The 56,746-nt window shown below is 53.5% G+C and carries 57 protein-coding genes (1 of these 57 cut by a window edge); 25 read left to right on the forward strand and 32 right to left on the reverse strand.

The annotated features are described in order from the left end of the window. Positions 1-136 precede the first annotated feature (136 nt). Positions 137-1,006, reverse strand: coding sequence for a UbiA family prenyltransferase (locus ABSB80_RS10935; protein ID WP_428370653.1), 870 nt, complete (start codon positions 1,004-1,006; stop codon positions 137-139). A gap of 805 nt (positions 1,007-1,811) precedes the next feature. Continuing rightward, positions 1,812-2,063 carry an AN1-type zinc finger domain-containing protein gene (locus ABSB80_RS10940; RefSeq protein WP_428370654.1) on the reverse strand — a complete coding sequence of 84 codons (252 nt, stop codon included), beginning with the start codon at positions 2,061-2,063 and terminating at the stop codon, positions 1,812-1,814. Positions 2,064-2,311: 248 nt separating this feature from the next. On the opposite strand from ABSB80_RS10940, the gene ABSB80_RS10945 reads away from it, so the two are divergent. The 4 genes from ABSB80_RS10945 to ABSB80_RS10960 all read left to right on the forward strand — a co-directional run bounded on the left by ABSB80_RS10945 (position 2,312) and on the right by ABSB80_RS10960 (position 5,822). Continuing rightward, positions 2,312-3,313 (forward strand): hypothetical protein, encoded by a 1,002-nt coding sequence (locus ABSB80_RS10945; RefSeq protein ID WP_428370655.1) that lies wholly within the window; start codon positions 2,312-2,314, stop codon positions 3,311-3,313. Positions 3,314-3,347: 34 nt separating this feature from the next. Continuing rightward, a complete protein-coding gene (locus ABSB80_RS10950; protein ID WP_428370656.1) occupies positions 3,348-3,806 on the forward strand; it encodes a tetratricopeptide repeat protein in 459 nt (152 codons plus the stop codon). A 133-nt stretch (positions 3,807-3,939) separates the two neighbouring features. Next, positions 3,940-4,428 (forward strand): ferritin, encoded by a 489-nt coding sequence (locus ABSB80_RS10955; RefSeq protein ID WP_428370657.1) that lies wholly within the window; start codon positions 3,940-3,942, stop codon positions 4,426-4,428. Between the two features lie 287 nt (positions 4,429-4,715). Beyond that, positions 4,716-5,822: a DUF362 domain-containing protein gene (locus tag ABSB80_RS10960; protein ID WP_428370658.1), complete on the forward strand. Its 1,107-nt coding sequence runs from the start codon at positions 4,716-4,718 to the stop codon at positions 5,820-5,822. Positions 5,823-5,846: 24 nt separating this feature from the next. On the opposite strand, the gene ABSB80_RS10965 is transcribed toward ABSB80_RS10960, so the two are convergent. The 7 genes from ABSB80_RS10965 to thiC all read right to left on the reverse strand — a co-directional run bounded on the left by ABSB80_RS10965 (position 5,847) and on the right by thiC (position 12,939). Further along, positions 5,847-7,697 (reverse strand): DHH family phosphoesterase, encoded by a 1,851-nt coding sequence (locus ABSB80_RS10965; protein ID WP_428370659.1) that lies wholly within the window; start codon positions 7,695-7,697, stop codon positions 5,847-5,849. 167 nt (positions 7,698-7,864) lie between these two features. Beyond that, positions 7,865-8,803: a ribonuclease Z gene (rnz, locus tag ABSB80_RS10970; RefSeq protein ID WP_428370660.1), complete on the reverse strand. Its 939-nt coding sequence runs from the start codon at positions 8,801-8,803 to the stop codon at positions 7,865-7,867. A gap of 103 nt (positions 8,804-8,906) precedes the next feature. Continuing rightward, the gene (locus ABSB80_RS10975; RefSeq protein ID WP_428370661.1) at positions 8,907-9,680 is read right to left on the reverse strand and encodes a sugar phosphate isomerase/epimerase family protein; all 774 of its coding nucleotides are present in this window, start codon (positions 9,678-9,680) and stop codon (positions 8,907-8,909) included. Then, on the reverse strand, positions 9,677-10,225 hold the full coding sequence (locus tag ABSB80_RS10980; protein WP_428370662.1) for a dephospho-CoA kinase: 549 nt from the start codon (positions 10,223-10,225) through the stop codon (positions 9,677-9,679). The genes ABSB80_RS10975 and ABSB80_RS10980 overlap by 4 nt, the downstream gene beginning before the upstream one ends. Beyond that, positions 10,185-11,018, reverse strand: a complete 834-nt coding sequence (locus ABSB80_RS10985) for an anaerobic ribonucleoside-triphosphate reductase activating protein (protein ID WP_428370758.1) — start codon at positions 11,016-11,018, stop codon at positions 10,185-10,187. Before ABSB80_RS10985 ends, ABSB80_RS10980 begins: the two co-directional genes overlap by 41 nt. Beyond that, entirely contained in the window at positions 10,942-11,559 is a 618-nt protein-coding gene (locus ABSB80_RS10990) for a 5-formyltetrahydrofolate cyclo-ligase (RefSeq protein ID WP_428370663.1), read from the reverse strand. The genes ABSB80_RS10985 and ABSB80_RS10990 overlap by 77 nt, the downstream gene beginning before the upstream one ends. Positions 11,560-11,661: 102 nt before the next feature. Beyond that, entirely contained in the window at positions 11,662-12,939 is a 1,278-nt protein-coding gene (thiC, locus tag ABSB80_RS10995; protein ID WP_428370664.1) for a phosphomethylpyrimidine synthase ThiC, read from the reverse strand. Between the two features lie 251 nt (positions 12,940-13,190). Between thiC and ABSB80_RS11000 the strand changes: the two genes are divergently transcribed. From ABSB80_RS11000 to ABSB80_RS11035, 8 genes are all read left to right on the forward strand, one after another. Next, on the forward strand, positions 13,191-15,578 hold the full coding sequence (locus ABSB80_RS11000) for a CDC48 family AAA ATPase (protein ID WP_428370665.1): 2,388 nt from the start codon (positions 13,191-13,193) through the stop codon (positions 15,576-15,578). Between the two features lie 22 nt (positions 15,579-15,600). Further along, a complete protein-coding gene (locus tag ABSB80_RS11005) occupies positions 15,601-16,035 on the forward strand; it encodes an Hsp20/alpha crystallin family protein (protein ID WP_428370666.1) in 435 nt (144 codons plus the stop codon). Between the two features lie 214 nt (positions 16,036-16,249). After that, complete coding sequence (locus ABSB80_RS11010) at positions 16,250-17,155, forward strand: class 1 fructose-bisphosphatase (RefSeq protein WP_428370667.1); 906 nt, start codon at positions 16,250-16,252, stop codon at positions 17,153-17,155. Positions 17,156-17,176: 21 nt separating this feature from the next. Continuing rightward, complete coding sequence (locus tag ABSB80_RS11015; protein WP_428370668.1) at positions 17,177-18,313, forward strand: class II fructose-bisphosphate aldolase; 1,137 nt, start codon at positions 17,177-17,179, stop codon at positions 18,311-18,313. Between the two features lie 54 nt (positions 18,314-18,367). Beyond that, positions 18,368-19,465 (forward strand): fructose-1,6-bisphosphate aldolase/phosphatase, encoded by a 1,098-nt coding sequence (gene fbp / locus ABSB80_RS11020; protein WP_428370669.1) that lies wholly within the window; start codon positions 18,368-18,370, stop codon positions 19,463-19,465. Between the two features lie 313 nt (positions 19,466-19,778). Further along, positions 19,779-20,015: an LSM domain-containing protein gene (locus tag ABSB80_RS11025; RefSeq protein WP_428370670.1), complete on the forward strand. Its 237-nt coding sequence runs from the start codon at positions 19,779-19,781 to the stop codon at positions 20,013-20,015. 20 nt (positions 20,016-20,035) lie between these two features. Continuing rightward, positions 20,036-20,380: a helix-turn-helix transcriptional regulator gene (locus ABSB80_RS11030; RefSeq protein ID WP_428370671.1), complete on the forward strand. Its 345-nt coding sequence runs from the start codon at positions 20,036-20,038 to the stop codon at positions 20,378-20,380. 223 nt (positions 20,381-20,603) lie between these two features. Then, the gene (locus ABSB80_RS11035; protein WP_428370672.1) at positions 20,604-22,283 is read left to right on the forward strand and encodes a PAS domain S-box protein; all 1,680 of its coding nucleotides are present in this window, start codon (positions 20,604-20,606) and stop codon (positions 22,281-22,283) included. Positions 22,284-22,556: 273 nt separating this feature from the next. Here ABSB80_RS11035 and ABSB80_RS11040 read toward each other — a convergent pair whose 3' ends face one another. Genes ABSB80_RS11040 through ABSB80_RS11060 form a run of 5 tightly spaced genes read right to left on the reverse strand, consistent with a single transcriptional unit; the run spans position 22,557 to position 27,892 of the window. Further along, complete coding sequence (locus tag ABSB80_RS11040; RefSeq protein ID WP_428370673.1) at positions 22,557-24,629, reverse strand: acetate--CoA ligase family protein; 2,073 nt, start codon at positions 24,627-24,629, stop codon at positions 22,557-22,559. 37 nt (positions 24,630-24,666) lie between these two features. Beyond that, positions 24,667-25,815 (reverse strand): glutamate-cysteine ligase family protein, encoded by a 1,149-nt coding sequence (locus tag ABSB80_RS11045; protein ID WP_428370674.1) that lies wholly within the window; start codon positions 25,813-25,815, stop codon positions 24,667-24,669. Beyond that, complete coding sequence (locus ABSB80_RS11050) at positions 25,812-26,303, reverse strand: YkgJ family cysteine cluster protein (protein ID WP_428370675.1); 492 nt, start codon at positions 26,301-26,303, stop codon at positions 25,812-25,814. The genes ABSB80_RS11045 and ABSB80_RS11050 overlap by 4 nt, the downstream gene beginning before the upstream one ends. A gap of 9 nt (positions 26,304-26,312) precedes the next feature. Further along, a complete protein-coding gene (locus tag ABSB80_RS11055; protein ID WP_428370676.1) occupies positions 26,313-27,185 on the reverse strand; it encodes an ATP-grasp domain-containing protein in 873 nt (290 codons plus the stop codon). Beyond that, complete coding sequence (locus ABSB80_RS11060) at positions 27,182-27,892, reverse strand: RimK-like ATPgrasp N-terminal domain-containing protein (protein ID WP_428370677.1); 711 nt, start codon at positions 27,890-27,892, stop codon at positions 27,182-27,184. The genes ABSB80_RS11055 and ABSB80_RS11060 overlap by 4 nt, the downstream gene beginning before the upstream one ends. Positions 27,893-28,417: 525 nt before the next feature. Between ABSB80_RS11060 and ABSB80_RS11065 the strand changes: the two genes are divergently transcribed. Further along, positions 28,418-28,972 carry a CBS domain-containing protein gene (locus ABSB80_RS11065; RefSeq protein WP_428370678.1) on the forward strand — a complete coding sequence of 185 codons (555 nt, stop codon included), beginning with the start codon at positions 28,418-28,420 and terminating at the stop codon, positions 28,970-28,972. 408 nt (positions 28,973-29,380) lie between these two features. Here ABSB80_RS11065 and tpiA read toward each other — a convergent pair whose 3' ends face one another. From tpiA to ABSB80_RS11080, 3 genes are all read right to left on the reverse strand, one after another. Continuing rightward, the gene (tpiA, locus tag ABSB80_RS11070) at positions 29,381-30,049 is read right to left on the reverse strand and encodes a triose-phosphate isomerase (RefSeq protein ID WP_428370679.1); all 669 of its coding nucleotides are present in this window, start codon (positions 30,047-30,049) and stop codon (positions 29,381-29,383) included. Between the two features lie 91 nt (positions 30,050-30,140). Then, complete coding sequence (locus tag ABSB80_RS11075; RefSeq protein WP_428370680.1) at positions 30,141-32,813, reverse strand: U32 family peptidase; 2,673 nt, start codon at positions 32,811-32,813, stop codon at positions 30,141-30,143. Next, positions 32,810-33,346, reverse strand: a complete 537-nt coding sequence (locus ABSB80_RS11080) for a hypothetical protein (RefSeq protein WP_428370681.1) — start codon at positions 33,344-33,346, stop codon at positions 32,810-32,812. Before ABSB80_RS11080 ends, ABSB80_RS11075 begins: the two co-directional genes overlap by 4 nt. 139 nt (positions 33,347-33,485) lie before the next feature. Here ABSB80_RS11080 and ABSB80_RS11085 point away from each other — a divergent pair, with 139 nt between their 5' ends. Together ABSB80_RS11085 and ABSB80_RS11090 are read left to right on the forward strand one after the other, a co-directional pair. Further along, complete coding sequence (locus tag ABSB80_RS11085) at positions 33,486-34,124, forward strand: type I 3-dehydroquinate dehydratase (RefSeq protein ID WP_428370682.1); 639 nt, start codon at positions 33,486-33,488, stop codon at positions 34,122-34,124. A 153-nt stretch (positions 34,125-34,277) separates the two neighbouring features. Continuing rightward, positions 34,278-35,168, forward strand: a complete 891-nt coding sequence (locus ABSB80_RS11090; RefSeq protein WP_428370683.1) for a sulfurtransferase — start codon at positions 34,278-34,280, stop codon at positions 35,166-35,168. Between the two features lie 239 nt (positions 35,169-35,407). Here the strand turns inward: ABSB80_RS11090 and ABSB80_RS11095 are convergent, their stop codons facing one another. The 9 genes from ABSB80_RS11095 to ABSB80_RS11135 all read right to left on the reverse strand — a co-directional run bounded on the left by ABSB80_RS11095 (position 35,408) and on the right by ABSB80_RS11135 (position 44,071). Beyond that, on the reverse strand, positions 35,408-35,647 hold the full coding sequence (locus ABSB80_RS11095; protein ID WP_428370684.1) for a hypothetical protein: 240 nt from the start codon (positions 35,645-35,647) through the stop codon (positions 35,408-35,410). 595 nt (positions 35,648-36,242) lie between these two features. Continuing rightward, positions 36,243-37,244: a chorismate synthase gene (locus tag ABSB80_RS11100; protein WP_428370685.1), complete on the reverse strand. Its 1,002-nt coding sequence runs from the start codon at positions 37,242-37,244 to the stop codon at positions 36,243-36,245. Next, complete coding sequence (gene aroE, locus ABSB80_RS11105; RefSeq protein ID WP_428370686.1) at positions 37,241-38,632, reverse strand: shikimate dehydrogenase; 1,392 nt, start codon at positions 38,630-38,632, stop codon at positions 37,241-37,243. Before aroE ends, ABSB80_RS11100 begins: the two co-directional genes overlap by 4 nt. Then, on the reverse strand, positions 38,629-39,894 hold the full coding sequence (gene aroA, locus ABSB80_RS11110; protein ID WP_428370687.1) for a 3-phosphoshikimate 1-carboxyvinyltransferase: 1,266 nt from the start codon (positions 39,892-39,894) through the stop codon (positions 38,629-38,631). Before aroA ends, aroE begins: the two co-directional genes overlap by 4 nt. Beyond that, complete coding sequence (locus ABSB80_RS11115; RefSeq protein ID WP_428370688.1) at positions 39,891-40,685, reverse strand: prephenate dehydratase; 795 nt, start codon at positions 40,683-40,685, stop codon at positions 39,891-39,893. Before ABSB80_RS11115 ends, aroA begins: the two co-directional genes overlap by 4 nt. Beyond that, positions 40,682-41,506 carry a prephenate dehydrogenase/arogenate dehydrogenase family protein gene (locus tag ABSB80_RS11120; RefSeq protein ID WP_428370689.1) on the reverse strand — a complete coding sequence of 275 codons (825 nt, stop codon included), beginning with the start codon at positions 41,504-41,506 and terminating at the stop codon, positions 40,682-40,684. Before ABSB80_RS11120 ends, ABSB80_RS11115 begins: the two co-directional genes overlap by 4 nt. 2 nt (positions 41,507-41,508) lie before the next feature. Next, positions 41,509-42,495, reverse strand: coding sequence for a 3-dehydroquinate synthase II (locus ABSB80_RS11125; RefSeq protein ID WP_428370690.1), 987 nt, complete (start codon positions 42,493-42,495; stop codon positions 41,509-41,511). Next, a complete protein-coding gene (locus ABSB80_RS11130) occupies positions 42,492-43,277 on the reverse strand; it encodes a 2-amino-3,7-dideoxy-D-threo-hept-6-ulosonate synthase (RefSeq protein WP_428370691.1) in 786 nt (261 codons plus the stop codon). The genes ABSB80_RS11125 and ABSB80_RS11130 overlap by 4 nt, the downstream gene beginning before the upstream one ends. Beyond that, a complete protein-coding gene (locus ABSB80_RS11135; protein WP_428370692.1) occupies positions 43,274-44,071 on the reverse strand; it encodes a 2-amino-3,7-dideoxy-D-threo-hept-6-ulosonate synthase in 798 nt (265 codons plus the stop codon). The genes ABSB80_RS11130 and ABSB80_RS11135 overlap by 4 nt, the downstream gene beginning before the upstream one ends. A gap of 414 nt (positions 44,072-44,485) precedes the next feature. Here ABSB80_RS11135 and ABSB80_RS11140 point away from each other — a divergent pair, with 414 nt between their 5' ends. Then, positions 44,486-44,806: a hypothetical protein gene (locus ABSB80_RS11140; RefSeq protein WP_428370693.1), complete on the forward strand. Its 321-nt coding sequence runs from the start codon at positions 44,486-44,488 to the stop codon at positions 44,804-44,806. A 5-nt stretch (positions 44,807-44,811) separates the two neighbouring features. Here the strand turns inward: ABSB80_RS11140 and ABSB80_RS11145 are convergent, their stop codons facing one another. From ABSB80_RS11145 to ABSB80_RS11155, 3 genes are all read right to left on the reverse strand, one after another. Continuing rightward, positions 44,812-45,003 carry a hypothetical protein gene (locus ABSB80_RS11145; protein ID WP_428370694.1) on the reverse strand — a complete coding sequence of 64 codons (192 nt, stop codon included), beginning with the start codon at positions 45,001-45,003 and terminating at the stop codon, positions 44,812-44,814. A 393-nt stretch (positions 45,004-45,396) separates the two neighbouring features. Beyond that, the gene (locus ABSB80_RS11150) at positions 45,397-46,107 is read right to left on the reverse strand and encodes a hypothetical protein (protein WP_428370695.1); all 711 of its coding nucleotides are present in this window, start codon (positions 46,105-46,107) and stop codon (positions 45,397-45,399) included. A 62-nt stretch (positions 46,108-46,169) separates the two neighbouring features. Next, entirely contained in the window at positions 46,170-46,952 is a 783-nt protein-coding gene (locus ABSB80_RS11155) for an HFX_2341 family transcriptional regulator domain-containing protein (protein ID WP_428370696.1), read from the reverse strand. A gap of 217 nt (positions 46,953-47,169) precedes the next feature. On the opposite strand from ABSB80_RS11155, the gene ABSB80_RS11160 reads away from it, so the two are divergent. The 8 genes from ABSB80_RS11160 (at position 47,170) to ABSB80_RS11195 (ending at position 54,035) form a co-directional block, all read left to right on the forward strand. Continuing rightward, on the forward strand, positions 47,170-47,703 hold the full coding sequence (locus ABSB80_RS11160) for a hypothetical protein (protein WP_428370697.1): 534 nt from the start codon (positions 47,170-47,172) through the stop codon (positions 47,701-47,703). A 93-nt stretch (positions 47,704-47,796) separates the two neighbouring features. Then, positions 47,797-48,078 carry a hypothetical protein gene (locus ABSB80_RS11165; protein WP_428370698.1) on the forward strand — a complete coding sequence of 94 codons (282 nt, stop codon included), beginning with the start codon at positions 47,797-47,799 and terminating at the stop codon, positions 48,076-48,078. Further along, a complete protein-coding gene (locus ABSB80_RS11170) occupies positions 48,079-48,579 on the forward strand; it encodes a TIR domain-containing protein (RefSeq protein WP_428370699.1) in 501 nt (166 codons plus the stop codon). It begins immediately after the preceding gene. Then, on the forward strand, positions 48,580-49,017 hold the full coding sequence (locus ABSB80_RS11175) for a RipA family octameric membrane protein (protein WP_428370700.1): 438 nt from the start codon (positions 48,580-48,582) through the stop codon (positions 49,015-49,017). Between the two features lies 1 nt (position 49,018). Next, complete coding sequence (locus ABSB80_RS11180) at positions 49,019-49,216, forward strand: hypothetical protein (RefSeq protein ID WP_428370701.1); 198 nt, start codon at positions 49,019-49,021, stop codon at positions 49,214-49,216. A 48-nt stretch (positions 49,217-49,264) separates the two neighbouring features. Next, positions 49,265-49,891, forward strand: a complete 627-nt coding sequence (locus ABSB80_RS11185) for a CRISPR-associated protein Cas4 (RefSeq protein ID WP_428370702.1) — start codon at positions 49,265-49,267, stop codon at positions 49,889-49,891. Between the two features lie 336 nt (positions 49,892-50,227). Then, positions 50,228-52,849 (forward strand): protein kinase domain-containing protein, encoded by a 2,622-nt coding sequence (locus ABSB80_RS11190; protein ID WP_428370703.1) that lies wholly within the window; start codon positions 50,228-50,230, stop codon positions 52,847-52,849. Positions 52,850-53,777: 928 nt separating this feature from the next. Further along, positions 53,778-54,035, forward strand: a complete 258-nt coding sequence (locus ABSB80_RS11195; protein ID WP_428370704.1) for a MarR family transcriptional regulator — start codon at positions 53,778-53,780, stop codon at positions 54,033-54,035. Positions 54,036-54,053: 18 nt separating this feature from the next. Here the strand turns inward: ABSB80_RS11195 and ABSB80_RS11200 are convergent, their stop codons facing one another. The 3 genes from ABSB80_RS11200 to ABSB80_RS11210 all read right to left on the reverse strand — a co-directional run bounded on the left by ABSB80_RS11200 (position 54,054) and on the right by ABSB80_RS11210 (position 56,342). Next, the gene (locus tag ABSB80_RS11200) at positions 54,054-54,536 is read right to left on the reverse strand and encodes a hypothetical protein (RefSeq protein ID WP_428370705.1); all 483 of its coding nucleotides are present in this window, start codon (positions 54,534-54,536) and stop codon (positions 54,054-54,056) included. Between the two features lie 515 nt (positions 54,537-55,051). After that, entirely contained in the window at positions 55,052-56,128 is a 1,077-nt protein-coding gene (locus ABSB80_RS11205) for a PDDEXK nuclease domain-containing protein (protein ID WP_428370706.1), read from the reverse strand. Positions 56,129-56,198: 70 nt separating this feature from the next. Then, a complete protein-coding gene (locus ABSB80_RS11210; protein WP_428370707.1) occupies positions 56,199-56,342 on the reverse strand; it encodes a hypothetical protein in 144 nt (47 codons plus the stop codon). 360 nt (positions 56,343-56,702) lie between these two features. On the opposite strand from ABSB80_RS11210, the gene ABSB80_RS11215 reads away from it, so the two are divergent. Further along, positions 56,703-56,746: the start of a hypothetical protein gene (locus ABSB80_RS11215; RefSeq protein ID WP_428370708.1), read on the forward strand. The gene runs 82 nt beyond the window's last position; 44 of the gene's 126 nt are visible here — the first part of the coding sequence; the start codon lies at positions 56,703-56,705; its stop codon lies beyond the right edge, outside the window.

The raw sequence follows: 56,746 nt of genomic DNA on the forward strand, positions 1-56,746 counted from the left end.
GATTTCTTAATTGTCTCCTTATCGTTACTGAACATAACAAAATAAGGAGACACCGTACCTTGGATCTTGTGGTCGAGCACGGTTCTTTTCTCTCGATGAAAACATTTCTACAGAGCAAAAAAATTGAATCGCTGGATTAAATTGCCACACATCCCCGAATGGCCAGTGCGATGAGCGATTCCCAGCTGATCGCAAACTCCCGCATCTTCCGGTACATAAGCTGGGGGCTGGTTTCAAACGACGGCGAATAGATGAAAAGGAATACGACCGCGATGACCAGACCTGTCAGCAGGACGAGCCATTCATCTCTGATAATGTTTGAGAGCAGTGCGTAGAGCATGATGCCGTGCATGACCAAGAGTATCAAGATAAGGACTTTTTTTGTCAGATCTTCACCGAGGCAGACGGGAAGTGTCCGGATCCCGGCGGCCATATCACCCTTTACGTCCTTGAAATCGTTCACGCACGAAGTTACGAAGACTTTCAGCCCGAAGAACAGGAAAATGACGCCAACGGTTACAATACTGCCGCACCAGTGGCCCACGATCAGGGCGATCGTCCCGCCCCATGTGAGTCCGATGATGGCATTCTTTACTCCTGTACCCGCTTTAAGTTTAACTGTATACGACCCGACACGGAATCCATGGGTATAGGCATAGCCGACAATGAAAGGAAAAAACGGTGCGAGCAGAATGCCGTCATGGAGTAAAATGACGGCGCCCATGAGAAATGCTGCGAGACAAGCAAGTATTCCGGTTTTTTTGTCTGCACCTGTGATTTCAGACCGGTTGATTGCATCTTCCTTGCAATCGAGGGCACGGTCCAGGGTATACGTGGCATACACGATGAGGCTGAACGCACAATATTCTGGTATTCTCATGGCGATACCTGCCAGGAGAAAAGCAATATGAAGCCTGAATATCCCGGAAATTGCGACAACTGTCGAGGAGTTCAGGAGCCGCATAGTGGGCGTGTCTAAAAGTGTCACACCATAAAAAATTTCCATGCCTCGCTTTATTACAATCTCATGAAAATTTTTAATAGCATTAAAATATCGGCAGTTTATTTTATACAATGGTAATTATATTTAAAGATTGAGGACTTATAAATCTGAAGGATTCGGCACTCGATACTATAATTCCAATGCACCATGCACACGGCTGCTTGACGATATCAATATTTTTGCTCTAAACACTATAATCATATTTTAAAAACAAAAAGTTGGATTAATGTGATTCTGCGGAAAATAAACCTCAACATTTTATGATTTTCCGGATCGTAAAAAAGAGAAAGGAAATTGTAAATTATTATTTCCGGGTTTTTATCTTATCCGGGCCCGGCCTCTCTGGCCCTGAAGGGTGATCGCCTTCTTGGAAATATCACTATTATATTCTCCAGATCCTCTGATGCTCTGAACAATTTCGCGAACCGATGTGGTTATGATGATATCCTGTTTGAGGATCATGTTCTAGATGTCCCAGCCGACATTCTCAAGAGCACTGATTGTTTTAATATTCCGGTTTGTTTCCCTCATATCAGTATCGAAAACGGGGCGAGACTCCGGTGAAAGATCTTAAAAAGAGATTGTATGTGACTGATGGCAACCATGACTATGGAAGACCCGAAGAACATCTTCCGCTGCACGCATTCTATCATAGACGCCTAATTTCTTGAACAGTGAGCCGATCGCTCCTGCGAGATTTCTGAAATGTCTATTATATGGACACCGGCGAATGAATCGTGATCCGTTAAAAATGGGAGAGAAAGTTCATGGCAAACGTTACGGTCAGGTCTCCGGGATTGCCGAGAGGTTATTTTCGTAAAAAGAATTTTTTTGCCGTTGACCTCGGTGGCCGGGCGGATTGTTTCTTCCACGTATCAATATTTTTGCAATCATGATCGAACGGCAGCCGGTGCCGGTCACAGAAATACCGCCCGCAGTATTCACAGTGAAAGGGAAGGTAATCCCGCACCCCGCAGAACGAACACGTCTCATAGAGAGGGTATTGCCTCTTTCCGGACAGTTTTGAAAAGAGATCTGCAAGTTTTTTCTTCAACTGCATATCGTTTAATGGTGCCGGACAGGAATAAAAATAGTGCTGGACAGGGAAATACCGGTTGCTCCCGATGATCGAATCCTGACAGAAATTTTTCAACAATGATTATGCACGAGGGTGACCGGAAGTATTTATGCAGCCATCCCCCCCGACATTCCTTTTTAGAATAGATTAATTCGCACCAGAACAGAAGTACTAGAAAGCATAAATCCCTGTAAAACGATTTTTTGGTGAGCCACACAATGAAAACCGAGATGCCTTTATCCAAACCCATCCGCCGGTTTCTTACCCATACCGAAGAAACACTCGATACAGAAATCTCGCTTCTTCGCGAGCCGGATGCTGAACCGGGGGGGACTCTCGTTGATATTTACACGTACGATATTGAAAAGAATGTCATCATTTTCCCGGCACAGTACATCGGCCTCCTCAAGGACTTCATCATCGCAAAACAATGCACCAACCTGCTTATCAAGGGCGCTGCAGCAAAAAAATCAAGGTACCTTGTCTGTTCCTACACCGAGGAATCCGTATACAGGGGCATGCACCAGATCTACCTGGACGCGCTGAAGGACGAAGCAAAAAAGGAGAACAAACTTCCGGTCCAGAAACTTATTCAGATGCTCTTCATCCTGTTTACCCACTTCAATGACGACATCAACGAGCTCCCGTGGAACGCAATCGTGAACGCGAGTGTCTACCATCGTATGCCCAAGATCCGGAAAACCCAGCTCTATCATGTCATGAAAGAGAGCAAAAACGACATGGACGAGATGATGGAGCAGGAAACTATTGTCCCCCGCCGGTATTTTGTACTGAACAAGGCGATGTTCTACGCTCGTGATATGTTCCTTGCCAAAACACTTCCTGCTGATGAGCTGATGCCGGTCCTGAACATCCCCCAGATGAAGAAGTTCAACCATCTTGAGGTGAAGGAAATGCTGACCACACGCTGGACTCAGACTGCCTGGTACCAGTCAAAAGTCTTTGGAGACAATATGCTGGCAATCATGGAGCGCCCGCTCAGCCTTGTGAAATGGGACGCGGAACCGACCCTCGACCACTATTTTGACCTTTATAAGATCGGGGTCAATCTGACTGATAACTTCATTTCGTACATGACCATGAAAGACTGGTTTGTCTGGGAGGAGCCAAAACACCTGCTCGATGCTCACAAGAACAAAGAGGAGTTTGAGAGGAGAGCGCTGAAAAAGATATTCGGTGACCTGATAACGGACACATGGGGGGATGGATGATGCTTCGCGAGCCAAGATTTGCAGGAGGACTTTCATGCCGGTGAAAGAAGTTGTAGAGTTGCTCAAACGAGGAAAATCGCTGGCAAAGCGTACCAAGTATAAGGAAGCGATAATCCACTTCGAGAAAGCATTGTCTCTCGATCCAAATTATCCGGAGAGCTGGCTTTTGAGGGCCACTGCATTTATCGAGACCGGGAGGTACAAGGAGGCGCTTGCTGACTGCGATCGGGCACTTGCCCTTGACCAGAATTATGCGGACGCATGGGCGAAGAAAGGGCTGGTTCTCTATAATCTCGAGCGGTTTGACGAGGGGGTACTTGCCAGCACGCGAGCCACGACCCTGAACGGTAACGATGCTGCAGCCTGGTACATCAAGGGGATCTGCCTCGATGAACTCGGCAGGAACGATGAGGCACAGGAAGCGTACGGCAGGTCACTCGAACTTGAAATTATTCTGGATATGGACGCCGAAAGAAAGAAAGTCTGCAGGTAGATTTTCTTATTTATAATCAAATATTCTTTGTTTCGGGAAAAACCGATTCCGGGTATTATACTCAGAACTGATGCCGCGTTACGAAAGCATTATTAATAAAAAAACCAATGAACGATGCAACAGAGGTTATAAAATGATTTCAAAAACCATGGAAGAAGCCCTGAACCGGCAGGTTAACCGGGAATTCTTCTCAGAATACCTGTACCTTTCGATGGCAGCGTATTTAGAGACAATCAGTCTGAGGGGATTCGCAAAATGGATGCGGGTGCAGGCGCGGGAAGAACGCTCACACGCCCTGAAGATCTTTGAGTATATCGTTGCCCGCGGGGGTAAAGTTACCCTTGGTGCTATCGAGGCCCCGAAGGCAAAATGGACATCTGCGGGAAAGGTATTCGAAGAGGTGTATGCCCATGAGCAGAAAGTATCCGGGATGATCAACGCTATCGTTGATCTTGCCATCAAAGAAAAAGATCACGCAACGTTCGAGATGCTCCAGTGGTTTGTCAAAGAACAGGTAGAGGAGGAGGAACAGGCCCTGGAGGTTCTCAACCAGGTAAGAATCGTTGGCGATATTATCGGCCATCTCTTCTATATTGACCACTATCTCGGCAAGAGGGAATAATTCCTCACGTATTTTCCTTTTGAAATTTTCTTCTTTATGTATCATCCAAGGATTTCTTTCACCTCTTACGTCGCGGGCCACCTTGAAAAGACTCGCTACGATCTTCTCCCAAGGATTGTCCCAGCACATAAAGATCCAGACTGTCTGATAATTAAATGACCCGTCGCTTCCGGCGCACGGGTCCGGGGTTTTGTCAGGAAAAACCGTCCGCGTCCACAACAGGACATTTCACGGAAACGATGGGTTCTAGTACTTCGGAAAACAATTCCCTCTGCAGAGGCGTAAGCATGAAAAGTCCGGTCTATTTCGCAAACCTCCGGGCACATTCTGATCAAGAATGTACGACAGCAAAGGTGCAGCAGCTCTTTGACCGTGCGGGGTTTTCAGAGCTGATCAAACCACGGGATAAAACTGCACTCAAGCTCCATTTTGGAGAAGTGGGAAATGACGGCTTTATCAGCCCGGTCTATGTGCGACAGGTTGTGGAAAAGGTGAAAGAGTGCCGGGGTCTGCCATTCCTGACCGATACCAATACCCTTTATAGGGGCAGCCGTTCAAACGCGGTGGAGCACATCACCACTGCCATCCTGCACGGTTTTGATTTTGCAGTAGTAGGGGCACCGGTTATTATTGCGGATGGAATTTTTGGTAAACATGTGGTGAAAGTTCCGATCGGTAAAAAACATTTCAGCGAGGTGTCGATAGCCGGTGACATTGTTTCTGCCGACAGCATGCTGGTCCTGAGTCACTTTAAGGGACACATCGTTTCAGGTTTCGGCGGTGCGATAAAAAATCTTGCCATGGGGTGTGCTCCTCCCGAGGGAAAACGGGCACAGCACAATGCCCGGCCGTTTACCTTGAGCGAGAAATGCACCGGATGTGCAGCCTGCATGAAGGTCTGCCCGAGTTCGGCGATAAGCATTGTGGCAAAAAAATCGGTAATTAACCGTGAGAACTGCATCGGTTGTTTCGAATGCATGCATGCATGCCCGGAGCATGCGATCGATATAGACTGGGAGACCGAGATTCCCTTGTTCATGGAAAGGATGGTGGAGTACGCATACGGGGCAGTCGCTGGAAAGGAGGGCAGGGTGGGTTACATGAATTTCCTGATACGGATCACGCCGGACTGTGATTGTTTCCCGTTCAGTGACGCACCGATCGTCCCGGATATCGGAATTCTTGCATCGCGCGACCCGGTTGCCATTGATGCGGCCAGCTTCGATCTCGTCAATCTGCAACAGGGATACAGGGAATCGCTCCTCGCCACTCACCACCGTGCAGGCGAGGATAAATTTACCGGTGTACACGCTAATACAGTTGGGTTCCGGCAGATAAGATATGCTGAAGAAATCGGTATGGGAAGCAGTGCGTACGAACTGATCCGTCTCTGATAAAATTTTAAAAAAAATGGCTATTCACAGGCTCTGAACCTGTGCATCGGCGATCTTTTTTATCAATGCCTCAAGAACGACCTCGCGCATACCTTCCACGAATTTTATACTCCCGACAACCAGGTGGCCGCCGCCGCTGATGCCGCCCCCGGGAATCTCGACCCGGAGTTCACGGACCATGCGGGGGATGTTCATGAGTACGCCCCGGGATCGCAGTACGGCAAAATCAGGGCCAAAGCCAATGGTGACAACGGGTTTACCGATGTTCTGTTTGCAGAGCCGGTCATGCACTTCACCGGAGGTTTTACCTGGAGGGGGGAACGTGAATTTGTGGGCATTGATCTCGACATCGATCAGGAACAGATGGGCGTCATTCGAAAGGATACGGGGGACCACATGGGGCATGCATGCACTCATCTGGTCCTCGATCATTGTGTTTGCCCCGTCAACGAGAAGGGAGACCAGCTTCCTGTGGCGTTCCGCGTGGCCCGTGAGATCAAGGATGTCCTTGACGATCTCTCTGCCATCATTGAACCGGAGCCAGAACTGCTCATAATCAAGGGCGAGCGCTATATCCTTGCATGTTTCCTCCGGATACTGTTCGCGGACGAGCGCAAGGAAGAGTGCCCGTTCCGGGGCTTCGCTGCGGTCACCGACGCCGGCTACGGCCGGAAGGTGACGGATAAGGGGTTCGATCTTGGGGTTGATCAGCCGTGCAACTTCGGTCCCGAGCATACCGGCCGTTATACCAAAGTCCCCGCCGACATGGTACGGGTTCAGGTGGGCCAGAAGGTATTTGTCAATAGTTGCATCCGGATGGTGGTGGTCGATGACTACAAACTGGATGTCGTAGACGCTGGCAATCTTGTACGCAGGTTCGTCCTCTTCTGTTGACCCATTATCCGTGAGAAGAACCAGTGGCATCTTCTGTCCATACCGGATATGATCTTTCAGGGAAAAATCGAGGTCACGGGTGATGTCTTCGATCTCATAGAACGGAGCCTTTGACGGGGCTCGTTTGAACATGAAATATTCCGCGTCAAAATCACCCCCTGACTCACGGATCAACGATACGACGGCCTGTTCGATAGCGACCGCCGAGCAGATCCCATCGGCATCGGCATGGTGGCGCAGGATAATCGGCTGGGAGGTGAATACCGCCTTCCGGATAATCTTTGCGATCTTCCTCATATCGGGGCGGAGATTTTCCATTACCTCACTTTTTATAAGGAGCGGAATATTCTCCGGTTCTGCCCGCGCATCCAGGGCTTTCTCAATTCTGACCCTCACCAACACGGACTCTTCTTCCAAAAGAATGGTTAATGCATCCACTTCGATCTGGAGCTGGCTGTTGCGCATCATCACCTCTCCGACGACCCTGACAATGTTACCGAGTTCGGCTTCGGGAAATGCCCGCACGCCGGCTTCGACAAATGCGGCTGCGTTCTGGGTCCCGGTCTCATCGACGATCGTGAAGATGGTAGGCCCGCTTGTCTGCTTGATCTGGGCGATCTCCCCCTCGATTGCTACGGTCTTTCCCACCCTGTTGTTGAGATCTGCAATTTTTACCGTTGTGGACTTTCGTTCCACGTTCTGAACCTGATACACCTGGATCTGGACCTCTTCGAGATCGATATTCCCGTTCGGGCGGATCTGGCGGACCCTGACGAGGATAGAATCCCGTTCCTTATGATCGGCCTTGATGTTACTCTTGTGCACGAGTCCTTTGATTCGGTCGTTTAACTGAACAAACACCCCAAAATTTGCAAAACCCTGCACCTTTCCCTGATAAATATTCCCTTCCTCAACTTCGGCAAGGTCACACCCGGCGCCGAGCCGGTAGACCAGCACATCATTTACGTCATTATTCTGCATAATCTCCTCTCACTGCACACGGCGAAAATGGGCATATTGTTGCGATATGGTAGTTAGTATCGTCAACGCTACGCGGTACTATTCTCCTGTATGATCATCAATGAGTGACTGAATGTTTAATTTACTTGTTATCTGCAAAATGCGATCACAGGATAAGGGAAACCCGGTCAGTCGCGGAATGCTACTTCAATCTTGTCCAGGTCATTGGGGACAAGAACCGGCCCGTCAAATTTTTTCTGTGCGTCAGTTATGTGGGCCCCGGGATCAGTATATCGTGAACTGGTATGAATGAGGACAAGTGTCCGGGCCTTCAGGGCCGCAGCAGCTTCCCCGGCCTGCGATGCAGTTGCGTGGTAAAACTCTGCAGCCCGTGCCGACTCGGAATCATCATATGTAGCGTCATGGATCAGCAGATCGGCATTCTGGGCGATATCCATGATGGAAGTATGGATCGAACGGGTGTCCCCGGTATATACGATCTTTCGCCCGGGTCGTGGTGCTCCCATGACCTGGTCCGGCCTGACGGTTACCTGGCAGTCGCCGACGGCAATATTGACGGTTTCTCCCCTCTGGATCCTTCCGAAAAGAGGCCCGGGCGGGACTCCCAGAGCAACAGCGTGCTCGCGGTTGAACCGTCCCGGGCGTGGGTCTTCTTCAAGAATATATCCCAGTGACGGGAGGCCGTGACGTGCTGCAAATGCGGTGACCGTGTAGCCTTCAAAACGTACCCATGAGCCGTCATGCAGCTCGACTGACTCAATGGTAAATTTGAGATTGAAGCGTGCCACATGGCGAAGGGTTTTCACGAATTCATGCACCCACTCGGGACCATAAATGGTAAGCGGTTCCGTACGGCCGTTGAAAGACATTGTCTGGACGAGGCCGAATATACCAAGAAAGTGGTCGGCATGCCAGTGAGTGACAAAGATGGCGTTGACGGTGAAGCCACACCGTGAGCGCATCATCTGCTGCTGCGCCCCCTCGCCGCAATCGAATAAAAGGGTGTCGGAGCCATGGCGTATCAGGATGCACGGAGGGTTGCGCACCGGGGTAGGAAGTGCCCCCGCAGTTCCGAGAAAATAGACCTGGAGTGTTTCCCCGCTCATATACAACCCCTCCGGAACTCCGTTCCGGCAGTTCGCATCTGCTCACTGCTCACGCCCAATCCTTCCCGGGATTCTGCTCCAGCAGTTCGCATCTGCTCACTGCTCACGCAAACCATCTCCTGAAAACGGCAAGGCTCTTCCTCGCTTCTTCAACCGACCGCCCTTCGATAACAATCCTTCCTGTATACTGATCGGCAGTTGTCCTGCCGACACGTTCCCAGTTGATGGTGCCGTCACCGAGAGGAAGGTGTTCATCCGACATACCGTGATTGTCATGGATATGAATATGGTCTGCCCTTCCTACAAAAGGAAGGAACTCCTCCACTTTTCCGATCGTATTTGCATGCCCGAAATCAAAGGTCATCCCGACCCCTTCAATTCCTTCGGTCATCCCGATGAGCTCTTCCGGGAACCTGCAAAGAAACTCCTTAGCGCTGATCATGTTTTCAAGGCAGGCCAGGACACCCCGGTCAGCAGCATATTTTCCAATCTGCCTGAGCGCTTCTTTCTGAAGCTCCCAGACCTTTTCTGGCATCATCTTGCCTATGGGCGAAATGTAACCGGAATGGATGGTGACACGATCTGTGAGGGGCGCGGCATGTTCGATGCAGGTGCAGATCTGGCGGATCGATTCACGCCAGATCGGATCATTCAACGTTGCGAGATTGAGGTCGCCATAGGGAGCATGAACGGTCACACCGAGTTTTGTTGTGGTGATCACTTCCTGTATCTTTCTGAAGCAGTCCGGGTTGTCGAGCCGGTAATTACCGTCTCCTACAATCTCCCAGCCTGCGTAACCGGACTCTTCGATCTTGTAGACCCAGGAAATGTCGTCCCAGACTTTTGCTGAAGAGGAAAAGTAGGGCTGCAGGGTCATCTCTCACGTCCAAGTGTGGCAAGGAGGTCGCGGACAGCCGTTGAGAACGCGTCAAGGGTACCTTCATTCCTGAGGGTAAGGTCGGCATTCCGGAGGGCATTGCCCAGCCCCCAGCTCAGTTCGCGTTCGTCACGGTTGTGCAGGGCATCAGCGGAACAAAAATCATCTGAACGTGCCCGGGCTGCTATCCGCGAAAGCCGTTTTTCGAAGGAAGACTCGATCCCGATAAGGGTAAATCCCTCAAAAGTCCGGCGGAATAATTCAACTTCCGCATTGCCACGGATACCGTCAACGAGCACAAGAGGTGCGGACAGGCTCCGGATCCTGGGGATGCAGAGCTGGGCGACTGCATCCATGCCGCGTTCAGTTCGGAGGTTGTTTGCCATCGTCCCGAAATTTTCGTCCGTGGGTTCCAGTCCTGAAGCTTTGACCGCAGTCCGGATCATATCTCCCATAACGACGACCGGGATACCCGTACCGGCAGCAATCTTCGAGAATTCACCTTTACCGCTTGCGGGAAGCCCGACGACTCCGATCACCTTCATAGACAATTTCACCTCCTTCACGGGTACGGATCTTGACGCTTCGAGACAGGGTATCTGCAATTTTTTTCATCTCTCCTTCAGAGAGCGGGCGTACATCCCCGGTCACGCCCTGCTGGAGCACAATGTCAACAGTGCCCGCCTCGCCGGCGATTGCGGAGACTTCGTCATCATACCCGCGGAACAGGGTAATCACGACTTCAAACTCCGGGAGGTGGCCGTGTTCACGCGCATCTCTGCAGAGGGCAAGCGATTTTTGTACATCCTTAACATAATTTCCCCTGAGAAGGTTATTATATCGCGCCCAGCGGGCCTTGATGTCTAGGGCAACATAGTCCACAATCCCGCCACTGATGAGGGCATCCAGCGTACCCGGGAAGACCCCGTTGGTGTGGACCCCGACACGAAGTCCCATCTTTTTTGAGGCTTTTGCCAGTTCGACCAGCGCGTCTTTCTGCATGGTTGGTTCGCCACCGGAAAAAACGACACCGCTGATGGCGAGGAGCGATCCCCGGATCATTTCAATGACCCCTTCAAGCTCCCGTTCATCTTTTCCGGAAAGGATTGATGAGTTCTGGCAGTACGTGCAGCGTACCGGGCACCCGCGGAAAAAAACCGCACAGACAGACCTGCCTCTCCAGTCGACCGTTGAGAGTGGGACAAAACCTCCGAAATTCAGCTTGATAGAACCACCGTGCCGGAGTATTTTATTCCCGTGCTTATTTGAGTGTATTGAGTTGTGGTCTGTAATTGATATCTTCGTACCTGCAGTCGCAGCGGATGATCCCGTTCTCAGTTATGATAATATCCATTCCTATATCATTCCCGTCCGCTGGGATTTCATCAAATTCCTGGCATGCGAAAGCGAGTCCGATCTTCGCCATATGGGGGTGTGCGGACAGGAATCGGTCATAGTAGCCGGCACCGTACCCGAGCCGGGTCCCGTTTCGATCGAAAGCAAGTACAGGCACAATAACTCCTTTTATGTCCCGTGAATCTGCAGGAAGCTCGTGTCCGATAGGTTCAGGTACCTGAAACGTGCTTTCGACAAGGTCTGAGATCCGGTCCAGATAGGAAAGGCGCAGGGTCCGGGTCTCCTTCTCAATTACCGGGACAACAATTTTTTTCCGTGATACGATGAGCTGTCCGATAAGCCTGCGGGTATCGACCTCCCGGGGTTTTGAAACATAGACCATGATGGGATCCATCCCGTCGAGTATTCCGGCAAGGGCGGTACAGATGCGGGTGCTTTTTCCTTCAATTTCAGCCGGGGAGAGCAAAGAACGCTTCTGTCGCGCTGCCTCCCGCAGGGCATTTTTCGATAGCAGGCCGGTCATATGCTTGTGAGTATCCTGTACAGATATTTGGCCACCTATGCCATAATTCTTGACATCCTCTGGTGACTGTCAGCACAATAAGAGCAGAGTAAAAAAAGCTGGTTAGAATTTGAAATGACGGTTGACGATCTTGATAGCACAATAGTCCCCGCACATCGTGCATCCGTCAGTATCGGCAGGCATACGCTCGGCCCGGATCGCTTTTGCCCGGGCCGGGTTCATGGCTACGGAAAACTGGCGTTCCCAGTCAAGGTCCCGGCGGGCGTGTCCCATCTCGAGGTCTGCTTCGCGGGTCTTTTTGAGCTTGATCATATCCCCGACATGGGCGGCAATCCGGGAACTCATGACGCCTTCATACACTTCCTCCGGTGTCGGGAGGGCGAGGTGTTCGGCAGGCGTGACATAGCAGATGAAATCGGCACCCAGGGATGATGAGATTGCAGCACCTATCGCTGCCACCCGGTCATCATAGCCCGGTGCAATATCGGTGACAATGGGCCCGAGCATGTAGAACGGTTTGTTATTGGTGACCCGCTTCATGAGCTGGACATTGGTCGCGATCTCATCGATAGGGACGTGACCGGGACCTTCGACAATGACTTGTACGTTCTCTTTCTGTGCCTTGTCCGCGAGTTCAGCGTTGATAAGGAGCTCCTGAATCCCGGCCCGGTCGGTTGCATCATGGATCGCCCCGGCCCGCATACCGTTACCCATGGAGAGGGTGACCTCGTGCTCCTTCATGATCTCGAGCAGGTAATCGAACTCAGCATAGAGCGGGTTCTCTTTCTCGTTGTGGAGCATCCACGCGGTCATGAATGCCCCGCCCCGCGAGACGAGTCCGGCATGACGGCCCTGATTTCTCAGGCGCTTGACGGTCTCCCAGTTGATGCCGGTATGGATCGCCATAAAATTGGTACCGAGTTTTGCCTGCTCGGCAGTAATGCGGAAGAGGTCATCCTCCTTCATGTTGACAACAGCGCCGTCTTTTATTGCTGCCTCGATGAATGCCTGGTAGAGGGGGACGCAGCCGACAGAGAGGTTTGTGCTGGCGATTACCTGTTTGCGGATCTCAAGAAAATCGCCGCCGGTGGAGAGTTCCATGAGGGTATCTGCGCCCGCCCGCTCGGCCTGTTTTGCCTTCTCAATTTCCATGCCAATATCCACGATATCCGTGGAAGTTCCGATAGAAGCATTTACCTTGGTTCGAAGCCCTTCCCCGATACCGCAGATCTTTACTTTGCGGTACGGGGAAACAGGGATGACGATATGCCCGCCGGCAACACCGCGCCGTACGAAGTCTTCGGTGACCCCTTCCTGCGCTGCGACAATTTTCATCTCTTCGGTGACGATGCCACGCTTGGCATCTGCTACGATACTCATACCATACTGGTTACTGTAAAGACAAGATAAAGGCTCGGTTTTTCAATTCTGGAATAAATCTGGCTTGTTAAGACAACAAGTAAAGTTGATTTGGCATAACGCATAATTTTTTGTGTTTACTAATCTGACGAAAAGTTTCTCCCGGCAATGAGATGGAGGCTATCGAGAGGACTTGGAAAATTTTTGAAATAATATTATATAATATAAGTCACTAACTAATGGTAAACCTTGATCCAGCGAGGTGTTTTACGATGACAGATAAGGATTATTCCGAAGTAACGGTGAAGGAAGCAGCCCACGATGACGCCGGTCGCGGCATAGCACGGGTCAGCATCGAGGTGATGAAGAAGCTGGGGCTTGTCTCCGGCGATGTGATCGAGATCCAGGGAAAGAAAAAAGCCGCTGCGATTGTCTGGCCCGGCTTTGCCCAGGACACAGGATTCGGAGTTCTGCGGATTGACGGTAATATCCGCGGCAATGCAGCTACCGGCATTGACGAAAAGGTAAGGATCCGGAAATCTGAGGCCGAATATGCAAAGAAAGTGGTGATCCAGCCGACACAACCAATCCGGCTCGTTGGAGGGGAACAGTACTTGTCAAGGATCCTCCGCGGGCGTGCAGTATTTGAAGGCCAGACCCAGCGGATCGATGTAATCGGCAATACCATAACGCTCGTCATCGCCAAAGTCGTGCCAAAAGGCATCGCCATCGTGACCGATGATACCGAGATCGAGCTGAAAGAGGAGCCTTACAAGCCGGAAGAAGGCAAACAGGAAACATCCGATATCCACTACGAGGACATCGGGGGACTTGGCCGCGAGCTGCAGCTCGTCCGCGAGATGATCGAGCTCCCGCTCCGCCACCCGGAGATCTTCGAGCGCCTTGGCATCCAGCCACCCAAAGGGGTACTCCTGTACGGCCCGCCCGGTACCGGCAAGACGCTGATAGCCAAGGCGGTTGCAAACGAAGTGGACGCTCACTTTATCACCCTCTCCGGCCCGGAGATCATGAGCAAGTATTACGGCGAGAGCGAGAAAGGCCTCCGGGAGAAGTTCGAAGAGGCCGAGCAGAATGCGCCTGCGATAATATTCATCGATGAGATTGACTCGATCGCACCAAAACGTGCCGAGGTTCAGGGAGAAGTCGAGCGGCGCGTGGTAGCCCAGCTCCTGGCTCTTATGGATGGGCTCAAGGGACGCGGGCAGGTCATCGTCATTGCAGCGACCAACCTTCCGGATTCGATAGACCCGGCCCTCCGCAGGGGCGGGCGGTTCGACCGGGAGATCGAGATCGGTATCCCGGACAAGAAAGGCCGGATGGAGATCTTCCAGGTACATACCCGGGGGGTCCCGCTCGCCGACGATGTGAAGATCGAGGAATTCGCCAACACGACCCACGGATTTGTCGGTGCGGATATTGCACTCCTGGTCAAGGAGGCGGCGATGCATGCACTCCGCAAGGTGATCCCACAGATAAAGATTGACGAGGAGATCCCGGACGAGGTGCTCGACAAGCTCAGGGTGACGAACGAAGACTTTGGAGAAGCGCGAAAGCACGTTGAGCCGTCAGCGATGCGCGAGGTACTGGTTGAAGTACCGGATGTTACCTGGAAGCAGGTCGGCGGGCTCGAGGAAGTAAAACAGGAGCTCAGGGAGGCCGTAGAATGGCCCCTCAGGTTCCCGGACGTCTTCGAGCACCTCCTGACAAAACCGCCGAAAGGTATTCTCCTGTTCGGCCCCCCCGGTACCGGGAAGACGCTGCTCGCCAAGGCCGTGGCCAACGAGAGCGAGTGCAATTTCATCGCTGTCAAGGGGCCGGAGTTGCTCTCGAAATGGGTCGGGGAGTCCGAGAAGGGAGTCCGGGAGATCTTCCGGAAAGCGCGGCAGGCCTCGCCATCGATCATCTTCTTCGACGAGATCGATGCCCTGGTCCCCAGGCGGGGGAGCTTCCAGGGCTCGTCCCATGTTACCGAGAGCGTTGTGTCCCAGATCCTTACCGAGCTTGACGGGATGGAGGAGCTGAAGAACGTCACGATCCTCGCGGCTACCAACCGCCCGGACATGCTGGACGACGCCCTGCTCCGCCCGGGTCGCCTCGAGCGTCACATCTACGTGCCTGCGCCGGATGAGGAGAGCAGGAAGAAGATATTCGATGTCTACCTCGGTGGCGAGACCGGGGGCATCCTCGCAAAGGACCTGGATGTCGACACTCTCGTGAAACAGACCCAGGGCTATGTCGGTGCCGATATCGAGGCGCTCGTACGGGAAGCAAAGATGGCCGCGATGCGCGACTTCATCGGACAGATGGGGAACCGGACGGAGCAGGAACGGAGAGATGCCATCAAGAACGTGATGCTGACCCGGGCCCACTTTGACGCAGCGCTGCTCAGGGTCAGGGGATCCCTGGACGAGGAGACTCTCGAGAGATCCGAGCGCCAGTCCTGGGAGATGCTCTACAACCAGGACCAGCGCATCATTCTGGAATCGGCGGCCCGGATGACAGCCCGGGCAGGGCCCGGACATAAGAAGGCCGATGAGAAGATCATCGCGGATCTCAGGAAAGCGATGTTCGCACGGAAGAAGGACTTTGCCGAGATCAGGAAACTGACCGAAACGCTGGAAAAGAAGAACGAAAAATAATCGTAGTGTGGAGGGGTACAAAATGTTTGAAGACCCGCGGGATATCTTTGAGGAGATGGACGGGATGATCGCCCGTCTCTTCTCCCTGATGAACCGGGATCCCGAATCCGGTGCCCTGTCCGGCAGCTACCGGATCCTGATAAGGAACGGCGAAGAGCCGTCAGAAATGCCGGCCACCCCGGCTATTCAGCCGGGATCAGCAGACAAACCCGTGACCGAGGTCTATCATGTTGGCGATGAAGTGAAAGTAATCGCCGGGCTTCCCGGAGTGACTGAGGACCTCCTCCGCCTGGGCATCCAGCGCGGGAAACTCGTCATCGACGCGGGAGATGCGGACACCCACTACCGTACATCCGTAGCCATCCCCCCCGTTGAACCGGGATCGATGCAGCATTCTCTCAGGAACGGCGTGCTCGAAGTGACCTTCAGGAGCCTGCCCGGCTCTTCCGGCATCTGAACCGATCGGAACCGGATACCCCCCCCTCTTTTTCAAACCTTGCGCGACCGGCGTGCCATGACCGGGCCGGTGTCCTCTGGCTCCCGACATCCCGTCACGACGGGAATAATAATCCTGATATGGATCGGCACCCTACTCTACATGAAATTACGAGATCCTGACGGAGTATCCCGCGATCATCCGGTCGGGAACAGGATCATCAGGTGGTACCATAATGCTGCTCAAAGACTTCCTTGCCGAGGCAGGAACGGAAAAAAACCTGACCGAGCTCATCCTCTTCTTCAGCGAACAGGCCCGGAACGTGAGACACGGGTTCTATTGCACGATCCCCCGGACCCCTTCGGAAGAGATCACGCGCAACCAGTTCGGCGAAGAGCAGATGGAGCTCGACAAGTATGCGGATGAGATCTTCATCTCGGGACTGAAGGAGACCCGGCTGGCACGGTATATCGCAACGGAGGAACAGCCGGAGATCATCGAGGTCGAGAACCCGAAGCACCAGTTCGGGGTCGTCATCGATCCCCTCGACGGCTCGTCCCTGATCGACGTGAACCTCTGCGTGGGCTCGATCATCGGCATCTATCCCGGCCATGTCCTCGAGAAAGGGCTCTCCCTGGTTGCCGCCCTCTACATCCTCTACGGCCCCCTCACCACCCTGACCTTCACGACCGGAAAAGGTGTGCACGAGTTTGTGATGAACGATGCAGGGGAGTTCGTGCTCCGGCATAAGGACCTGAGGATCCCGGACGGGAAGATCTACGCGCCCGGCGCGCTCAGGAAAGATTACCTCCCTGCCCACAGCCAGTGGATACAGGCCCTCGAGGACGCAGGATACAAGCTCCGCTTCAGCGGCTGTTTCGTCGGAGACGTGCACCAGATACTCCACAAGGGCGGCGTCTTCGCGTACCCGGGATTCAGGGGGAAGGAGAACGGGAAGCTCCGCCTCCTGTACGAGGCAAACCCGATGGGGATGATCATCTTCCAGGCCGGTGGGGCGATCAGCAACGGGAAGGATGATATCCTCACAATCAAGCCGAAGGAGATCGGCCAGGTCACCCCGATCTACGTTGGCGGCAGGAAGGAGATCGCGCTCATTGAAACATTAATGAAGGAAGGGTGAACAAAGAGGAGTGATCAGTCTATGAAACAGCATGCATTCGGTCCCATCCCCGGGTCAACGATCCTCCGGGGCATCGCCGGCCACAAGACCATTGTGATGGCGGCCAATATCCGGATCGCCTCGGTAGCCGACGGCATCTTCCGGGCTGCAAAGGATACGGACTCGGCCGTATTCATGGAAATCGCCCGGTCGGAGAGCGATCTCAAGGGTGGCTATACCGGGCTCACCCCGCAGGTATTCTCGGAGAAGATGAACGAGGCCGCGAAGAGGGCGGAATTTGACGTCTGGGCCCTCCACGCGGATCATATCACGATAAAGAAAGGCGATGCCGCGGAGATAGACGGGACGAAAGAGTTGATCGATGCCCAGATCGGCGCCGGCTATACCTCGTTTGCGATCGATGCCTCCCACCTCTTCAATTTCGAGGGAAAGAATGTCCGGGAGGAACTGGAGGAGAATATCCGCGTCACCACCGATCTGGCACGGTATATCAAGGCAAAGATGAAGGGGACGGAGTTCGGTCTCGAGGTTGAGGTCGGCGAGATCGGCAGGAAGGACGGGAGCGGGCTGATCCTGACGAGACCCGAAGAAGCCGTCGGGTTCATCAGGGCTCTCAATGAGAACGATGTCTTCCCGCACGTGCTCGCGATCGCGAACGGCAGCACCCATGGGCACACCTACGATGCGAACGGGAACGTGGTAGAGCAGCTCTCTATCGACATCCCGCAGACGAAGGCGATCGCAAAAGCCCTCCGGGACAACAGGCTGCAGGTCGGCATCGCCCAGCACGGCATCACCGGTACTCCCCGGGATCTTATCAACCTCCACTTCCCGAAAGGGGATATCATCAAGGGCAACGTCGGCACGTTCTGGCAGGACGTGGTCTTTTCCACGCTCAAGGTGTACGAACCCGCCCTGTACAAGAGCATCCAGGACTGGACGCTGGAGAAGTACCGCCCCCTGAACGCCGGGAAATCGGACCGCCAGATATTCGACGGCAACTGCAAGATGGCGATCAAGGAATTTTTCAAGGACCTCTATTCGCTGGAAGCGGCAACCGAGCACGCGATCCAGTCGATGGCGTACGCCGAGAGCCTCATCTTCTTCCGGGCGTTCGGCGCGTACGGATCGGCATCGGTCGTGCGAAAGACACTCTAAATAAACCACCAAACTATTTTTTAACCACGGGACGATTTCTTACTGTGAAGTCTCATGCCGAAAACCACGATTTCCGTCATTAAAGCGGATGTGGGCAGTTTTCCGGGTCACTCCCGCACCCACCCCAAGCTCCTGGAAAAGGCCGCGAAGATGCTGAAGGAGCAGGAAGGGAAACTCCTGATCGACTCGTTCGTCACGCACTGCGGTGACGACCTTGAACTGATCATGACCCACACCCGGGGCGAGGACAATGAAGAGGTCCACAAGCTTGCCTGGGACGTCTTCCTGGAATGCACCAAGATAGCCAAATCGATGAAACTCTACGGGGCGGGCCAGGACCTGCTGGCCGATGCGTTCAGCGGGAATGTGAAGGGGATGGGCCCCGGGGTCGCCGAGATGGAGTTCGAGGAGCGCGGGAGCGACCCGGTGCTCATCTTCATGGCCGACAAGACCGAGCCCGGGGCCTGGAACTTCTTCCTGTACAAGATCTTTGCCGATCCGTTCAATACCGCCGGGCTGGTCATCGATCCGAGCATGCACACCGGGTTCATCTTCGAGGTACACGATGTCATCAACAAGCGCCGCATCACGTTCAAGACCCCGGAGGAGACCTATACCCTTCTCTCCTACATCGGCGCCTGTTCGCGGTACGTGATCAAGTACGTGTGGCGGAAAGACGGGATTATCGCGGCGTCGACCAGTACCCAGCGGCTGAACATCATGGCCGGAAGGTATGTCGGGAAAGACGACCCGGTCATGATCGTACGGGCGCAAAGCGGGCTCCCTTCGGTTGGGGAAGTTATAGAACCCTTCTGCACGCCGATCATCGTTGCCGGGTGGATGAGGGGGTCGCACCATGGCCCCTTCATGCCGGTCGGCGTCTGCGATGCGAACATGACACGGTTTGACGGTCCCCCCCGGGCGATCTGCCTCGGGTTCCAGGTCTGCAACGGGAAACTGATCGGGCCGGCAGATATGTTCGACGATGTCGGGTTCGACCGGGTGCGCGAACGCTGCAACGAGCTCGCCGATATTATCCGGGACCAGGGGCCGTTCGAGCCGCACCGCCTCTCGCTCGAAGAGATGGAATACACGACCCTGCCGGGGATTGAGAAGCAGTTCCGCAGCCGCTGGGAACCTATACCGGAATAATCTTTTTTTTGAGAAGAATAGGTATGAATCTTTATGTTTTTACCCGCATCATGAAAATCCCGAGATAGGTAAATATTGAGAGGTCTCCCCGCCTCAGGGCCTCTCCGAGGCACGGCGGGGCAGGAGGTTTTTCGGATTTTTTAGTCACTGATCCGCCGCGGGGGCGCCCCGCCGGGGGCGGCGGCGTTCATCATAACGGATTCACCGTACGAACTTCTTTGTAATTTTTTTCTTCAACCCGGTCCGGCGTATTGACCAAATCTGGTATCCGCATGGGCAAACTTTAATTATCTTACATCCTAAATTAGGGCAGATGGTTAACGGAATTGTTTTGCCAATAAAAAAAGTGTTTGCGCTTGTTGATTCCAAAATATCGGTTGAGATAAAGGATGAGAGACGGAAACTGCAGGGGCGCCTCATCGCGGTGGATGAATATCTGAACATCCACATGGAAGAGACTATCGAGTTTGTGGACAACCAGCGGGGAAGAAGCCTCGGTACTGTCGTAATCCGGGGCAATAATATCCTGACTATTGCACCGGTAATCTGAGCGGGTGGGGGTGGACTCTCGTGGGAGATCCTGTGGATGAAGGACTGAAGCTGATACAATCACGCCCGGAAGGAGTGCTTCAGAGCGAACTCTGGAAGGAGCTGGGTGTAGACAGCCGCAAATGTTCCCGGATCGTCAAGAAGCTGGAAGAGAACGGTCTCATTGAACGGGTCGAATTCCGGAAAGAGGGGATCAAGACCTATCTCATCCGGGCCAGACAGATGCCGGTCAATCCCTGCCATTTACTCGCAGGTGACGAGCTGATACCGTGTATCGGATGCGAGCTTGAGTGTATCGTTGAGGAATGTCACCCGCTCATGGACTGGATGTACCAGCTTGCAATTGTCGAGCACACGGAAGAATAAGACCGGTTTTTGATATTCTCCCGGGATTTTTTGAAAATATCTCTTCCGGAACCAAGGCCGGGGCCGGGCCCGCCCATCCTGCTCCGGGGAGTCATCACACCTCCTGACATCATTACCGTTCAGCGGAGTTTCCCTGCCGGCAGGTCCCAATCTCAACAACTATTTATCGCTCAACAATCCACCTCATATCAGTGAATTTCGCGCGATTTTCAGGAGATGCACCATGATCTCTGTTTTGTTTGTGGATGACAATACGGATCTCCTTGTACAAATCCGCACATTTCTCGAGAAGACGGGCGAGATGCGGGTCGAATCCGTCCATTCCATCAAACAAGCCATGGAAAAGCTCAAAGGACGGGCGTTTGATGTTATCATCTCCTACGAGCAGATACCCGAGGTGAACGGCATTGAATTCGTCTCGGACATGAATGGGATCGAATTTTTGAAATACCTCAAGTCACAGGGAAATACCACGCCGGTCCTCCTCCTCGGCAGACGTGGTGGAAACAAGGTCGCCATGCAGGAAGTCTATAACGGCCTAGAGATCACGCTGCCTAAGGGCGGGGATCCCCGCCAGTACCTCGTTGAGATCGTCAGCCTGATCAAACAGACCACGCTCCGGAAAAAGGCTGAACGGGAGCTCAAGGTCCAGAACGAGCAGCTCGCGATCATCCTCTCTGCAACACCTCTCGGGATATTCCAGGTCCGGAACGGCCTCGTCGAATGGGTGAACCGCCCGTTTGTTTCCATGCTCGGATTCGAAGAATCCTCCCTCATCGGAAAAGAGGTGAGATCTCTTTTCAGGACGCCCGAGGAATATGACCAGGTCTGCCGTGAATTTTTGATCCGGCACGACTCCCGCGGCCTCGGGTACTCGGAGTGCCGGCTCCTGAAAAAAGACGGATCCTTTCTTCCCGTTCACCTGCAGGCAAACCCTCTCGACTCCCGCGATACCACCAGAGGCGGGACATTTATCGCAACAGATATCACGGAAAAACAGAAAATTACCGACGCCCTTAAGGAGAGCGAGGCGAAATACCGGGACGTGCTCCAGAACACGCAGAGTATCATCATCCGGATGGACACGCAGGGTAATATCACGTTTTTCAACCTCTACGCTCTCACCTTCTTCGACTATACCAGCGATGAAGTGATCGGCAGGAATGTTGTCGGCACCATCGTTCCCCAGAAATCCCGGGTCCAGCACGACCTCTCGATGATGGCCAACGACCTGGGGTTCAATGCGGAGGGATATGCGGTCAATGTGAACGAGAACGTCCGCCGCAATGGTGACCGGGTCTGGATCGCATGGATAAACAAGGCTATCCGCGACGGGCAGGGCCGGATAACCGAGATCCTCTGCATCGGGAACGACATCACGGACAGGAAGCGGAGCGGGCAGGTGCGCATCAGTACCGATTCCTGGAAAGACCTCGTGGTTGGCGATACCGATATCCGGGAGGACATCTTCGACGCGGTGTTCCACATCTGCACCGAGATCTCGATCGAAGGGAGAGAAGGAAAGCCGGTCGGCACCACATTTCTTATCGGGGACACCGCGAGCGTGCTCGAAAAATCGCGCCAGATCATCCTCAACCCGTTCGAGGGGCACCGCCCCGAACTGCGGGTCATCACCAATCCCGAGCTCAAGGAAAACATCAAGGCACTTGCCCAGCTCGACGGTGCATTTGTCATCACCGGTGACGGTTTTGTCGAGGCGGTCGGGCGCTATATCACGGTCGATACCAGCGGTGTCTCCCTTCCGCCGGGCATGGGCACCCGCCACAACTCCGTTGCGGCCATCACGTCCGTGACAAAAGCGGTCGGGATCGTCGTCTCGCAGAGCGGCGGGGGGATCACGGTCTTCCGTGACGGCCGGATCCTCAAGAAGATAACGCTCTGATCGGCTCTGTTAAGATCATCGAACGCTCTCGGGGGCTACGGCAATCGTTGCCTCCGCCCCCGCCGCTGGGGCATCCCCCATGACGTGATAGTCACTCAGAAGGTTTTTGAGGAATTTTAAAGAGAACGTAATGGTTAACAAATGGGGTCAAGGGGAGCACCCCTTGGGCTGCCTCCCCCTCTGGGGGAGAGAGGGGGTCACGCTCACTACCTTTTCAGGTTTACAAAAAAATGGACTGTAATAGGATTTCTCCAGTACATTTTTGTAGAAATTTCACGATCCATGGCGGCATTCCGCCATACCGGAACTGCAGCGGTGCCGGCAGATGTTCCCCACTGCCCTGAATGCATCCATAAGGTCCGGGAAGTTGGGGATCTGGGCGTCCCGGAGGATGCGGAGGGGGGTCTTCATGCTGTCCCCGCCGATCATGCAGCCCACGATCATCTTATGGGCGTTCTTTGAGAACCGCACGATCTCGTTTGCCACCCGGATAGGGTCAGATATCGCTGACGGGACCGCGATGACAAACGCGATGTCCCAGAGGTCCTGGTTTCTGATCATGATATCGAAGGTGCGGGCGAAGCGGTCCGCGCTCGAGTCCCCCACCATGTCGATTGGGTTCTCCCGGCTCCAGTCGGGCGGCAGCACGGCATTCAGGGCATCGATAAGGTCCGGTGAAAATCTGACCAGTTCAATCCCGAATTTCTCGGCATAATCCGAAGAAAGGACGGCGAACCCTCCTGCATTGGTTATCACGACTGCCCGGGTCCCTTTCGGGTAACCCTCGGATGCCAGGAGTTCGGCAGTCTGGAATGCCTCGTGGATGGAGTCGACCGGGATGACACCGGCCTGGTGGAACGCTGCCATATATACGTCATAGCTGCCCGCAAGCGAGCCGGTATGCGAGGATGCAGCCTTCTGGCCGATGCGCGAGGACCCGGACTTGATGGCCACGACCGGCTTCGTCAGGGCGACGCGGCGCACGGAATCCATGAACCGTTTTCCATATTTGATCTGCTCGATATAGAGGATAATTGCCCGGGTGGCGGGGTCATTGCCCGCAAAGCGGATGAAGTCCTCGAAGGTCAGGTCTGCCTGGTTGCCGACACTGATCACCGAGGAGAACCCGATCTCCTCAGGGAGGCTCCAGTCGACAATGGTCGTTATGATAGCCCCGCTCTGGGATATAAATGAGATGTTGCCGGGCTTGGGTGAGACCGGGTCGAAGGTTGTATTGATCCCCTGGTAAGGGAGCATGAGCCCGAGGCAGTTGGGCCCCATGATCCGGATCCCGAACCGTCCTGCCGTTGAGACGATCTGGTCCTCGAGCTCTTTTCCCGCCGCGCTCCCCTCCCGGAACCCGGAGGATATGACGATGACAAGGGGGACCCCTTTTGTTCCCGCTTCTTCGACAATGCGGGGGACGCCGGCTGCCGGGATCGCCACAACAGCCAGATCGACTTTGTCCGGGATCACGGAGAGCGAAGGGTACGCAGTCCGCCCGAGGATTGTGGAGGCTTTCGGGTTGACCGGGTAGAGTGTTCCCGGGAAGGCGAGCAGGTTCCGGCAGATCGCGTACCCCACCTTGTTGGGGTCCTGCGATGCCCCGACAACGGCGATAGAACGGATATGGAAGAGTTCTTCCGGCACCTCGCGTACCGGTTCCTGTTGCAGTACTGGCGCCGCCGAATCATCGGTATAGAACCGTGCATCAACGGCGCAACCCCCTTTTTCGTACAGGATAAGGGGGTTGATGTCGAACTCGACAATACGGGAATCGGAGAGGAACATCCGGCACACCGCACCGATCATCCGGACGAACGCCTCTTCATCCCGCGGCGGCTCGTGGCGGAAACCGGTGATCAGCGGGTAACTGCGGAGTTCCCTGACCATCAGGCGGATCTCAGTCTCGTCGACCGGAAGAACCCGGAGAGAGACATCGTGGAGCAACTCTACCAGTTTTCCCCCGCTCCCGATCGTGATGATCTTGCCGAATGTCGGGTCGGTCTTCCCGCCCACGATGAGCTCCAGCCCCGGCAGGAGCTGCTGCTCTACCATGACCCCGTCGATCGCCGCACCCGGTTTATATGCCAGCACCGAGCGGGTGATCCGGTCAAAAGCTGTCCGGGCCTCATCAGCCGACCGTATACCGGTGACGACCCCGCCGGCATCGCTTTTGTGGACGATCTCCCGCGAGATCACCTTCAGGACGACCGGGTACCCGGTGGAATCTGCCATCCTGGCTGCATCCTCCGGGGTCTCTGCAACCGAGAAGAGCGGCACGGGAATGCCCGCGGATTTCAGCAGCATATAGCCCTCGGCTTCAGAGAGTAAGATCCGTGTCATCAGCATCGATCCTGATGTAGGGTTGTCCTGCCCGGTCTTAATGCTGATCGTGGCAGGGACCGGAGAACGGGGTTTTGCCGGACGAGTACGGGCGGTTGGTTTTCAGGCACTCCGCCATCTCCGCAAGTATGGGGGAGATTGCATGGTCGCGCCGGAACCGGTCGCGGATGAGTTCAGCAAGGCTCCCCCTGAGGATCCGCTCCCGTATCACCGGAAGGTAGAGCCGTTCATCCTCCGTGGCATGGCGCCAGGCGGCAGTGTACAGCCGTTCGAGTTCAGGCCTGAACGCTGCAGTGCCGTCCCGGATGGCCTCCTCCAGGAGACCCAGCAGGGCATCCTGGCCGGTCTCTACCGGCAGGGAGCGGCAGCGGAGGAGCGCCCGGACAAATGCGCAGACCGCCATGTCCGAGTGGATGGACTCCTGTTCATCGAGCGCCTTGATCTCGAGGCACCTCCGCGAGAACCGTATGATGAGCCCGCCCGAGTTCACCCATTCCTCGCAGAGAATATCGGCGCCGCGGTCATGGAGCGCGGAAAAGATACCGTCCTGCACGGCTTGGTAATCCTTTACGCTCCGGATCGGGGATGGGACTACATGGTTGCAGATCAGCGGTATCTCCTTCTGGTTATCCCGGTAGCAGACCAGCCGGGTGTCGCAGGTCCCGGTCAGTTCTCCTTCAACGAGCGGCGATGAAGCGGTGACCGCGACGAGATAGGGCAGCAGGGTGCGGACCTTGTTATAGGTCGAAACGAGTTCTCTCTCCCCGGAGTACGAAAGGTTGATCTGCAGCGCCTGGATATTCAGCCAGCCGTGCTGCCGGATATTGAAGAGCCGGTCGTATGCCTCGTAATACTCACCTTCGTCATGGTCCCAGACGGGGATCTCGTGGAGGCGGGCTGTCGGGTGCATCCCGAGGCCGAGGAGGTGGTATCTCCCGGAAAAGATGTGGTAGAATTTCCTGATGCCGCTGGTGAGCTGGGTTTCCAGGTGTTCAAGCTCATCAGCCGGTCTCCGGGGGATGATCTCGAGGACGGTCTTCTGGAGTTCTTTTCCCAGCTTCACATCCCCGAACAGGATCTCGCTCTCGTACCTGCCGCAGACCGTCCTGAGGATCTGGTCGGATACCGGACAGACGTTGAACTGTGGGTCGTTGATGGAGAACTCGTGCTCAGTGCCGATGGTCATGGATTGTACTGCCGCGGGATCTCGGCCACTTTCTCGGTCTCCGGCTCTTCGATACGGCAGATGGCCTCCAGTTCTTCTTCCGAAAGGTCTGCGACCAGACGGGTGATGCTCTTCACCGCACGTTCGTACTGCTGCTCATACGCTGCCGGGGTGTCCCTGAGGAGCCGGACCAGAGGGCAGATGCTCTCGTATTTCAGGTAGATCGCGATGACATCTTCTTCTACGTCAAACGTGAACGGGCCTGCACGGCAGGTCTCCGGTTTGATGTCGTGGATGGAACATCTGCCGTCGATCCACTGGACGCAGGTGCCGTCAGGGCGGGTCTTCAGGCGGCGGTACCCGTCCAGTTCGAAAGCGTCTGCCGGGACTCCCGCAGCTGTGAGCCTCCGGTAACAGTGTTCAGAGATCGGGGGATGCGCGCCGTCGCAGCAGTGCCCCCCGCAGCGCAGGCAGCAGGTTTCGGGACGGACCAGCCGGTCTTCGGTCATTTTTTTATCTCACTTCGCAAAAAGGTGGGTAACGATCTGTTCGTAGACCTGCGGGTAACAGGTATCCTCCCCGCTTTCAAGCGAGGGGTTGTCGTTCACCTCAATAACGTACGCGTCGCCATTATTATTTTTTATGTCCACGCCGTACAGGCCACGCCCGATCGCGTTCGCCGCATCGATGCCCAGCCGGACGACATGCGGGGGCACGGACTGTTCCGGAACACTCTCGACCCCGCAATAGACGAGGTGCCCGTTGACCGAGGCCTGGATCTTGAACGTCACGGACGGGATGGTATACTTGCAGACATACAGGAGTTTTCCGTCGAGGACCCCGATCCGCCAGTCGTACTTGCTCGCGACAAACTGCTGCACGACAATCCAGTCCGAGAGCCGGATGAACCGCCTGGCGACGCGGAAAAATCCGGCAATGTCGCTCACCTTCTCCACTCTCAGGGAGAAGGATGTCGAAGGTTCCTTGAGGATCAGCGGCGAACCCAGCTCGTCGAAGAGTTTTGTTACGCACTCCACCGACAGGTCCCGTTTTGAGAGGAAGACGGTCCCTGGCAGCGGGACCTGCTTCCGGATCAGGTGGGAGTACATGTTGACTTTGTCAGAACAGATCTGGATGGACTGCGGGTCGTCAATGACCGGTATGCCGTGAAACGCCGCCATCCGCGCGGCAACGTACGTGACATTCATCGGGTCGGTCCGGGCGCGGATGAAGAGCGCGTCCATCTTCGTGATCTTGCTGATATCTACCGGGAAGATGAAGTCCACGCCATGGCCCATCTCCTCTGCAACGTCCCGGCAGTGGATCAGGGCGTTGAGCTGCTCGGAGTTCGACATCGTCTTCCGGTCCACAAAGATGCCGAGCCTGCTCATAGGAATTCCTGCTGTGCCAGATATGCGGAGAGGAGCGCACGCTCTTCTCCGGAGAGCTGCGGGTATCTCGTCCAGGAAAGCGAGGAGAGGAGATACCGGTCGTGATCGTTCACCAGCACAAGGGTGATCAGCGGGATGGCAAAGAGGTCATACACCCTCTCAGCGAGCCGGGCCACGTCATCGCATTTTCCGGCAGTCCTGCCGAAGACCGAGATACAGGAGTGTATCGTTGCACTATCGTCCAGCTTCTGGTAGCAGAACGGGTATTTTCCCCTGTTGGTGATATGCCTGATCACGTCTTTTGCCTCTTCATTGTCCCGGACCACGCAGTAATCCGAGGTATTGGCAAAGTAGTTCAGGCCGTACAGAATTGACGGGAACGGGGCATATCCCTGGGATATCGCCCAGTCGCAGACCGGAATGCCGGCAAGGTGTGCCCGTTCCAGACAGACGGGGACAACGCAGGCATCGAGCACGGCGCAGCTCGCGGGCTGCACGGGCTTACCGTCAAGTTCGTGCCGGAGAATCGAGTAGTAGGGTTCGGTCTTGTAGGAATAGCTCTCGGCAATAATATGAGATGCGCCCTCCCGCCACACTGTAAATACGGAATCCTTTGCAATGAGCGGTTCCCGTTTCCCGTTCACCCGCCGGTGCGTGAAAAGGGCGGGAACGGTTTTGATATCGGAGCGGTATCCGGCAGATGCCATGCGTGGAACACAGGTGTGCGCCGGTTCCGGCAGGCCGCCGGACGGGAGGGGATGACCCCGGCTATCGTTCATCCGGGGATCAGCCCGCTGGTGTGCCGGCGTGTCATACTACGGCATCTGGTTCTGTCAGAGAGATGCAGGGTAATCCCGGGACGACGCTGTCGTCCGAAGGAGACCCGTTGTCCCGGACCTGCACGTTGCAGGAATCCCCCTTGTGGAAAAAAGGAGAAGAATGCCCGATGGGCCTCTTCACTGTCGTCGGCGCTGTCCGGGCTGTCACTCATATCAAACACGAATCCAATATCATGGCCATTGGATTCTCGTTAACAGCTGTATCTTCCCTTTCTTTAAACATTTTGCTCTCCGGCAAAAAAATATCCGGTGGTTATATATGGTCTGATGAGGGGATTCCACAAAAAACCCGAATCGCGCCATCATGCGAAGCGATGTTCTGCCGTAACACTCTCTGAACAACCGGTTTTAACAATAAAATTGATATGATCTTATCACCATCAGTAATCAACCATGCACATACCAACACCGGAAGAGCTCCGATCGCGCCGGGAATCCCTTGGCATGAAGCAGACCGAGCTGGCAAAACGCGCCGGGATCAGCCAGTCCATGGTAGCACGGATCGAGGCGGGAAATGTCGATCCCCGGGTCAGCACCCTCAACAAGATCATCGTGGTCCTGAACAGTGCCGAACCCAGGAAGATCAGGGCAGTGCAGATCATGCACACCCCGGTCCTGGCCGTCCAGCCTCAGGACGCTATCGGCCGTGCCGTGGAGATCTTTGAGAAGAACAATATCTCCCAGCTGCCGGTCATCGAACGCGGCGTGCCGGTGGGGTGCATATCCGAATCGGTCATCGTCAGGGCGATCGAGCAGCAGCGCCTCCATAAGACCCACCTCTTCTTTGTCCGGGACTTTATGGAGACCGGGTTTCCCACGGTGCCTCCCGATATGGACGTCGAGACGGTCGTCAATATCCTGCAGCAGAACCATGCCGTCCTCGTCGTTGAAGGGAGGACGGTGCGGGGCGTGATCACCAAACACGACCTGATCTCCCTGATCATCTGATTAACCGGAGTTTTCGCAAAATCCATCGGAATGCGGGGATTCCCCAAAATATATATAGTATCTATAGCGGACGGTTAATTATCGTGGTTTTGACCGCGAATCCGGAGTTTTTACGATGGCAGAAGAATCAGCAGAAATCAGCAGTATGACGGTAATCGGAATCGGGATCGTACTATTCATCGTTATTCTGGGAGTCTGGTACCTGTTCTTGAAATAACGAATGACCCTGCCACCCGTTTTTTAAAAATCTCCACACAATCACCCGGGGAAAATCCAAAAAAATACCATTATCTCTCCGAAAGGGCAGCCCGCAGCGGAGCGTCGGCAATTGTCAGTCAACGTTGCACCTTCTCCGGAGGGAGGGGGATTACCTCCCTTACCTGTGTGGTATCAAAAATAGGTCCCGGATCAGAGTTTTGAGACAAGGTCCCTGAGGACCGCACCCGGCTCTTTGGATTTGACCACGCTCGAAGCGAGCAGTACCCCGTCAGTACCGAGATCGACCGCGATCCGGACGCAGTCCCCGGACTGGATCCCGGCCCCGGTCAGCACCCTGACGTTCGGGCTGACCGCGTGGACCGCCGCCACGGAACGCCGGATGATCTCCGGGTTCGCTTTTGAGACCGAGACACCGCTTCCGATGAGCTCCGGCGGCTCGATTGCCACGTAATCGGGCGATAAAGCTGCAGCCCCGGCACTGGTCACCTCGTTATTGGAACAGACGACCGAGATGAGTTTATGCGCCCGGAGTCCCCGGACCGAGGCCTCGATCTCCGCAAGGGTCAGCCGCCGCTCCGAGTGGTTGACAAGGGATCCAGCAGCCCCGGCGGTCCGGATCGCATCGACCGTGATATGGCCGGTGTTTGCGCCGGGTTCGCACCCGTCGACATGCTGGGCATAGACCGGGAGGGAAAAGTGGTGGCAGATCGGGTGGAGGTCGATATAGGAAGGGGCGATGCCGATCGTGACCCCGCTCTCCTTTGCCACCAGTTGTGCTGCGTTCGCGATCATGTGGGCGCGGTTCCCCGTCCCTTCCCTGTACGTTTTCAGGTTTACCAGAATCAAGGGTGAAGCCATATCAGAATCTCCTCCGGACTGCTGCGGATCTCAGTTACACCATTTTGACTATGGTATGATGAATATTTGGACGCCGTTTCCCGGGCTGCTGTCAGGTCCGGAGCCCCCGTATGAAATGGCCGGCCGTGATACCGCCGAGTGCGATCTGCCGGACGCGCTCCCTGAGGGATTTCAGCACGGCAGAATTTCCCTCCGCAGGACCGGTATTGACCGTATCGACTGCCTCGCGGTAGATCCGGCAGATCTCCCAGGTATATGCCGGTGTTCTCCCCCGCGTGTCTATGACCGCTTCTGAAACGCCCGCGGCCAGGAGCGACGGGAGGTGGTCGATGAGGCAGGTCTCGACGGCATTGCCGATCCTCGTCCGGCACTCCCCGTCCATACGTACCGGGAAGAGATGGCCGGTGGTGTCCCTGATGCCCAGGAACCGCCCGGCGCTCTTCCCGGTATCAGGGTTTTTCCCGGCGCAGTCTAGGTGGTTCCTGACGAGGCAGTCATCGGTGATCATGGCCTCGCCGGTACCCTCGGCAATGACCGCGAAATCCGGGCTGTCCGCTCCTGCCCGGGCGAGCCGGACAAGGGAGATGATCTCTTTGCCGGAGAGTTCCGGGGAGAGCGTCAGGAGCCTGGCCCCGGGCAGTGCGTTGAGAGCCGCCGCATGGTTGAAGATATTGAGCCCGGTCGAACCCGACAATACAAGGGAAGGCTCCTCCCGGAGGAGGGCATCTCCCGTTCCGGCGTTCCCGACCATGCATTCGCAGGCGCCCTGCCGGAAAAGGCCCGGAACTGAGGGGAGTACTTTTTCGAGATACGTATCCCGGGTGATGCGGGGGAATTTCCAGACAAACCCGGCACCTGAAGCCCGGCAGATGGTCATGGCTTCCAGAATCCGGTTCGCACATGAATCGTGGGTACCGTTCCCGCTGCAACGGTGTTCCGGCAGGGTAAAATCCGGCTCAAAATAGATCTTCCCGCATCCGGCAGCCGCCAGTTCCCTGACACCGTCGATCGAGTCGGTATAGGCAGCGAGCCGGAGCCTGGAAGGCCGACGGGTATCTCCCCGAAGGGCGGGGGACCGGTAATGCGGCGCCAGTCCCGCCCACCGCTCCCGCGCCCGGCCCAGTTCCTCTTCTCCGGGAAGTGACGCGGCTATGAGCGCATCCCCTGCAGTTACAAGGAACTCCCTCCTCATGCGGTTGAGCTCAGCGAGTGGCGCAAACAGGCTGCCGGAGTAGGTGAGGCTCAGGTCCCGGATCAGAAATGGCGTCCCGCCGCTCTTTTTCAGCCGGGTCTCCAGCTGGTCCCTTGTGACCGGCTGCGATCGTGCCGGTTCCATGCGGAGGTCCGGGCGGAAACTGACCCCAGTCACGTTCCCGTCAGGGCGTTGGATCTTCCCGTCGAAGAGCAGCGTGCCGTCATCCGTGACGGAAACCGCGAGGTCGATGGGAACTGCCCTGAGCGTGCCGGCGGGAGGATGGGCAACAGCCCGCCGTATTCTTCCATCGAGCTCCCGCGAGAACGTGATGGAGACGGCAGAGCCGGGACTGACCGGGCGGGGGACCGGGAGACAGATCTCCGCGCCATTCCGGACCGGTTCGGTGTTGAGGGAAAATCCCGTCCCGTTCCCGGACATCTCCGGGCCGGAGATGAGCAGGCCGTCCCCGGGGGCGGGGAGGACCGGGCTGTCGAGCCTGACGGTTGCGCAGGAGGTCTTCCGGTCGTACCGGGTGACGGTCCCGATGCGGAGCCCCCGGTTGCCCGGGGCCTCCCTTCCCATGAGCGTATCATAGCGGTCGCCGGACAGGTAGCCCCGGGTGAACCCGCGGTTGAAGGCGAGGAGGAGGTCGCGGTATGCTTCCGGAGACTCGTGATAGTTTCCCGCAGCAATGGCATCGAGAGCTCTCCGGTATGCCATGACGACCGTTGCCACGTATTCCGGGGATTTCATCCGCCCCTCGATCTTGAGCGAGACGACCGGGGATAAGGCAAGCTCGGGGAGGTGGCGGAACGTGCAGAGATCCTTCGGGGAGAGCAGGTAGGGTCCCCGCGACGGGACTTCGGCGAGTCCGAGCGGGCGGCCATAAGGGTCGGTCCCGCCGGTTACGAGCGTATAGGGCTTCCGGCAGGGCTGGGCGCACATGCCGCGGTTCCCGCTCCTGCCACCGATGAGCGAGGAGAGGAGGCACTGGCCGGAGTAGCTGTAGCAGAGTGCGCCGTGGGCAAAGACTTCGAGGCCGACACCGCTCTCCCGCGTCTCATCCGCAATGCGGCTGACTTCGGCAAGGGAGAGTTCGCGGGCGAGGACGACCCGGGAAAATCCCATTGCGGCAGCCCGGCGCACGCCCCCGGCATTGTGGACGGTCATCTGGGTCGAGGCATGGAGCGGAAGAGCGGGTACCACCTCGCGTGCCAGGGCGGCAAGACCTGCATCCTGGACGAGGACTGCGTCTGTCCCGACGGAGTAGAGCCAGAGCAGGTAGTCCATGGCGTCAGCCAGTTCCCGGTCGTGGATGAGGGTGTTGACCGTGACGTAGAGCCGGATGCCATGCGCATGCGCGTGCCGGACCGCGTCCCGGATCTCATCATCGGAAAAGTTGGGGGCGTATTTCCGTGCACCGAACCGTTTCCCGCTCAGGTACACTGCATCCGCCCTAGCCGCTACGGCGGCCCGGAATGCTTCCGGCGAGCCTGCAGGTGCGAGGAGTTCGGGAACCGGCCGCGTTTTTTCCCGGGCCGGAGATCCGGGGATGCAGGTGCCGGTCATGAAGCGAACACCCCGAGCAGGCCGATGGTTGCCAGGATCGTGAGGATCAGTGCTGCACAGTAACCGGCAATGGTTATCGCAAGCGAGAGGTATTCCCGCCATCCCATCACCCATGAGAGCGGCGCACAGATGTATACGCCAAGGAGGATCTCGCAGGGGACGAGACCGAGGATGCCGTACTTCTCCGTCACCTTTGAACTGCGGGCGAGCTGGTGCGTCTTTTCAAGGAACCGGGCCACAGGAGCCGAAGTCTTCCCAATCGTAGCGAAGATGTCGAACAGCCCGAGAAAGATACCGGTCTCGGTACAGATCAGGACGTAAAAGACGAAGAGCGGAGGGAGACCGAGGGCGATACCGATGGGCGCGGCGCCGTACTCGATCAGGAAGCCGCCGGTGATCAGGGCGAAGGCGGGTGCAGGAGGAAGGCCGAAGAGAAGGACGGGGACGAGAGGGAGAACAACCGCCAGAAGGACACACCTCCCGAGCGCCCCTGCAAGCTTTTGCAGGAATTGTGAGATCCTCTCATACTCCATAGCCGTGATCATAGTGTCTGCACGGGAGGGAATAAACAGGTATTGTCATTCACCGGCTCCAGCGGTCCCGGAAGGTTGCCGGCCGATCACGATGCAGGCCGGGCGTATCTTTTTCTGAACTGCCGCCCAACCCCCATTGATGAAGATTGTTGCAGCGCTGACCGATCCTTCGCATGCCGCACGGGCGCAGGCACAGGGTGCCGACCTGGTCGAGCTCCGCCTCGACCTCATGGACGGGGACCCGGTGGAGATATTCGAAGCGAGCCGGAAGGACTGCTCGCTGCCGGTCATTGCGACACTCCGCTCCGCACGGGAAGGGGGGCAGTATTTCGGGAACGCGGACGAATGGATGGAAAAGATCGGCCCGCTCATCCCGCTCGCGGACTATATCGATATCGAGCAGCCGTTCTCGCAGCACGCCCCGTCCGTCCGCGGGGCAGGCAGGACGATCATCGCATCGCACCATGCGGGATCGATGATTCCCCTCGATGCGCTCTTCATGCTGGAACGTGAGCTCCGGGTATACGGGGAGATCCCCAAGATCGTGGTCACCCCCTCGGACAACGACGATCTCATCGACCTGATCTCCTTCACCGAGGCAGCGAAGAAGCCGGTCTGCACTGGTGTGACCGGGGCGCAGTTCCGGTATGCCCGGGCCATACTCCCCCTCTTCGGATCGGAGTTCGTGTACTGCCATACCGGTGCCACGACGGCAGAAGGGCAGTACTCGGTGGAGGAATTTGTCTCCCTGATGAACCTGATGAACCGGATGCCATAACACGGCATCGATCTTTTTTACGTCCTGCATCCGGGAACTGCCGGCGGTTATTCCAAAATCCGGAAAGTTCCATAATCATTATCATCTCCGGTTCAGAAGCGGACATATCCGTATCCACTGGGTGGAGACGGGACCGCGTTTCCGGTGACTGAAATGACCGTGATCTATCCATATGGAAAAAACGATGCGCCTGTAAAGTGGGTTTCCACTGAATGGCTGGCCGGCCACCTTGGTGACCGGGACCTGATGATACTCGACTGCCAGCCGAATATCCACGAATACATTCAGGACCATATCCCCGGGGCAGTGTACTGGCACGAGGGGCTTTTCCGGATCCACGAGGGTCCGATACCTACCCGCTGGATCCCTCCGGAGGCAGCCCGGATCCTGTTCGGGACGCTCGGCCTTGAACCGGAGAGACCTGTCGTCGTGTACTCGAGCTCCGGGCCGCTCAGTGCCTGTGCTGCGTTCATCGGCGACGGGCTGGAACAGACCATGGTCGCTTACACGCTGGCGCGGTACGGCCACCGGAAGGTGTATATCCTCGACGGCGGGTTTGAGAAATGGAAAGAGGAGAACCGCCCCCTGACCCGCGAATACGGCGTCACGAAACCTTCGGTATTCAGGGTACAGCTGAGAACCGAATATTTCATCGGGTATGACGAATTCCGGAAGATCAAGGACAATCCCGACGTGATCCTGCTCGACGCCCGCCCGGCTGCGTTTTACGAGGGGCAGGGGCCGTGGATCAAGCCCGGGCACATCCCCGGGGCGGTCAGCCTGCCCTGGAAGAGCCTTATGGACGACCGGAACAGGAAGCTCCTGAAACCGGAGGACCAGATCCTCGCGCTGATAAGGGCCGCGGGGGTCACTCCTGAGAAGACGATCATCTGTTCGTGCGGTACCGGCCGTGAAGCGACCAACGAGTTTGTCCTCTTCCGCTGCTACTTCGGGTACCCGAAGGTCCGGATCTACGAGGGGTCGTTCACCGAATGGGTGTCGTACAAAGGGAACCCGGTGGTGACCGGGAAGAACCCCCGCTGATTTTTTTGAGTATTTCCCGCCAGGCAGGCAGAGCTTTTTCTGCGCAGGCAGACCCTGGATGGAGCGTGGAACCGGACCGGCCGGATTACCGCAAATGCCCCGTCCATGGCGGCGATTTTCCTGAGCATCGCCCCGGAAAGGGTTCGCAATCCCCCACGTTCCATCAGAAGAATGCCATTACCCGTATCGCGATATTTTTTCCGATGATCGCACAACAGCAGCGGACCGCACGAGTACGGCTATCCCTGTTTTTTATCCCCATGCAGGTCCCGCGTGAGGTTCTGCTGCATCCTGGCACGTGCAGTAAACCTGCGTATCTCCCGTATCACGACCATGGAGTTGATCCCGATCACCACGATCACAAACATCAGGCTTACCCAGAGCATCGTCCCCTGCGAAGAGAGGAAGACTGCCCAGAGCAGCATCACAAAAGCGATCAGGTAAAATACAACCCATAACCGGATGGACGGGAGTTCCATGGCTCAACCCATTTCCTGCTTCTCGAAGTAGTGATAGTGGCTGAATGGTTATTTAGGTAGCCCATGCGTCAGCGTTTCTTCTAAAAATTGAACCATTCAAAATATGATGATAGGTTGATACCCCCAATCCCCAATGACGATGAACGCCGCCGCAGTCGAAGAACTCTGATGAGTTCTTCTCATCCTAGAGGTTCTGATGAACCTCTTCGGTGTCGAAGATTGATCTCTTCTCCACAGCCTTCGGCTGTCCCCAACGGGGAGCCAGCCGTGACCAGATGGTCAGGGCTGGCTGGAGAAAATTCTCTGACAGAGAATTTTCAACTCGCCCCGCGGCGGATCAACCCATTGCCCCGCCGTGCTCGAAGTTCTTACGAACTTCTCACATCTCATCCCTTCGGGATTCAACGGCTCGAAGAACCTGATGGTTCTTCTCGACCTCCTTCGTCGGTCCTCGCAGAGGCCCTGAGGCGGGGAACTCTCTCAAATCCGTTTTTAACAATTTTCATGGTTCCGGAGTAAATCCGATTGGTTCATGTCTGTTTCTAAAAAAGGATGTGGTATCTTCCGGCACGCAGAAGAGATCAGTTCCGCTATCTTATGGTGAAGAGCCCCGGCAGTACTTCTCCTGTTCCAGCATACAATCGACCAGCACCAGCGCGAGCATCGCCTCGGCAACGGGGAGGATCCGGGGGACGATGCAGGGGTCGTGCCGCCCCCTGATCGAGATCGTCGCGTCGTTCCCGTGAATGTCGGTCGTCCGCTGGGGCTTTGCGATCGAGGGGGTCGGTTTTACCGCGATGCGCACGACGATCTCCTGCCCCGTGGAGATCCCGCCAAGGATCCCGCCCGCATGGTTGCTCGTAAAACCCGCCCGGGTGATCGGGTCGTTGTTCTCGCTCCCGGATTTCCGGGCCACGGAGAACCCGTCGCCGATCTCGACCCCTTTCACCGCCCCGATGCCCATCATGGCACCGGCGATCTGCGCGTCCAGCTTGCCGAAGACCGGGTCGCCGAGCCCCGGGGGACAGCCGGCAGCGGTGATCTCCGCGATGCCCCCTACCGAATCCCCGGCCTGTTTCGCGGCAAGGATCTCCTGTTCGATCCCCTCCGCACCCGACCTGCCGTGTACCTCGAGAATCTTCCCTGAGATCCGTATCCCCCTGCTGCCAAGGAGTTTCATGGCAACCGCGCCGGCAGCCACGCGCCCGACTGTCTCCCGCCCGGAACTCCGGCCCCCGCCCCGGTGGTCCCGGATGCCATACTTCTGCAGGTAGGTGAAGTCGGCATGGCCCGGGCGGAACAGGGACCGCAGTTCTTCGTAATCCTTCGACTGCTCATCCTCGTTCTTCACGACAAGGGCGATGGGAGTCCCGGTCGTCGTTCGTTCAAAAATACCGGAGACGATGCTGACGGTATCAGTTTCCCGCCTCGCGGAGACCAGCGGGGAGGTGCCCGGGCGGCGCCGGTCGAGGAACGGCTGGATATCGCTCTCAGCCAGCGGGGTTCCCGGGGGGCACCCGTCGATGATGACACCGACTGCGGCACCGTGGCTCTCGCCAAACGTGGTGATACGGAAATTCCTGCCAAAGGTATTCATGTGAGATACTTCCTGATGGTCTCCGACGGGACATCGATCCCGAAGAAGAGGTAGAACTGCTCTCTCGCCTGCTCGATAAACATCTCGGTACCGCTGATGGTCCTGCAGCCCTTCCGCTGCGCCGCTTCGAGCAGCGGCGTGAGCGGCGGGGTATAGACCAGGTCAAAGACCGTCAGCTCCGGGTAGAGCTGCTCCTCGTTCAGCGGGCTCCCCGTGTCCGGCGCCATCCCCAGCGGGGTCGCGTTCACGACAAGGTCAGGCCGCAGGTCGTCGAACGAGTCCCACCCGGCCCAGCGGCACCCGGCCCGTTCTGCAAGATCTTTTGCCTTCTGCGGGGTACGGTTCAGGACGGTGGTGTCCATCCCGAGGTCCACGAGTGCATAGGCCGCGGCCGCGGCGGCCCCGCCCGCACCGAGCAGGACGGCCCTTGCCCCTTTCAGGGAGACCAGCGGCTTTCGTATGCCGAGCCAGTCGGTGTTATGCCCGATAGCCGACCCGCAGGCAAAGACCACCGTGTTCACCGCGCCGATCGGCCGTGCGGCATGTTCGTCGATCTCGTCGAGGCAGGTCATCACGTCCTGCTTGAACGGGATGGTCACCGAGAGCCCTTTCACGTCAAGGTTCCGGGCGAGCCGCATTATTTTTCCGATATCCGGGTCCTCGAACCAGGTGTACTGGCAGTTGAGCCCGAACCGGCTGAAGAGGGCGTTGAAGAGGTACGGCCCCCTGCTGTGGGCGCAGGGGTACCCGGCAACCCCGAGCACCCGTGTCAGGGGGTCGTCCGGCGGGTCGTCCAGGACCTGTTCGAGCCGGCGCATCGACGGCCCCGGGATCCGTCCTCCCCGGAAAAAGGCAAGGGCTTCTTTCCGTGAAGCCGCGGCCGGGACCCCGTCCCGCAGGAGAGCGCTGATCGTTCCGGCAGCATCGGCCGGCGTGGTCCCGCTCGTATCGATGCAGAGGTCGGCAGAGGCGTAATACCGGTGCCTGCGCCGGTCCATTATCTCGGCGATCTCTTCCCTCAGGGGGAGGCCGGTGAGCGGAGGGCGGGGGGCGTTTTCGAGCCTCTTCTCGATGGTGTCGATATCCGCAAAGAGGAGGACCATGACGCTGTCCCGCCGGAGGCGTTCCATGTTGGCCGGGTCCACGACCGCCCCGCCACCGGTACTGACCACGGCATCTGCGGGCGGGAGGGAGGCGATGACCTCGCGCTCGATGTTCCGGAAGCGTTCCTCGCCGTCCTCGTGGAAGATGTCCGGGATGGAGCGGCCGGTCGCAAGCTCGATGAGGGAGTCCGTGTCGAAGAACTGCACCGTGTTCTGCAGGGCGAGGATCTTCCCGATCTCGGTCTTTCCGGTGCCCCGGAACCCGGTCAGTACGATCCTCCTCACGGGATGACCCCGCTCAGGCTCTCCCAGAATCCCGGGAACGATTTGTTGACGCATTCGGCATTCGTGATGGTGATCCCCCCGATCCCGAGCCCGAGCACCGCGAAGGACATCGCCATGCGGTGGTCATTGGCCGGGTCGATGACGCCCCCGTGAAGGACCGAGGGGCGGATGGTGATGCGGTCGCCGCCGACGTCCACCCTGCCCCCGAGGGCCCGGAGCCGTTCAGCTGTACCGGAAATACGGTCGCTCTCCTTGAACTTCAAATGACCGATGCCGCTGATAGCCGTGGGTGTTGTTGCGGTCGCTGCGACCATGCAGAGCGTCTGCACGGTATCGGGAGACGATGACATGTCGATGGTTATTCCCCGGAGCTCCCCGGTCCGTTCTACGGAAACGGCGTTCCCCGAATACGTCACCGTGCACCCCATCTCCTGAAGCGCCGGGAGGAACCTGCGGTCGCCCTGCACGGAGTCCGGGACAAGGTTATGTACCGTAACTTTCCCTCCGCAGATCGCGGCAAGGGCAAAGAAGTAGGAGGCAGACGAATAGTCGCCCTCGACTGCATAGGTTCGCCCGGCGTACCGGTTCCGGGTGCTGACCGTGAACTGTTCATATCCTTCACGGGCGACCCGAGCGCCGAAACCTTCCATGACGCCCAGGGTGATATCGAGGTAGGACGCCGATGCCGGGGGAGAGGGGATCCGGATCTCCACCTCTGTCTCCGCGTAGGGGGCCGCTATCAGGATCGACGAGATGAACTGGCTGCTCACCGAGCCGTCGATGCTGACCCTTCCGCCCCGGAGACGGCCGCTCACTTCGAGAGGGGGATAGCCGCTCCTTTGTAAGAATTTTACGGAACCCCCGATGGATGAGAGCGCTTCCGCGAGAGGCCCGATCGGCCGTTCCTGCATGCGGGCGCTCCCCGTGAGGGTCAGCGGGTAGCGGCAGAGCAGGGCGAGGGATGCCATGAGGCGGAGGCTCGTGCCGGAATTGGCGAGCCCAAGGGTTACCGGTCCGGCCGCAGGCAGTGCGCCGTCACACCCGTGGAGGACGATCCGGCCGGTCTCCTGCCGGGCGTCGACACCCAGTTTCTGAAGAGCGGCCAGCGTGAGGAGGGTGTCCTCCGATTCGAGCGGGTCCGTGACCGTTGTCGTGCCGGAACCGAGCGCCCCGGCAACCAGCGCCCGGTGCGTGAAACTTTTTGACGGCGGTGCCGTGAATTCCAGGTCCACGCTTCCGCTCCGCGGGAGGGTGATGTTCATGGCGGGACCCCGATCTTCCGGTAACAGCCGAGCTCCTTGACCGTGGTGATCCCCCGGAGCTCCTCAAGGGCGTCGGCAGTACGGGGCGACCAGGCATAATCGAGGAAGAAGACGTAGTTCCCGATGCCCCGCCTTGACGGTCTCGACTCGATCCGGGTCAGGTTGATCCCCCGGGAAGCGAAGGCCTCAAGGAGGTCGTGGAGCAGCCCGGCCCGGTCCGTGCTCGGGTCGATGAAGATGCTGCATTTTTCCGGGTGGTCATCGCCGGCAGGAGTTGGGGAGATCCGGACAAACCGCGTCGTGTTCGAGAGGTTGTTCTCGGTGTCCGGGACGATGACCGGGATCCGGTAGAGCGCGGCTGCAGAGGCCGAGAGTATCGCACCGGCATTGGGCGTCTTCTTTGCCTCGAGGGCGCTGGAGGCGTTGCTGCTGGTATGGATGACCGGGACTCCCCACTTCTCGATATATTCGCTGCACTGCTCGTGGGTCTGGGGGTGGGCGTAGATCACCCGGATCTTCTCCAGCGGGACGAGCGACGCGAGGTTGTGGTGGACCGGCATGTACATCTCGGCCGTGATGAAGAGGGGGTAGCGGGAGAGGCCGTCGAGGGTCTCCCCGACGCTGCCTGCCTCGGAATTCTCCATGGGCACGATCCCGTCCCCTTCCCCGCGCGCGACCGCATCCATGATCCGGTGGATGGTCGGGAGGAGGGTGACGGTCCCGGAGTAGCCCATCTTCAGGGTGAGCTCGTGGGAGAAGGTCCCTTCCGGCCCCAGCGTTATGATGGTCATCGGTTCACCATGCACTCGATGAGGGCATCGGTGATCGCCTGCCCCTCGTCGCAGTATGCGCCGAGGTGCCGGCTGTCCTGCTCGAAGAACTGCCGGAAGAGTGCGGGATCGCGGGAACCGACAATGGACGAGAGCTCGGCAGCTGAATCCCGGCAGGCCGCCAGGACATCGGGCACGAACGGGTTCTGTTGGAGGATGTCGGCATAGAGCGCCGGGTCCTGGGAGAGGAGCCTGCCGACCAGCGAGAGCTCGATCTGGTAGACCGGGCTGGTAAACGTCAGGGTCTTTTCGATATCCACCCCGAGCCTGCGGACGGTGTCCGCCATGCAGAGCGTGACAAAATGGGTCAGGCCCTGGACGACGGCCATCATCCGGTCATGCTCCTCCGGTGACGTGAGGGTGCATTCCGCTCCTTCCGCCCGGAAGACGGACAGGAGCCCGGTGAGTTCTCCCTTGGATGCACGGGCCGGGCAGACGATGATGGTCTGGTGGTGGAGCGAACTGACCGTGGGCCCGAACATCGGGTGCAGCCCGATGACGTCCGCCTTCGACTTCAGCATGGCCTCCACCGGCTTCACCTTGAGGGACGTGAAGTCGCAGAGGAGCTGGCCGGGAGAGAGGAGCGGGGCTATTTCGTCGATCACCCTGACCGTGTCATGGATGGGGACCGAGACGATGACGAGCTCGCAGCGTTCTGCCAGCTGTTCGTTGGTCAGTGCGGTGGTTCTTCCTGAGACGAGGACCTCGTACCCCGCGCGTTCGAAGACGGGAGTAAAGAGCCTGCCCATCCTGCCGGTCCCGCCGATGATGCCTGCCTTCATGGTCATTTCTCGCGGATAGTCTCTTTGACGGCCATCCCGAAATGCCTGCCGCCCTCGAGTATGCAGCCCATGATCCTGTCCCCGGTCGCGAGGTTCACGACCGAGATCGCCTTCCCGTCCTCGCCAACGAGGCGGATGGTCTCGGCGTTCTGGAGGATCAGGCTCACCTTTGCTGTTCCTGCTTCGGCCTCGACGAGGAGGAGGGGGCGGCGCTCGATCTTGGTCCGCCCGATGATCGCCGTATGGGCTGAACCCTTCGCATCGGAGACGAGGACCTGGCCGCCGATTGCAAGGTCGGCAAGGTACGCGGTCTTCCCGTCCGGCATGAGGATGTAGGCGTGCACTGCCCCGGCGTTCACCCGGAACGGGCGCGGGGCCACGTACGGGTTCTCGAGGGTCTCGGCGTGCACGAGGAGCATGGCCGAGGAGGTGTTCCCCATCAGCATGCCTTCCCCGTCGGCGAGCATGGAGCAGGTGTCCACGCACACCCGGTCGCCCATGCCGACCTGCCGGATCTTCGTGACGGTGAACGGGACGAGACCGACCTTACTGGTCGAACCCTTCACCAGCGACGCCACCGATCGTACCATGGCGGGGTCGCTTGTCTTCAGGAGGATGCCGTACACCCCTTTTTCAAGCACGTGGAGGGCGAGTTCCGCTTCCTTCACGTTCTTTACCGTCGCGATGATCTGGTCGGACTGGGCGACAAGGTTCTCGAGCGGGATGACGGTCCAGTCGCTCGTGGTGACGATAACCTTCTTTCCTTTGCCTATTCTGGCAGCGGTGTTCTCGCTCTCCTTGTCGGTGATGGTGCACTCCGCGATATCGGTCCCGGGCTTCAGGTCCCCGTCGGGGGCGATGGTCGTGATCCTCCCGAGCCTCCGGACGTCCTCCGCCCGCTCGACGACCAGCGCATCGGCACCGCTCTCGATGGCCGTGGTCGCGACCTCCTTGTTCCAGGGGCGGACGTCGACCCAGAACTGCTTCATCTCTTCTTCCCCAGCGCCTTCTCCGGGTCGATATCGTCATGGACCACCTGGCAGAGCGCCTTGACAAATCCCTTCGTGTCCTCGCGCTGGAAGGCGTTCCTCCCCACGCAGACCCCTGCCCCGCCGACCGAGACCGCGTCCCGGATGATCTTCAGGGACTCGAGGTCGCCGGTCTTCTCGCCGCCGGCAATGAAGACCGGCACCGAGCAGGCCTTCACAATTCTCCTGAATGCTTCGGGGTCGCCGGGGTAGTTGGTCTTGATCATATCCGCGCCCAGCTCTTCCGCTACCCGGACCGCATGCCCGACTGACTGGGGCGAGAAGGAATCGATCCCCTTACCCCGCGGGTAGATCATGGTGAGGAGCGGCATGCCCCAACGGGTGCAGTCCCTGGCAACACTGGCACCGATCTCCAGCATCTTCGACTCGTTGGGCGAGCCGAGGTTGATGTGGATCGAGACCGCGTCGGCCCCGAGGGCGATCGCTTCCTCCACCGTGCAGACCTGCACCTTGTCGTTCGGGTCCGGGTTGAGGGACGTGCTCCCCGAGAGATGGATGAACAGGCCGATGTCGCGGCCATGGCGGCGGTGCCCGCGCTTGACGAGTCCCTTGTGGAGCACGATGGCGTTCGCGCCCCCGTCGCTCACGTCCGTGATCACCTTCGTCATATCCAGGAGGCCTTCAATCTGTCCCATCGAGAACCCGTGGTCCATCGGTACGATAACCGACCGGTTCGTGTTCCGGTTTATGATCCTCTCGATCCTGATGTCCTTTCCGATCATGATCTCACCTTCAGTATTTCCAGCGCTTCTTCAACGCTCTTGTTCTTGTGCACGATACAGGCCGCGGCCTTCACGAAGAGCGCCGGCGTGCGGTGCTGGAAGGCATTCCGCCCGATGGAGATCCCGGCGGCCCCCCCGGCCATCGCCCCTTCTATCAGCTCAAGGGTTGTGCGGTCATCAGTCTTGGAACCTCCGGCCACCACGACCGGCACCGGGCAGCCCCTTGTTACCTCGCGGAAGGACTCCGGGTCGCCGGTGTACACTGTCTTGACGATGTCCGCCCCCAGCTCCGCCGCCACCCGGGCGGCGAGCTTCACCTGCTCGAGGTCGTTCTCCTTCTTGATGTTCTTGCCCCTCGGGTACATCATGGCGAGGAGCGGCATGCCCCATTCCATGCATTCCACCGCTACGTTCCCGAGGTCCTGGAGCATCGCCGCTTCCGACTCAGCCCCGATGTTCACGTGCATCGATACCCCGTCCGCCCCCATCTTCAGGGCGTTCGTCACCGAGTTCACGAGGACCTTGCTGTTCGGGTCCGGCCCGAGCATCGTGCTCGCCGACAGGTGGAGGATCAGCCCCACATCCCGCCCGCTCTGGCGGTGGCCGTGGAGGGCGAGCCCCACGTGGCCGATCACCGCGTTCGCCCCGCCCTCCGCCACCAGGTTCACGGCCTGCGACAGGTCGATCAGCCCCGGGATCGGGCCGTTCGTGACCCCGTGGTCCATCGGCACGATGACCGTCTTCCTCGTGTTCCGGTCCATGATTCTTTCCAGACGAATTTCCTTTCCTCTCATAACAATGACAACAACCTCCCCCTGCATTCACACACGAATGATTGTGCAAACCAGAGGGCTTACTCAATACCAGGAATAAAACCGGTAATAAAAGCTAAAAGAGCCAAAGAAGCGATACGCGGACGTACCTGCGTTCATGACAATCCCAGAAACGATCTCGCTGATGCAACGGGCGGGCGCTCTAGAGATAAAGACATTCACGGGCGAAAAGACCCTCATGAATGCGGTGGCACTCGTCCTGCATGGTTATTTAGTATTCAAGTATTGGTATTTAAGTCTGTGTGCTAATGGTTAGCATGAAGGGAGAAGTGACGTTCGGATCTTAAGCTTGACCATATTTTAGCATTTTGGCATTTTGGAAATTCTCGCTAAAAAGGGATCAAATTCTTATATTGTTTAATTACAATTTTGTGTATGTCATCAATAGCCGACATTAATCTCACTTATATGATGTTGGCATTTTTTTCTGGTGCAATAATTGCATTAATTACGATATGGACAAGAAGTAACCTTTTAAGAGTTGCTGCATTTTTAATTGGAATAATTCCAATTTTCTATGTTTTATTCGCACAGATTCCATCACCATCGTTTAATGTAACCGTTGAACAGACCGTTGATCGAATTACTAATTTATTGAATGTTTTCATCGACATCGTTTTACCTTATTTAATAGGAGCTGCATTGAGTAATGCTGGATCTCAATTTATATTTGGAATCTCGCGAAATTTTAAATAAAATTTTTATTTCTCCATCTGTGATAGTGGTTGTTGATATGTTAAAAAAATCAAGAGGAGTATGAGAACCAATGTTGATAAAATTGGAGTTGAATACAACTCTGTAGGTCCTTGAGAAATTACTAATTCGATTGATCCAATTTCCAATATTACCATTAAAAGGACAATCTGAAGATATTTTTTTGTTTTTGAATCCATCTAAGCACCTTTACCCTTCGAATAGACACCAGCAAGAGCTCCAAATGAAAGTAAAAATGCCTGTCCGATAAATTGAGTATTTGCAGGTTCCCAATGAAGGTAAATGCCGATTACCCAGACTATAAGACAAAGGATGGTTAACCAAAAAATTTTATTTTCTAATGTATCCACAAAGCCCATTATTAAATCCTTCTTTTGTATTGAACCTCTAAAAAAGTTTTGTAATTTGGAAGTCAAGAGCATGATACGATTACTGCAACATAAGTTCGACGATATCTTTTCCAAGCCCCTGGGCGTTAAATGCATTAATTCTATATTTTTTGGAAGATTCTATGTTGATATTTGGGGCGGAAATAGTACATTACCCAAAATTTTTTATTTAAAATATATTTTTCAATAACCTGAATACCTGGGAGATAATATTCGTTTCCTTTCAGCATTATCGATTTGATATTGTGGTTCGAAAACGTATCCGAAAAGCGATGTTTTCGCATACACAGCAGATCCAATTTCTTTGAGGGGTTCTCCTTGAAATAAAAGATTTGTGCAATAATCTTTTTCAAACCCGGATTTTATTATCTCGATATCGACAAGCATGGGAATTGTTTCTTTTTGATTGAGAAAAAGGAGAAATAAAGCTCCCAAAGCATCAAGAGTTGTTTTCAAAGTTGCTCTTTTATGATTTTCAAACCGATCATGCTTTATCTTCAAATAATCATTCCACCAATTCAATGTCCCTAATTCACTCCATTCTTTATAAGGGTAAATTGTTGTATAATTCTTTATTTCGAATATAGTTTTTTTTGAGAGATTATACCTCCCATTGAAAATATCACGATATACCTTCATATTTCGAGGAGCGTCGGGATCTCGGATTTTCGTGATACCTTTAAAATCATCCAAGGATTTGCATTCGATTGCATTTTTAAAAAAAGAATCTACGCTGCTACCAACATTATTTAGTAAATTTGCGAGTTTGTATGACCAAACACTATAGTGTTCTTCAGATAATGGAATGTAATCAATACAATCAAGAAATTCATTTTCTAAGGACTGATATGTTTCCCATACGAGTTCAGGCCTTTCACGCATTTCTCTCACCATTAAGAATAAATTCTATGTCTTGAGCATATTTCCGATATACTTGTTGATCTGATGTTCATCGTCTATCCCAAGAACTTCAGCATATCCATCCCTTCTTGTGTCATCAGTATTTTACCTCTTCGGTCAGGTGGAATAAGATCGATAAATTTCCATTCTCGATATAATGGATCAATGCACCGTCTTTGAAGAGCAAGGAAACGAGCAACGTTCTCATGTTTGACCTTTTTTTTGGATAATTCGAGAAGGCCGCGAGAGGTGAGCTCTTTCTTTAACTCAGTTTTTGTAATTTTTTCATTCTTTGGTCCGCATAAATCATTCACAACACTGAGTACTTCAATCAGATAGTCAGTGGGTCGGTTCATTGGATAATTCGAAAGTGTATGAATCTCTTTGCATCCGAAGGACATGGGATAGAGATCTTCAGGTAATGATGCATATCTTTCAGGTTCGGAATAATATGGTGTCAACTTGAAAGCAATATCTTTGAAAATCATACAGGCCATCATACCTGCGATAGAATGAATTTTTGTTCCTGTCGAGACATTGACAAAAATCTGATTTGATTTTTCTGCTTCAATGATCTCACGGAATGCACGAAGTACATCGTAAAGATCTCGGTTGTTAAAATCGCAATGTTTTACCTCAACCTCACATTTTCGTTTCAGGTTGTTGATCTCTTCAATAACTTTATCAAAATACAGTTTTCCCTTGTCCTTCTTTGGATCCCGTTCGGTCAATATCCAAACCCTGTCTGCTTCCAGTTCTTTAAGAGGTAAGACTACACGGTCGATCTCGAAACCGACAGGAGTGATGTGGACTCTTCGAGGGTATGGAATCTTCTTCATGGTCAGATGTCCATTTTATTATCTTTATTAACTTAATTTTCGTTAATAGAGATATATCTTCCTTTAAACAGAAACTTTACTACGTATCGCATAGATGTGAGGATCATGAGAGAATAATCAATATTTATGGGGTGATACCCTGAGGAATATAATAAACGAGAACGGTTTTTTTGAAGAAGAATATGGCGCATCTGAAAATACAGCACTGGCAAACCCCTTGAAATACGCCAATCGTAAACCTACAAAAGACCTTTTTGTGGTAGTAAAAATCGATGAGCCATTAACTTATGAGCCATGGAGGGAGGTAAATTGCGCCGGAGTAGTAGTCAAAGCACAGGATCTCCTTTCACCTTCAGGTCAACGGACCAACAAATTTTTTGATCGCATCAAAAAGGCCGGTGGGATACATGAATACTTCGGATGCGATATCGATGTAATTCTCTCGTCGATTATGCCTGATAAGATGCTCGAAGGTTTTTCAGTTCAGTCCTATGCTGATATGATTGATGCACTTCAGCCGGATTCTTACTATACGCCCGATGGTGAAACATATCTTGGAGAAGAATGGCTGTCTCAACTTGAAATCAACCGGGTGTCCGCTGACGCTCGCTACTTGATACGATCATTCCCAAATATCAAGCCAATCGGGTTAGTGAAAGGCTGTAATATTCATCAGATCGATGACCATACGAACTACCTTCGAAGGTCGGGGATATCTCATTTGGTATTCCATACCGGCGATTATCTCTGACGGGGTTCATCAGCCGCAATAGAACAGGCAATATTCTTTGCCAGTTCCATTCGTAAAAAGGCCCCGTATCTACTTGTAAACGGACTTGGCTCAATGAGTTCGTTGAAAAATTTTAATTTTGCTGATGGGATCGTAACTCAAAATCACTTCGTCGAAGCGTTTTATGGTCAGTTTTGCGATCCGGATCTGAACAATGGAGAAAAAAGAGCTGTGTCGAGGATTGATATAATGAACAATTTACGGAATATCGAAAGAAAAATGTTAGCTATTCGTCTGCAAAAAAGTCTGTCTGATTGGATAATCACAGAAGGAGAATCGAGTATTGGACAACCAGTAAAATCTGATGGATCGATAGATCCAAGAGGTGGTGTTTGAATGGGCGGGGGAATACGCGGAGCGCGAGAGTCATTCGCCATCCGCCGTTATGAGTCAGATGCGTTGTTAAAACACAAGCCGCAGAAATCGATTGATGATTATGGGCAGACAAAGCCGCGGGTATTCATCAGTTTTCATATTGATGATGAGAATCAGGTAAACCTTTTACGGCATCAGGCAAAGAATTCCGATCAACTTGAGTTTATCGATTATTCAGTAAAGGAACCCTTTGATGATAAGTGGAAGACGCGATGTAACGATAGAATCAATCAGAGTACTGTTGTAGTTGTAGCTATCGGTGAAAAGACACATGAAAGAGAGGCCGTGAACTGGGAGATCCGAAAAGCACACGAGCTGGGGAAACCTGTAATCGGGATGCGGATACACAGTGATAAAAACCATAAGATTCCTCCTGCAATGGAGGAATATGGAGACCGGGTTGTTCCCTGGAATCTAGATTCAATCCAATCTGAAATTGATAGAGCAAGGAATGACGGATAGATGGAGTCAGTACCTGTGTCTGAACAAGTAATGCGCCAGTATGAAATCCTCGTTAATAGCTCCATCCAGGTTACCATTTGGAGACAATCTGCGAACAATTTTTATCTTTCTGTCAATACCGCACTTTTAGCCCTTGCTGCATATCTGTATAGTTTTTCATCAGCGACCGGTATTGTCATTGGGGTAATCGGCCTCGCGACGACAGCTCTCTGGCACGAAACGATTCAATACTATAGATCATTGAATAAAGCAAAATTTTCAGTAATCGCCGAGCTGGAAAAACAATTACCAGTTCCCATGTTTCAACTTGAAGATGAGCGCTTTGTTAAGGAAGACCGGAAGAAGGCAACATGGATTGAGAGTAAAATTTCAATCCTCTTCGGTATTGCATATATATTGATCATTATCGTCCATATTTACCGAATCATAACACCGTGAAATGGAGGGTGAAGAATTGATAAGTGAATCTGGATATTGGGAAGCAAAGAAACAGATTGCGGCTCTTGAACAAAGCTATGCCAAGAAAGCAGTGAGATCAGGAACAGAGCATGATCAAAGAAAGTACTGGGGATACTGCGATGGAATGAAAAAATGCTTACAAGTTCTTGAACAATATGTAGAAGAAAAATCTGAATAATGTCTCAATTTTTTCATTAGCACAATAAATTCGGAGGATTACACCTTTATGGCAATCCAAGAATTGATCCCAATTTCCTGTATCCAACAACTCGGATTTTGTGAATACAGTGTATTTTTAAAATATATTCAAGTGGTTGAAACAGAACCTACGGAACAGATGAAAATAGGGAAGAAAGTCCATGAAAAATTATATGAGGAATTTCTTGTTAAGGCTAAACCCTCCACGGTAAAACAAATGATCAAAAAATCAAGAAAATCAAAAATGTTATCAAGAGAATTGTATGTAAAAAGTGCTAATTTCGGCATCCATGGATCTATCGATGAAATTCGATTTTCACCAAATAATTTTTTAATTATTGATGACAAGCCCGGAACTAGGATATTTCAATCGAATATTAATCAAGTTTATGCGTACTGCCTAACCTTTAACGATTATATCTCTTCATTAAAAATTAAAGATGAAATCCGACCAATAATTGCCGCTCTTCGAGAAAGAGATACCCAAAAAATAATTTGGAAATCACCTTTTAATGAGGACGCTCAAAAGTCCATCGTGAATGAAATTAATCGAATGCATTCTATGATTGAAGGAAAAGTGCCGTTTTTACCTACCAACAATCAAAATAAATGCCATAACTGTAGTATACGTGACGTGTGCGATAAATTCTCATAAGATACCGTTTGATCAATGATTTCTCTATGTAAAATACTTCCACGCCTTCTCATTCCCATTTTTGCGAAAACCGATCTCGAAGACGCCCCGTTCGCTCCAAATCCATGGTTAATATCTCCGGATTTCCCTCCCCGGAAAATTTATTCAGCCAAGCCCATTTCCTTTGATGACTTCATACATTATGTCAAAGGGAGACACCACGACTGAGAGTAGGACCGAACAATAAAATGAAAACGGATTCCCCGCCGAATAGTTCAAGTGAATCTATGAAAACTCACCTACATAAATTCTATATATAGAAATAAAGTTTATAGTAATTGATGGTAGGGGAATTTTATGAGTCCGGAATTAGTTTTTACAGAAAAATTTTATGAAAAACTCAGGAGTAAATATTTATCAAATCTTAAAAATGGAGAAATGGAATGGAAAGAAGAACATCCAATTTTACAAAAATTGTTTCCAATTTTACAAAAAAATATCTCGTCACGATATTCTATAATTGAACCCATAAATGTTGGAGGTAATGGGATTATCTTAAAAATTAAAGATGAGAATTTGAAAGTTTTTCGCGCATTAAAGATGCCTCGACCAAAACCTACAAAAATAGAGGTTTTTTCAGAAATCATCAAGGAAGAAGTTGCACATTTACTAGAAATCCGACACCCTAATGTTATTGAGATCTATTTTCATGAAAAAATAATAGATGAAACAGGATCATTCCCTCCAATTCCGTTTTATGTCATGGAGTTTATTACCGATGCAAGAGATGGCTTTGAATATTTTTCAGAATGTCCTAGAACATTAGAGGAAATACTCCATATGTTTAAACAAATAATTGATGGAATTGATCACCTCCATGATCATTTTCTCGTTCATCTTGATATTAAATTGGAAAATATGTTAATATCTTCAGATGGTCGTGCCGTCCTTTCAGATTTAGGATCAACTAGGCATTTAAAAGAGGGTGCAGAGGAAATTATTTTTCCTTTAACTGAAAGTTATGCACATCCTGAACTTCTTGCCAAAATATTACCAACTCCAAGTCCTTTCCCGGAACCAAATCGAGTAAAAATAAAGTTTAAGCGATCTGACCTCAAGCCAATTTACGATTTGTATGCCCTAGGAAAAAATATTTCGCGAATATTCAAATTTCATGAACCTATTAAATATAAAGGCCTAGATTTCTATAGCAGAAAATATCTGGAATTATTATCAGCTCGACTTTTAGATGGCAGAAACTCTTTAAATGAAACTGCTCTTGGATTACCAATAACTGCTTTTAAAGATCTCAAATATAACAATATTAAAGAAGTAAAAATTGATCTCAGAAAAATTACCGGGGAATATATTCTTCATACAATCATTCCCGAAATTAATGAGCATGGAATACAAACAATTCAGACATCTAGTTTGTCAGTAACGGTTTTTACTCCCCGTTTAAGTAAAATTGTTGAAAATTCTGCATTTCGAAGGTTAAGTGACATCACTCAATTAGGTTTTATAAATCTAATTTATCCAACTGCGACTCATTCACGTCTCGAACATGTATTAGGAACATATAGTAATATGGTACGTTATTGTGATGCACTATTTCATGATCCAGTTAACCCTTTATTTAAACAGATTATGACCGAGGATGATTTAAAAGCTGCATTTTTAGCGGCTCTTCTTCATGATCTTGGTCAATATCCTCTTGCACATGATTTTGAGGAAGCTGAACTCGAACTCTTCTCTCATAAAACAATTACCCTTGAAATGTTAAGGGGAGACGTATCTTCACCATCTCTACAAAAATTGCGTGATGTGATTAATAATGATTGGGGGATTTCTCCACAAAAAGTAATAGACATTATCGATGCGAATCCAGAAGATCATGATAGCCCTATTAAGGAGAGAATTCTTAATACGCTGCTTGATAGCCCGATAGATGCGGATAAACTTGATTATCTAGTACGCGATTCAATAAATCTAAATATACCTTACGGAAAAGCCATTGATTACGAACGATTGTTACGAGTTTTAACAGTAATTTTCGAAGATCTACACGGTAAAGTATACATTTCATTGGGGATTCATGAAAAAGGTAGAGTTCCTGCCGAAACAATCGCGTTTGTACGATATGCGATGTTTGGTTCAGTTTATTGGCACCACACTTCAAGAGTGTTAAAAGTAATGTTACATCGAGCAATATGGGAGGGTCTATTGACAAATGATAACTCTGCAAAACGAAAAAAGTATAAAAAGGATTTTTATGACTTCATTTATGAAAATATAAGTGAAAAACAATTAAAATTAGATGAAACTCAAGAATTAACGAAATTAAATCCTACACAACTATCCTCTTCAGATAAAAAAATGATCGAATGGGTAGCAAAACATACAACTCCGACAGGTTTTAAATTATTGCAAATGTTAGTTAATCGGGATAAATACAAAAGAATTCTTGTTATAAGTAATAGAAAAAATCCCGCTATGTGGGACGATCTTATTAAATTCCGTAATACCAGATATGAAGGATGGAAGAAATGGAAAAATTTAGTCAAATTCCAGGAGGCAGTTCAAAAAAATATAATCGAATCAATTAGAAATATTGACGATACTCAAAGAATCTCTTCAGTATTAAGCCCATCTAAAATAAGTGATGTTATTCGATTAGATGAACAAGGGGTAGCAATAATTCTAGTTGACATTCCTGAAAAAAGAAAAACTAATGTGACAAAAATGAAATATTTACCAGAAGCATTTCGTCATGAAATGATCGAACAATGGAAAACTCCCACCCCTCTTGAAGATTCAGAAATTTGGAACCGATTAAATAATTCATTTTTGGAATCCGTCGGGAAAATAAGAGTATTTTGCCATCCAGATGTAAGTGAAACAATAAATGCAGCTATATCAATGGAAGGATTGGAAAAAATTCTTAACCGTTCGATGAGATTTGTTGAAAGTATGGATTAGGGCAGGGAAGATCTATCCCCTCCCCTCAATTCGTGAACCCCCCTGGCCAATTGAGTACGTGAGGGGTACCCCCTCCGCGGGTTCCAGGTACCCATCCGGCACCATCCCAAAAAGGGGTTTCTTTCACTTGCCCCCTCCCAAACCCCATCCACGCCTGAGATCGCCCGCCCAAATACACCCAAATAGCGTCTCATAGTTTCAGACGTAAAAATGACTAGAAATACATGAATTAATGCCTCATTTTCCGAAATTACTGTCTCTGTTTCCGGAATAACAGGGAATCGGAGCCCTTACTGGGGTTATTTCGGAGGTACTCTATACTATGAGTTTCTCTGATGTCCGATAAATCATCAAACCCGGGAGGATAAGTAAAAACCCTCAGGTCTCACCGACGTAAAATCTCGCCCCTCCTTCCAGGACGGTCAGGAAACCCATCCGGTTCCAGAAAATATGTAGTGGCAGGCTAAAACCCGTCCCCCATCCGGTTTCGCTGTCCAAATGCTGCTACTTATTACCTCATGATTTCCGACGTAAAAATGACAAAAAATGCATGAATTATTACCGTATTTTTCAGAATTATTACGTCTGGTTCCGGAAAAACAGGGAATCGGAGCCCGCATGGGGGTTATTTTGGAGGTACTCTCACGGACTGTCAAGGCTGTGAGAGGAAAAGAAGAACTCGTCAGGGTCCTTCGAACTACTCCCTAATCCCATATACCGGTGTCTGGTGAAGTCCCTGCGGAGCGACAAAGTTCCAGATCGGAACAAGTGTTAAAAGCCGGGGGTGGCCGCTCCGGGATCTATTCACATCCACATGTATTCGATTCATTCTCACCAGGCACCACTATAGTTATCGGCGGACAAAGGGATAAAATTTGTTAAACATCTATCAAACATCCTGATACGTATTCTATTCCTTGTTCAATTAATGTATAATCTCGTGAGTTTTGTGACACGGGGGAGCGTGAGAAGGAAAGTGATCAAGGGCCTTCTTCGTCCAACCACCACAACGGAACTTGCGAAGATGATTGGTGTCGACCGGGCTGCGGTAAACCGTACCATCCACGCAATGGAGAAAGTGGGACTCGTGGAATGCCTGACGCCGGATGAAAATAGGGACCGGTATTACCGGACAACCGAGACCGGGAAGAAGGTTATTGCGATTATCGAGGGAATGGGGAAATAGTTTTTTCCGGACTCTGGTTTAACCATTATTAGCAGTTATCATAATCCATGGACTTGTTTGAGTAAAAATTATTACTTGAGCATTTTTTAGCAAATCTTCAATTAGATTGGGATTTACTAAAACCTCTACTTGATTCGGTTCAAGTAAGAATGTGTTAATACAGATATTTTCATTATAATTTCTTACATCAATGAATGCACTACCATCAAATTTCCCGCCTTCGTAGTGTTTTCCATGTTTTGGCTTTTCTAATATATCTTTTGAAATAGTCATATTCGATAATTGCTCAAAACCCTTAAAATTGGATAATTTTTGCCTAACACCCATGATTCCGTGTACAGTTGAGTGCATCTCACCGCTTACATGGCGAGAAAACTTCGCATCCACTTCAGGATGGATATAACCAAAATAAAAATCCCCTTTATTGCCATGAGTAATAAAAAATATCTCCCTTATAACCTTCCCATCAGTTGCAAATATTTTAAATTTCAATTCTGTCATTTTTAATCACCATTCTCTATTTCCAACTTTTTGTTTATAGTCGATAAATACGCTGCAGGATCTCGACTACGTCATCTGGGATCTCGATCGGTGTAACTGAGAAATCTAGAGTATTGAACACCGAGAAAACTTTGAAAGAAAACAGGAATTCTTATATAAATAACTTTCTATCTCATTAAATTCGGGTTCTATATTCAAGGTGTTTGCACGCAATAGCGACAACAGCCTATCAATCCCCCTTTTCTCTGTTTAAATATTATAGGCTCCTTATCGTGATATTTCTTGATGTAATTTATAAGGGCGATCAATCCCCAAACTACCGTAATGGAACCTGAAATTAAACTGATCAACGTTGGGGGATCCATAAATGATTCCCTATATCATCTGTAACTATAAAGGTTTTTTCTGCAACTAAAAGGACACGATGTCATTTTACACCACACCTACCCCTATCAGCACATGAGGGGGCCCCCGACGATCTCGCATTGACCTGGAACCCCCGTCGGCTCACCCGCTCATGTCCCCGGCCGGTCCCGGGCTGGCCGCCGCATAATCTCCTTCTCCCGCTCGATCTCGTCAGCCAGTTCCCGTTCGCTTGGCAGGTAGAGTTTATACCGCGATGCAAAGAGCTGGCGGCTCTCGTGCAGCACCGAATACCGGACAACAGTCTCGTCCTTCTCCGTGCAGAGGATGATCCCGATCGTGGGACCGTCTCCTTCCGTTTTCATCCGGTCTTCGAACAACCGCACGTACATGTCCATCTGCCCGATGTCCTGGTGCGTCAGCCTGCCGGTCTTCAGGTCAATGAGCACGAAACACTTCAGGATATAGTGGTAAAATACGAGATCGATGAAGAACTCGGATGTCTCCGTGCTGATCCGGTACTGGCGGCCGACAAAGGAGAACCCTTTTCCCAGTTCGAGGAGGAACTGCCGGAGCTTGTCGATCAGTGCCTGCTCAAGGTCCCGCTCGAAAAACCCGGATGAAGCACGGATATCCAGAAACTCGAGCACGTAGGGGTCCCGGATAAATTCTTCCGGCTGCCGCGGGGAGGACCTGGATCGCTTCGGGTTTTTCCGGCTGGCAGCTTCCCCCGCCCGGCTCGCGAGCAGCCGTTCGTATGACAGGGAATCGATCTGGCGTTCGAGTGTCCTGACGGTCCAGTTCTGGCTGACGGTCTCCCGGATATAATACCCGCGGGCATCCGGGTCCTCCACCCGCATCAGGTGGCGGTAATGCGACCAGCTCAATTCGCTACACACTGTGTAGCAGATCTCCTCTCCGGGAATTTCCCCTTCGCAGGACCCTTTATGAAAAACCAGGTAAAACTGCCGGAAATTCTTCAGGTTTGCTGCAGAGAAACCCCGGCCGAACTCAGCAGTCAGCCGTTTTGCAAGGCCCTCAAGGAGGAACGCACCGTAACCGGCCCGGCTCCTGCCGGCCTGCTCTTCTTCAACAATGAGTCGCCCGATATGCCAGTACGCCTCGACCATGGCACGGTTGACCGACCGGTATGCCTGTGTCCGTGCTGAATGAATGACTGTCCTGAGTGCCTGGTATAACGGATCAGGTACGGCAATTCCGGATTTCATTAACTCATCCTCTCATGATATCCTCTCGTTCAGTACCCCGTAAAAACGGGAGGCATGCACCGGGAAAGTGTTAGTACCACGCCAGACCGGCAAACGGGATGGGGAAGACGGGTGGGTTTTCCGGAAGGATGACCGGCACCCGTAAACCCCCCGGCCCGGCCACAGCCCCTCCGCCGGCATCGATCGCTCCCCCGGATGCGTGTGTCCGGACCATTTTGTTGGCGCCAACAAATTGGTCCGGGTTCCTGCAGCGCAACATTTCACACAATTCTAAAAAAAAGATACAGGATTTCACGGAGCGGGAACTTTTTTCCTTCGTTCCATGATGCTTTTGATGATCTTATCCGGAGGGGGTATACGGAGATAGGGGGACCTCACACGAGAGTGATTTCCCCCTCCCCACTCTCCGCAGGGAGGTTGACACGATTTGAAAAAAACGGGGGGTCAGATACAAGAGATATGGTTCCGGGGAGTAACCGGCGGAAACGCTCCGTCGTCTTCTGGCGCAGCATCCGGCTAGTCAACCGGTGCAGCCGATAAGACCGGACAGAACACCTACCCGGCCGGGGTTTACATGGTTACCGCCGAGTCCTGGCTTTACGGCATGTATGATAACTA

The sequence above is a fragment of the Methanoregula sp. genome (assembly GCF_050010295.1).
In the GTDB taxonomy this organism is placed as follows: Archaea; Halobacteriota; Methanomicrobia; order Methanomicrobiales; family Methanospirillaceae; genus Methanoregula.

What these genes read in the sequence shown, in the direction of transcription:
- ABSB80_RS10935 (WP_428370653.1), bottom strand. Translation starts at nt 1,006, where the DNA reads ATGGAAATTTTTTATGGTGTGACACTTTTAGACACGCCCACTATGCGG.
- ABSB80_RS10940 (WP_428370654.1), bottom strand. Translation starts at nt 2,063, where the DNA reads ATGCAGTTGAAGAAAAAACTTGCAGATCTCTTTTCAAAACTGTCCGGA.
- ABSB80_RS10945 (WP_428370655.1), top strand. Translation starts at nt 2,312, where the DNA reads ATGCCTTTATCCAAACCCATCCGCCGGTTTCTTACCCATACCGAAGAA.
- ABSB80_RS10950 (WP_428370656.1), top strand. Translation starts at nt 3,348, where the DNA reads ATGCCGGTGAAAGAAGTTGTAGAGTTGCTCAAACGAGGAAAATCGCTG.
- ABSB80_RS10955 (WP_428370657.1), top strand. Translation starts at nt 3,940, where the DNA reads ATGATTTCAAAAACCATGGAAGAAGCCCTGAACCGGCAGGTTAACCGG.
- ABSB80_RS10960 (WP_428370658.1), top strand. Translation starts at nt 4,716, where the DNA reads ATGAAAAGTCCGGTCTATTTCGCAAACCTCCGGGCACATTCTGATCAA.
- ABSB80_RS10965 (WP_428370659.1), bottom strand. Translation starts at nt 7,697, where the DNA reads ATGCAGAATAATGACGTAAATGATGTGCTGGTCTACCGGCTCGGCGCC.
- rnz (WP_428370660.1), bottom strand. Translation starts at nt 8,803, where the DNA reads ATGAGCGGGGAAACACTCCAGGTCTATTTTCTCGGAACTGCGGGGGCA.
- ABSB80_RS10975 (WP_428370661.1), bottom strand. Translation starts at nt 9,680, where the DNA reads ATGACCCTGCAGCCCTACTTTTCCTCTTCAGCAAAAGTCTGGGACGAC.
- ABSB80_RS10980 (WP_428370662.1), bottom strand. Translation starts at nt 10,225, where the DNA reads ATGAAGGTGATCGGAGTCGTCGGGCTTCCCGCAAGCGGTAAAGGTGAA.
- ABSB80_RS10990 (WP_428370663.1), bottom strand. Translation starts at nt 11,559, where the DNA reads ATGACCGGCCTGCTATCGAAAAATGCCCTGCGGGAGGCAGCGCGACAG.
- thiC (WP_428370664.1), bottom strand. Translation starts at nt 12,939, where the DNA reads ATGAGTATCGTAGCAGATGCCAAGCGTGGCATCGTCACCGAAGAGATG.
- ABSB80_RS11000 (WP_428370665.1), top strand. Translation starts at nt 13,191, where the DNA reads ATGACAGATAAGGATTATTCCGAAGTAACGGTGAAGGAAGCAGCCCAC.
- ABSB80_RS11005 (WP_428370666.1), top strand. Translation starts at nt 15,601, where the DNA reads ATGTTTGAAGACCCGCGGGATATCTTTGAGGAGATGGACGGGATGATC.
- ABSB80_RS11010 (WP_428370667.1), top strand. Translation starts at nt 16,250, where the DNA reads ATGCTGCTCAAAGACTTCCTTGCCGAGGCAGGAACGGAAAAAAACCTG.
- ABSB80_RS11015 (WP_428370668.1), top strand. Translation starts at nt 17,177, where the DNA reads ATGAAACAGCATGCATTCGGTCCCATCCCCGGGTCAACGATCCTCCGG.
- fbp (WP_428370669.1), top strand. Translation starts at nt 18,368, where the DNA reads ATGCCGAAAACCACGATTTCCGTCATTAAAGCGGATGTGGGCAGTTTT.
- ABSB80_RS11025 (WP_428370670.1), top strand. Translation starts at nt 19,779, where the DNA reads ATGGTTAACGGAATTGTTTTGCCAATAAAAAAAGTGTTTGCGCTTGTT.
- ABSB80_RS11035 (WP_428370672.1), top strand. Translation starts at nt 20,604, where the DNA reads ATGATCTCTGTTTTGTTTGTGGATGACAATACGGATCTCCTTGTACAA.
- ABSB80_RS11040 (WP_428370673.1), bottom strand. Translation starts at nt 24,629, where the DNA reads ATGACACGGATCTTACTCTCTGAAGCCGAGGGCTATATGCTGCTGAAA.
- ABSB80_RS11045 (WP_428370674.1), bottom strand. Translation starts at nt 25,815, where the DNA reads ATGACCATCGGCACTGAGCACGAGTTCTCCATCAACGACCCACAGTTC.
- ABSB80_RS11050 (WP_428370675.1), bottom strand. Translation starts at nt 26,303, where the DNA reads ATGACCGAAGACCGGCTGGTCCGTCCCGAAACCTGCTGCCTGCGCTGC.
- ABSB80_RS11055 (WP_428370676.1), bottom strand. Translation starts at nt 27,185, where the DNA reads ATGAGCAGGCTCGGCATCTTTGTGGACCGGAAGACGATGTCGAACTCC.
- ABSB80_RS11060 (WP_428370677.1), bottom strand. Translation starts at nt 27,892, where the DNA reads ATGGCATCTGCCGGATACCGCTCCGATATCAAAACCGTTCCCGCCCTT.
- ABSB80_RS11065 (WP_428370678.1), top strand. Translation starts at nt 28,418, where the DNA reads ATGCACATACCAACACCGGAAGAGCTCCGATCGCGCCGGGAATCCCTT.
- tpiA (WP_428370679.1), bottom strand. Translation starts at nt 30,049, where the DNA reads ATGGCTTCACCCTTGATTCTGGTAAACCTGAAAACGTACAGGGAAGGG.
- ABSB80_RS11075 (WP_428370680.1), bottom strand. Translation starts at nt 32,813, where the DNA reads ATGACCGGCACCTGCATCCCCGGATCTCCGGCCCGGGAAAAAACGCGG.
- ABSB80_RS11080 (WP_428370681.1), bottom strand. Translation starts at nt 33,346, where the DNA reads ATGGAGTATGAGAGGATCTCACAATTCCTGCAAAAGCTTGCAGGGGCG.
- ABSB80_RS11085 (WP_428370682.1), top strand. Translation starts at nt 33,486, where the DNA reads ATGAAGATTGTTGCAGCGCTGACCGATCCTTCGCATGCCGCACGGGCG.
- ABSB80_RS11090 (WP_428370683.1), top strand. Translation starts at nt 34,278, where the DNA reads ATGACCGTGATCTATCCATATGGAAAAAACGATGCGCCTGTAAAGTGG.
- ABSB80_RS11095 (WP_428370684.1), bottom strand. Translation starts at nt 35,647, where the DNA reads ATGGAACTCCCGTCCATCCGGTTATGGGTTGTATTTTACCTGATCGCT.
- ABSB80_RS11100 (WP_428370685.1), bottom strand. Translation starts at nt 37,244, where the DNA reads ATGAATACCTTTGGCAGGAATTTCCGTATCACCACGTTTGGCGAGAGC.
- aroA (WP_428370687.1), bottom strand. Translation starts at nt 39,894, where the DNA reads ATGAACATCACCCTCCCGCGGAGCGGAAGCGTGGACCTGGAATTCACG.
- ABSB80_RS11115 (WP_428370688.1), bottom strand. Translation starts at nt 40,685, where the DNA reads ATGACCATCATAACGCTGGGGCCGGAAGGGACCTTCTCCCACGAGCTC.
- ABSB80_RS11120 (WP_428370689.1), bottom strand. Translation starts at nt 41,506, where the DNA reads ATGAAGGCAGGCATCATCGGCGGGACCGGCAGGATGGGCAGGCTCTTT.
- ABSB80_RS11125 (WP_428370690.1), bottom strand. Translation starts at nt 42,495, where the DNA reads ATGAAGCAGTTCTGGGTCGACGTCCGCCCCTGGAACAAGGAGGTCGCG.
- ABSB80_RS11130 (WP_428370691.1), bottom strand. Translation starts at nt 43,277, where the DNA reads ATGATCGGAAAGGACATCAGGATCGAGAGGATCATAAACCGGAACACG.
- ABSB80_RS11135 (WP_428370692.1), bottom strand. Translation starts at nt 44,071, where the DNA reads ATGAGAGGAAAGGAAATTCGTCTGGAAAGAATCATGGACCGGAACACG.
- ABSB80_RS11140 (WP_428370693.1), top strand. Translation starts at nt 44,486, where the DNA reads ATGTCATCAATAGCCGACATTAATCTCACTTATATGATGTTGGCATTT.
- ABSB80_RS11145 (WP_428370694.1), bottom strand. Translation starts at nt 45,003, where the DNA reads ATGGATTCAAAAACAAAAAAATATCTTCAGATTGTCCTTTTAATGGTA.
- ABSB80_RS11150 (WP_428370695.1), bottom strand. Translation starts at nt 46,107, where the DNA reads ATGGTGAGAGAAATGCGTGAAAGGCCTGAACTCGTATGGGAAACATAT.
- ABSB80_RS11155 (WP_428370696.1), bottom strand. Translation starts at nt 46,952, where the DNA reads ATGAAGAAGATTCCATACCCTCGAAGAGTCCACATCACTCCTGTCGGT.
- ABSB80_RS11165 (WP_428370698.1), top strand. Translation starts at nt 47,797, where the DNA reads ATGAGTTCGTTGAAAAATTTTAATTTTGCTGATGGGATCGTAACTCAA.
- ABSB80_RS11170 (WP_428370699.1), top strand. Translation starts at nt 48,079, where the DNA reads ATGGGCGGGGGAATACGCGGAGCGCGAGAGTCATTCGCCATCCGCCGT.
- ABSB80_RS11175 (WP_428370700.1), top strand. Translation starts at nt 48,580, where the DNA reads ATGGAGTCAGTACCTGTGTCTGAACAAGTAATGCGCCAGTATGAAATC.
- ABSB80_RS11180 (WP_428370701.1), top strand. Translation starts at nt 49,019, where the DNA reads ATGGAGGGTGAAGAATTGATAAGTGAATCTGGATATTGGGAAGCAAAG.
- ABSB80_RS11185 (WP_428370702.1), top strand. Translation starts at nt 49,265, where the DNA reads ATGGCAATCCAAGAATTGATCCCAATTTCCTGTATCCAACAACTCGGA.
- ABSB80_RS11190 (WP_428370703.1), top strand. Translation starts at nt 50,228, where the DNA reads ATGAGTCCGGAATTAGTTTTTACAGAAAAATTTTATGAAAAACTCAGG.
- ABSB80_RS11195 (WP_428370704.1), top strand. Translation starts at nt 53,778, where the DNA reads ATGTATAATCTCGTGAGTTTTGTGACACGGGGGAGCGTGAGAAGGAAA.
- ABSB80_RS11200 (WP_428370705.1), bottom strand. Translation starts at nt 54,536, where the DNA reads ATGACAGAATTGAAATTTAAAATATTTGCAACTGATGGGAAGGTTATA.
- ABSB80_RS11205 (WP_428370706.1), bottom strand. Translation starts at nt 56,128, where the DNA reads ATGAAATCCGGAATTGCCGTACCTGATCCGTTATACCAGGCACTCAGG.
- ABSB80_RS11210 (WP_428370707.1), bottom strand. Translation starts at nt 56,342, where the DNA reads ATGGTCCGGACACACGCATCCGGGGGAGCGATCGATGCCGGCGGAGGG.